This is a genomic window from Acidovorax sp. (genome assembly GCF_021287135.1).
Lineage (GTDB): Bacteria > Pseudomonadota > Gammaproteobacteria > Burkholderiales > Burkholderiaceae_C > Acidovorax.
Window position 1 is genome coordinate 1 of record NZ_JAJTBB010000080.1, and the last position, 56,554, is coordinate 56,554.

Consider the following 56,554-nt stretch of genomic DNA (forward strand, 5'->3'; position numbering starts at 1 on the left):
CGCTGGCCCATGCACACCGGACAGCTCGAGGGGATCAACAACCGCATCAAGGTCATCAAGCGCATGGCTTATGGCTACCGTGACTGCGAGTACTTCTTCCTCAAGATCAAGGCAGCGTTCCCCGGGAATGCGTGAAGAACCTTTTTTATCCCGCACGTTTCCTTGGCCGCAGTCGTCCGTGCGGCCAAGGCGGGGCCATCAGGGTATTCCTTTGCCAACATGGCGCTGGAGCCTCCCTAGAATGTGCTGCACCGCAATACATGGGCCCCGCGCCCGAGGAGTCGTTGTGTCCGAACAGAAAAGTGCCGCATCCAAGCCGGCGCAGCGCGTCATCAAGAAGTACCCCAACCGCCGTCTGTACGACACGGACACCTCCACCTACATCACCCTGGCCGAAGTGCGCCAGCTGGTGATGGAGCACCAGCACGTGGTGGTGCGGGATGCCAAGACGGGCGAAGACCTCACGCGCAGCATCCTGCTGCAGATCATTCTGGAAGAAGAGGCGGGCGGCGCGCCCATGTTCTCCGAGGCCGTGCTGGCCAACATCATCCGTTTCTACGGGCACGCGATGCAGGGCTTCATGGGCGCTTACCTCGAGAAGAACGTGCAGGCCTTCACCGACTTCCAGTCCAAGATGGCCGAGCAGTCGCAGAACGTCACGCCCGAGATGTGGTCCCAGTTCATGAACCTGCAGTCGCCCCTGCTCAAGGGCATGATGGGCAACTACATGGAGCAATCGCAATCGATGCTGACGCAGATGCAGGAGCAGATGCAAAAGCAGACGGAGCAGATGCTGGGGGCGTTCGGAATAAAGAGGTAAGCCCCCCTGAGCGGCTTTGCCGCGTCCCCCCAGGGGGACGCCGCCAGCGCGGCGGGGCGGCCCTTGCGCGGCGGCTGCTGGCGTTGAAGGCGCGCCAGTTTTCAAGGCCATGGCGATTCGCAGGCCTTGCCGTGAACCCGCACGGAAACCCTTGCGGCCCGGGACCTGGGACAATACGGGGTTATGAGCGAAGCAATTGCCCCCACAAGAACCCCCAAAGTCGGGTTCGTATCCCTCGGATGCCCGAAGGCACTCACCGACTCCGAACTCATCCTCACGCAACTGAGCGCCGAGGGCTACGAGACGTCCAAGACCTTCCAGGGCGCGGACCTGGTCATTGTCAATACCTGCGGCTTCATTGACGACGCGGTGAAGGAAAGCCTGGACACGATTGGCGAGGCCCTGGCCGAGAACGGCAAGGTCATCGTCACCGGCTGCCTGGGCGCGCGCGCGGGCGAGGCGGGCGGCAACCTGGTGAAGGACGTGCACCCCAGCGTGCTGGCCGTGACTGGCCCGCATGCCACGCAAGAGGTGATGGAGGCTGTGCACACGCACCTGCCCAAGCCGCACGACCCCTTCCTCGACCTGGTGCCCGGCGCGTTTGGCGAGGCGGGCATCAAGCTCACGCCGCGCCACTATGCCTACCTCAAGATCAGCGAGGGCTGCAACCACCGCTGCACCTTCTGCATCATCCCCTCGATGCGCGGCGACCTGGTGTCGCGGCCTATTGGCGATGTGCTCAAGGAGGCCAAGGCGCTGTTTGAAGGCGGCGTGAAGGAACTGCTGGTCATCAGCCAGGACACCTCGGCCTATGGCGTGGACGTGAAGTACCGCACGGGCTTCTGGGACGGCAAGCCCGTCAAGACCCGCATGCTGGAACTGGTGCAGACCTTGGGCGAAATTGCCGAGCCCTATGGCGCCTGGGTGCGCCTGCACTACGTGTACCCGTACCCCAGCGTGGACGAGGTGATTCCGCTGATGGCCACGGGCCGCGTGCTGCCGTACCTGGACGTGCCCTTCCAGCACAGCCACCCCGATGTGCTCAAGCGCATGAAGCGCCCGGCCAGCGGCGAGCGCAACCTGGAGCGCATCCAGCGCTGGCGCGAGGCCTGCCCCGAGATCGTCATCCGCAGCACCTTCATTGCGGGCTTTCCGGGCGAGACGGAAGAAGAGTTCCAGCACTTGCTGGACTTCGTGCGCGAGGCGCAAATTGATCGCGCGGGCTGCTTTGCCTACAGCGACGTGACGGGCGCCGCCGCCAACGAGCTGCCCGGCATGCTGCCGCTGGGGGTGCGCGAGGAGCGCCGTGCGCGCTTCATGGCCGTGGCCGAAGAGGTGTCCATTGCCAAGCTGCAGCGCCGCGTGGGCGCCACCATGCAGGTGCTGGTGGACCACGCGCCGGCCCTGGGCCGCAAGGGCGGCGTGGGCCGCACCTATGCCGATGCGCCCGAGATCGATGGCACGGTGCAGCTGCTGCCGCCCGAAAAGATCAGCAAGACCATGAAGGTGGGCGAATTCACCCGCGCGCGCATCGTGGGCGTGCAGGGGCACGACCTGATCGCGCAGCCCATCTGAAGCACATCAAAAATGTGAGCGCCTTGCGCTTTCTGGGCCTTTATTTCAGAAGGTTTTGTTTCTGAAAACAAGGCTGGACAAGCGTAAGCAGCTCATATTTCGATAGCGTCCCCCGCGGCGGTGGCGCACAAAAAAAGGCTTCCCGTGGGAAGCCTTTTGTCTTTCGGCACAGGCACCGCGGGGTGCCTTGCGGGGTTTACACGCGCTTGCGGTATTCGCCCGTGCGGGTGTCGATTTCGATCTTGTCGCCCTGGTTCACGAACAGGGGCACGGCCACTTCGAAGCCGGTGGCGATCTTGGCGGGCTTGAGCACCTTGCCGGACGTGTCGCCCTTGACGGCGGGTTCCGTCCAGGTGATTTCGCGTTCGATGCTGGTGGGCAGTTCCACGGAGATGGCCTTGCCGTCGTAGAACACCACTTCCAGGGCCATGCCGTCTTCCAGGTAGTTCAGCGCGTCGCCCATGTTTTCGGCTTCGACTTCGTACTGGTTGTAGTCGGCGTCCATGCACACGTACATGGGGTCGGCAAAGTAGGAGTAGGTGCAATCCTTCTTGTCCAGGATCACGTTGTCGATCTTGTCGTCGGCCTTGAACACGACTTCGGTGCCGAAGTTGGCGATCAGGCTCTTGAGCTTCATGCGCACGGTGGCTGCACCGCGGCCGCCGCGGGCGTATTCGGTCTTCAGGACCACCATGGGGTCCTTGCCGTGCATGATGACGTTGCCGGCGCGGATTTCTTGAGCGATTTTCATAGCAAGTTGCTTGGGTTGGGGCCGCTCAACGTGCGGGCGGGCAAACCTGCTGAAGGAATCGGCGGGTTGCGCGCCGCTGCATGTACCGCGGCGGGAGTGCGCTGGGCGAGGGCACGGGGTGCCGCGCCTGTTTTGCGCAAAGCCCTGTATTTTACCGTTTTTCGGTGACAAAGCCCAAAAGTTGTGTGACGAGGCTGTCCTGCGTCAACAGCCGGCTGCGCGCGTGCTGGATGCAAAGCGTCCATTCCGCCAGGGTGGCGTCGTCGGGCCACTGCAGCGGGGCGGTGTCCAGGCCGTTCCAGGTGGCGTGGAATCGGCGCAGCGAGGCGGGCGCCTGCAGCCAGTCCAGAAACGCGTGCAGCTTGTCGTGGTGGGCGTTGTCGTGCTGCGGGTAGATGTGCCACACCAGGGCCTGGCCCGCCCACAGCGCCCGCACCAGCGAATCTTCGCCGCGCACGGCGTTGAAGTCGCAGGCCCACAGCATGGCGTCAAAGGCGGGCTGCGGGCGGTGCGGGAGGTATGAAATCGATAGCTGCCCGTGCTGGGTGGAGGAGCACTGCGGAGCAGCTTGACCCGCATTCCCGTCCCTGCCTTGCAACGCCGCACGCACGGCGGCGGCCGGGCGGCCGGGCGTGACCAGCAGCCGGGTGGGCTCGGCCTCGCAGCGTTGCAGCAGTTCGGGCAGGGCGGCCGGCTCGTAGCAGAACAGCGAGGCCCAGCGGGTGCCCGGCGCGTCTTCGCCCAGGGCAAAGGCCGTGCGGTGGTCTGCCCGCCAGGCGTCGCGGTCGAACGCCTCGCGCCGGGCCATCAGGTCGCTCTCGCGCAGCAGGCCGCCCGTGGCCGGGGTGAAGCCGGGGTAGAAGAACCAGCGCGTCCAGCCCGCAGCCGGGCCCGACAGGATGGGCGAGGGCAGGCCGTGGGTGCGCTCCACATAGCCCTCGGCCGACAGGTACTCCAGGTTGATCCATACGGGTCTGGGGTGTTTTGGGCCTCTGGCGCTTGCCTGGCGAGCGCTATAAGCTATGAATTCAGGAGCAATTTCGCAGCCGAAGGCCTCCACCATCACATCGGGCGGCGGCTCGTCCGCGCCCGGCGGCGGCGCATGCCAGGGGCGCACGTCCACACCTGTGCAGCCCTCAGGCGCCATCCACTGCAGGGCCGAGGCGTCGTCCACCCACAGCCGCACGCGCTGGCCCCGCGCGGCCAGCTGCGCCACCAGGCGCCAGCACACGCCGATGTCGCCAAAGTTGTCGATCACGCGGCAGAACACGTCCCATTGCAGGGACAGGGCGGGGAGCTTGGCGGTCATGGGGTGGAGGGCTGCGCCCGCAAGTGGTCCACCAGCAGGCGCGCCACGCTGGAGAGGGATTCTTCAGACCGCACGCACAGCACCAGCTGCCGGTGCGCCCAGGGTTCGTTCAGCGTGACCACGCGGATGGGTTGCGAGCCCTTGTACAGCGCGGCGCTGCCCCGCGGCATCACGCCCACGCCCAGGCCGGCGGCCACCATCAGGCACAGCGCGTCGTAGCTGGTGACCTGCATGCGCAGGCGCAGCGGCAGGCCGGCTTCGGCGGCGGCGCGGGTCAGCTGGTTGTTGATGGCGCTGCCTGGGTGCGCACCCACAAAGTCGTAGGGCAGGGCATCGGCCAGCCGGGCGGCCTTGCGCCGCGCCAGCGCGTGGCCCGTGGGCACCACCAGCACCAGCTCGTCCTGGCGGTAGGGCAGTTGCACCACCCGCTCGCCGTAGTGGCCCTGGTTGAGGATGCCCACGTCGGCCGCGTTCTCGGCCACCGATTGGGCGATGGCCGTGCTGATCTGCTCCTGCAGCCGCACATCCACCTGCGGGTGCAGCGCCATGAAGCTCTGCAGCTGCGCGGGCAAGAACTGCGTGATGGCCGAGATGTTGGCCACCACCCGCACATGGCCGCGCACGCCGGCGCCGTACTCGCGCATCTGGCTGGCGATGCCGTCCAGGTCGTTGAGCACGCCGCGCGCCAGGTTCAGCAGCGCGTAGGCGGCGGCCGTGGGCTCGGTGCCCTTGTTGCTGCGGGTGAACAGCGCCACGTGCAGGGCGTCTTCCAGGTCGGCCAGGCGGCGGCTCACGGCCGAGGCGGCCAGGTGCTCGCGCGCGGCGGCGGCGGCGATGGTGCTTTCCTCCATCACGGCCACGAACAGGCGCAGGGAGACGGGGTCGAGTTTCATGGGGTGCTGATGGTAGCAAGCCGCCGCAGCTGCCATGCCGGTTTGCGATGGCATCTTGTTGCTTGAGCGATTTACGGCCCCGCGGGCGCTGCGCATCATTCGCCCCGAGCCGCCCCGGCGTGGGGCGGGCCGCAGGAGACAACCCCACCCATGGATTCCATTGCTTCCCCCGCCGCCTTGCAAGGCGTGCGCGTCATCGAAATGGGCCAGCTCATCGCCGGGCCGTTCTGCGGCAAGACGCTGGGCGAGTTTGGCGCGGACGTGATCAAGATCGAAGCCCCCGAGACGGGCGACCCGCTGCGCAATTGGCGCCTGATCAAGGAGGGCACCTCCGTCTGGTGGCAGGTGCAGTCGCGCAACAAGCGCTCCGTGGCGCTGGACCTGCGCCAAAAGGAAGGCCAAACAATAGCCCGCCAGCTGATTGCCGAGGCCGATGTGCTGGTCGAGAACTTCCGCCCCGGCACGCTGGAGGGCTGGGGCATGTCGCCCGAAGAGCTGCACGCGCTCAACCCCGGCCTGGTGATGCTGCGCATCTCCGGCTACGGCCAGACCGGCCCCTACCGCGACCTGCCGGGCTTTGGCGCCATTGGCGAGGCCATGGGCGGCCTGCGCCACCTGACGGGCGAGCCCGGCCGGGTGCCGGTGCGTGTTGGCGTGTCGATTGGCGACACGCTGGCCGCGTTGCACGGCACCATCGGCGTACTCACGGCGCTGTACCACCGCAAGGTCAATGGCGGCCAGGGGCAGGTGATTGACGTGGCGCTGCACGAGGCCGTGTTCAACGTGATGGAAAGCCTGATCCCCGAATACAGCGCCTTTGGTGCCGTGCGCGAGGCGGCGGGCAGCGCGCTGCCGGGGATTGCCCCCAGCAACGCCTACCCCTGCACGGACGGTTGGGTGCTGGTGGCGGGCAATGGCGACAGCATCTTCAAGCGGCTGATGGACGCCATCGGCCGGCCCGACCTGGGCGCCGCGCCGGACCTGGCCAACAACACCGGCCGCGTCGCCCGCGTGGACGAGATCGACGCCGCCATCGGCGCCTGGAGCGCGCAGCGCACCGTGCAGCAGGTGCTGGATGCCTTGGGCGCCGCGCGCGTGCCCGCGGGCAAGGTCTACACCGCCAAGGACATTGCCGAAGACCCGCACTACCGCGCCCGCGACATGCTGCTCACGCAGCAGACGCGCGACGGCTACAGCGTGGAAGTGCCCGGCATCGTGCCCAAGCTCTCGGCCACGCCCGGCACCATCCGCAGCAGTGCGCCGCACCTGGGCGATGACACCGATGCCGTGCTGGCAGAAATGGGGCTCAATGCCGAGCAGATTGCGCTGCTGCGGAGCAAGGGGGTGATTCAATGAGTGCCTTTCAGGCGGTATGGCAGGGCGCGGGCCGCCGCATCCACTTGCAGGAAGTCGGCCTGCGCGATGGCCTGCAGATGGAGGCGGCGTTCGTCCCCACGGCCGACAAGATCGCGCTGTGCAACGCGCTCTCGGCCACGGGCGTGGCCAAGATCGAGGTGACCTCGTTCACCTCGCCCACGGCCATTCCCGCGCTCAAGGACGCAGAGATAGTGATGCGCGAGATCACGCGCCGCCCCGGCACCGTGTACACCGCGCTGGTGCCCAACCTGCGCGGCGCCGAGCGCGCCATCGAGTCGCGCACCGACGAGCTGAACCTCGTGATGTCGGTGAGCAGCACGCACAACATCGCCAACCTGCGCATGACGCAGGCGCAGTCCTTCGATGCGCTGGCCCAGGTGGTGGCGCGGGCGCAGTCGGCGCAGGTGGCGGTGAACGTGTCGCTCTCGTGCGTGTTCGGCTGCCCCATGGAGGGCGACGTTCCCCAGGCCCAGGTCTTCGACTGGGTGCAGCGCTTTGTGGACCTGGGCGTGCGCGGCATCACGCTGTGCGACACCACCGGCATGGCCTACCCCACGCAGGTGCACCAGCTCACCGCGGCGGCGCGTGCGCGCTGGCCGGGCGTGGCGTTCACGCTGCACTTCCACAACACGCGCGGCATGGGGCTGGCCAACGTGCTGGCCGCCATCGACGCGGGGGCGGACCGGTTCGACGCCTCGCTGGGCGGCCTGGGCGGCTGCCCCTACGCGCCCGGCGCCAGCGGCAACGTGTGCAGCGAAGAGATTGCGCACGCCCTGGCGCTGATGGGCTATGCCACCGGGGTGGATCTGGACGGGCTGCTGGCCGCCGCGCGGCAGCTGCCCGCGCTCATCGGGCACGACATCCCCAGCCAGATCGCCAAGGCCGGTCCCCGCCTGGCGCTGCACCCGGTGCCGGCGGATTTCGACGCCATCCGCGCGCGGGCGCTGGCGCGCTGAAGCTGCGCAAGACCTGATTCCTCACCCAGAACAAACGGAGACAACACCATGGCCTTTTCCACCCCGCTGTCCCGCCGCGTCGTCACCGCGGCCGTGCTGTGCTCTGCCGCGCTGGCGGCGCTCGCGCAGGACAAGTACCCGTCCAAGCCCATCACCGTGGTCGTGCCCCAGGCCGCAGGCGGCGCCAATGACGCCATTGCGCGCGTGGTGGCGCAGAAGCTGGGCGAGCAGCTGGGCCAGAGCGTCATCGTGGACAACCGTCCCGGTGCGGGCGGCACCCTGGCCACCGCCGCCACGGCCCGTGCGCGCAACGATGGCTACACGCTGCTGCTCACGGCCGACAGCGCGCACGTGATCGGCCCCGCGCTGTACAAGAACCCGGGCTTCGACCCCGTGAAGGATTTCGTGCCGGTGGCCCCCGTCGCCACGGCGGGCTATGTGCTGGTGGCGCACCCGTCCTTTCCTGCGAACAACGTGGCCGAGCTGGTCAAGCTGGCCAAGCTCCATCCCGGCCAATATGCGATCGCGTCGGCCGGCAACGGCACGCTGAATCACCTCATCGGTGAGATGCTGCAAAAGGCTGCGGGCATTCAGCTGCAGCACATTCCCTACAAGGGCTCTGCGGCAGCCGCGACCGACGTGGTGGGCGGGCAGGTGCCGCTGTCGGTGCAGAGCCTGCCGTCGGTCATTGCGTTCATCAAGGCGGGCAAGCTCAAGGTGCTGGGTGTGGTCAACGAAAAGCGTGTGGCGGCGCTGCCCGATGCGCCCACGATCGGCGAGACCCTGAAAGGCTTTGGCCAGGCGCCCTGGTATGCGCTGTTCGCCCCGGCCGGCACGCCCGCGCCCATCGTTGCGCAGCTGCAGGCCGAGGTGGCCCGTGCGCTGGAGCACAAGGACGTGGTGGACAAGCTGGCAACGGTGGGCTGCGAGCCCTTCAAGGGCACAGCCGCGCAACTGGGCGCGCTGGTGCAGTCCGACCTGCCCAAGTGGAGCCGCGTGGTCAAGGAGACCGGCGCCACGGTGGATTGAGCGGAGCCTTTTCTTTCCTTTCCCTTTATTCCCATTCCATTCAACGACACAACAAACCGGAGACACCGCGTGAACCTGAACCGCAAACATTTCAACGCCCTGGCCCTGGCGGCCCTGGCCGCCGCCTTTGCCGGCACGGCCGCCGCCCAGGCCGCCTACCCCAGCAAGACCGTGACCATGGTGGTGCCCACAGCCGCCGGCGGCACCACCGATCTCTCGGCCCGCATGCTGGCGCAGGCCCTGGGCCCGGTGCTGGGCCAGACGGTGGTGGTGGACAACAAGGGCGGCGGCAACGGCAACATCGCCGCCAGCATCGTCAAGCGTGCCGAGGCAGACGGCCACACCGTGCTCATGCAGTACTCGGGCTACCACGTCATCTCGCCCCACATTACCAAGCAAAAGCAGTGGGAGCAGGCTGACTTCCAGCCCGTGGCCAATGTCATCTCGGCCCCGCAGATCATCGTGGTGCGGGCCGACCTGCCGGTGAAGACGCTGCCCGAGCTGATCGCCTACGCCAAGGCCAACCCCGGCAAGCTCAACTACGCCTCGTCGGGCAACGGCTCGCTGCAGCACGTGACCGGCGCCATGCTGGAACAGCAGGGCGGCATCAAGATGGTGCACGTGCCCTACAAGGGCACCGGCCCCGCGCTGCAGGATCTGCTGGGCGGCCAGGTGGACCTGACCTTCGGCACGGCACCGCCCTTCATGCCCCACATCGCCAGCGGCAAGCTGCGCGTGCTGGCCGTGACGGGCAAGGAGCGCCTGGCCAGCCTGCCCGACGTGCCCACCACGGCCGAGGCGGGCTACCCCAAGGTCGATGCCACTTCGTGGTTCGCCGTGTTCGCGCCCGCTGGCGTGCCTAAGCCGGTGGTGGACAAGCTCACGGCCGACATCCGCACCGTGGTGCAAAGCGCCGCCTTCAAACAGAAGGCGCAGGAGCAGGGCGCCACGGCCGACTACCAGACTCCAGCACAGCTGGGCGACAAGGTGAAGGCGGACCTGGCCAACTGGGCGGCCGTGGTGAAGACCTCGAAGATCGAAGCAGAGTAAGCATCAAAATGGCCTCCAGCGCTTGATGGATAAGCGCTGGCAGCTATTGTTTTAGGAGCTTCATCGGCCGGCGGTGCCTGCCGCCACAATACGCGCCATGTCCCATTCCGATGAACTTCTGGCGCAAGTGGCTGCGCTGCCCGCGCTGCCGGGCGTCTACCGCTATTTCGACGCCCAGGGCGCGCTGCTCTACGTGGGCAAGGCGCGGCACCTCAAGCGCCGCGTGTCCAGCTACTTCACCAAGAACCATGGCGGCACGCGCATCGGCCACATGGTCAGCAAGATCGCGCGGCTGGAGACCACGGTGGTGCGCTCGGAGGCCGAGGCGCTGCTGCTGGAAAACAACCTCATCAAGACGTTGAACCCCAAGTTCAACATCCTGTTCCGCGACGACAAGAGTTACCCCTATCTCAAGATCACCGGCACGCCGGGCGCCCACACGCGCGGCGACGCGCCCGGGCAGGTCTTCCCGCGCATGGCGTACTACCGTGGTGCCGTGGACAAGAAGCACCGCTACTTCGGCCCCTACCCCAGCGCCTGGGCCGTGAAGGAATCCATCCAGCTGCTGCAAAAGGTGTTCCGCCTGCGCACCTGCGAGGACACGGTGTTTGCCAACCGCACGCGGCCGTGCCTGCTATACCAGATCAAGCGCTGCACCGGCCCGTGCGTGGACCTGATCTCGCCGGAGGCTTATGCGGTGGACGTGCAAAACGCCGAAGCGATGCTGCGCGGCGAGACCCAGGAGCTGCTGCAGGCGCTGGAGCAGCGGATGATGGCGCACTCCGAAAAGCTCGAATTCGAGCAGGCCGCCGAGGTGCGCAACCAGATCCAGGCCCTGTCGCGCGTGCTGCACCAGCAGTCCATCGAGATCGCCGACGACAAGGACGTGGACATCCTCGCCGTGCGGGTGCAGGGCGGCCGCGCCTGCGTGAACCTGGCCATGGTGCGCGGCGGGCGGCACCTGGGCGACCGGCCGTACTTTCCGGTGCATGTGGAGGACGCCGCGGCCGTGTTCGAGGAAGAGGGAGAGGAGACCCTGGGCGACGGCAGCTCGCCCCGGCCCGTGGAGGCACAGGTGCTGGAAGCCTTCATTGCCCAGCACTACATCGGCGTGCCCGTGCCCCCGGTGCTGGTGACCAGCGTGCCGGTGGACAGGGCGCTGATGGAGGCCTTGTCCGATCAGGCCGGCCTGCGCGTGACCGCCATCCACCAGCCCCGCGAGCAGCGCCGCGCCTGGCTGGACATGGCGCAGAAGAACGCCGACCTGCAGCTGGCGCGCCTGCTGGCCGAAGAAGGCTCGCAGCAGGCCCGCACGCGCGCACTGGCCGAGGCGCTGGACCTGCCGCCCGAAGACCTGGACCAGCTCACCATCGAGTGCTTCGACATCTCGCACACGGCAGGCGAATCCACGCAGGCGTCGTGCGTCGTGTTCCACCACCACAAGATGCAAAGCAGCGAATACCGCCGCTACAAGATCGAAGGCATCACCGGTGGCGACGACTACGCCGCCATGCGCCAGGTGCTCACGCGCCGCTACAGCAAGGTGGCCGAGGCCGCGCGCGAGGCCGGCGGCATCGACTTTGCCGCGCCGCCGCCGCCCGATACCGAGGCGGCGGCAGGGGCCGTCAAACCCAAGGGCGTGGCGCGCCTGCCCGACCTGGTGCTGATCGACGGCGGCAAGGGCCAGGTGGGCATTGCGCGCGAAGTGTTCACCGCGCTGGGCCTGGACCTCACGCGCATCGTCGGCGTGGAAAAAGGCGAGGGCCGCAAGGTGGGCCTCGAAGAGCTGGTGTTTGCCGATGGCCGCGAGAAGATCTACCTGGGCAAGGACTCGGCCGCGCTGATGCTGGTGGCGCAGATCCGCGACGAGGCGCACCGCTTTGCCATCACCGGCATGCGCGCTGCACGCGCCAAGGTGCGGGTGGGCGGCGGGCAGCTGGAGGAAATCCCCGGCGTGGGCCCCAAGAAGCGCGCGCGGCTGCTGCAGCGCTTTGGCGGCGTGCGCGGCGTGGCCGCGGCCAGCGTGGAGGACCTGGCCACCGTGGAGGGCATCTCGCGCGACCTGGCCGAAGAGATCTACCGCGCGCTGCGCTGAAACGAGACCCCCTCGGGGGGCAGGAAGCTCCATGCACTGAGCGACCGCGGGGGCTATCCCGTGACACAATCGCCGCCATGTTCTGGACGATCCCCACCCTGATGACCTGGACGCGCATCGTCGCGATACCTCTGCTTGTGGGGGTCTTCTATGCGCCGCTGGAGCCGGCCACGCGCAACCTCATCGCCACGGCGATGTTCGTGGTGTTCGCCGCCACGGATTGGCTGGACGGCTTCCTGGCCCGCAAGCTCAACCAGACGTCGTCCTTCGGGGCTTTTCTGGACCCGGTGGCTGACAAGTTCCTGGTGTGCGCGGCGCTGCTCGTGCTGGTGGACCTGCAGCGCGCGGATGTCTTTGTGGCGCTCATCATCATCGGGCGCGAAATCGCCATCTCGGCGCTGCGCGAATGGATGGCGCAGATCGGCGCGAGCAAGAGCGTGGCCGTGCACATGATCGGCAAGGTGAAGACCACCGTGCAGATGCTGGCCATTCCCTTCCTGCTGTACGACGGCCAGCTGTTCGGCGTGATCGATACCGGTGTGTGGGGACGCTGGCTCATCTGGGCCTCGGCGGTGCTGACCGTCTGGTCGATGGTCTACTACCTGCGCAAGGCGCTGCCGGAGATCCGCGCGCGGGTGAAGAAATAAACAGCCCCAAACCCGTCGCGGGCGTGCACCCAACAGGGCGCTGCGCAAGGGCTGGCGGCGGTCCGGAGAAATGCGCAGACGGGTGTCAATACGGAGTGCTGCCCATACGGCGTGTTTGAGACAAAACGCCTCGCAAGCCCTGTCGCAGCGTGAAATACGACTAGAATTCGGTGCAACGCTGCGCCAAAACAGCGTGTTGTATTGACACCCGGAAACTCGATCGCTTTAATCTGATGCAGCAGCCGCTGCTGTGTATGCCAGTCCTTCCCCCGTCTGTTTTGCAACCCGGCCCCTGGGCTGGGTTTTCGGACGTGTGAAGACCAGATCTCCGCGAGACATTCCTTCAACTCTTTTCCGAGAGGCTTCTTGTGAACAAAACCGAACTGATTGAGCACATTGCTACCAACGCCGACATCTCCAAGGCTGCCGCTGCTCGTGCCCTGGAATCCACGATCGAGGCCGTCAAGAAGACCCTGAAGAAGGGCGGAACCGTGTCGCTCGTCGGTTTCGGTACCTTTGCGGTGGGCAAGCGTGCCGCCCGCACGGGCCGCAATCCCCGCACCGGCGCTACGATTAAAATCAAAGCTGCTAAAGTTCCAAAGTTCCGTCCTGGCAAGGCATTGAAAGACGCCTTGAACTGAGGATCAGTTTAGGTGGGGTCCTTAGCTCAGTTGGTAGAGCGGCTCCTTTACACGGAGTAGGTCGGCGGTTCGAGACCGTCAGGACCCACCATCACCGAACAAAGGCGAACGCAAGTTCGCCTTTTGTTTTTTGTCTTCTGAAAGATCGACCATGTTTGAATCCATCCGCAAGCACTCCAAGATCGTCATGATCTTATTGTTCTTGCTGGTCATTCCATCGTTTGTGCTGGTAGGCATCGACCGCAATTACTTTTCCGAGAAGAGTCCTGTGGTTGCGCGGGTCGATGGTGAAAAGATCAATCAGTCCGACTGGGACAACGCCCACCGCATGGAGTCGGACCGGGTGCGCGCGCAGTCTCCCTCGGTGGACCCCAAGCTGCTGGACTCGCCCCAGGCGCGCTATGCAACGCTGGAGCGCCTGGTGCGCGACCGTGTGCTGGCCGCTGCCGCCAAGGACATGCACCTGGTGACGAGCGACACCCGCCTGGCCCGGGCCCTGCAGGAAATCCCCGCGATCGCCGGCCTGCGCCGCGCGGATGGCACGCTGGACGCCGAGGCCTACCGCGCACTGGTGGGCTCCCAGGGGCTGACGCCCGCCGGTTTTGAAGCCAATGTGCGCCGTGACCTGTCGATCAACCAGGTCATCGGCGGCGTGATGGGCAGCACGTTCAGCACCAACGCCCAGGTGCGCCTGGCGCTGGACCCGCTGTACCAGCAGCGTGAAATCCAGGTCGCGCGCTTCAAGTCCTCGGACTATGCGTCCAAAGTTTCCCCCACCGACGCTGATCTGCAGGCGTACTACCAGGCGCATCCCGCGCAGTTCCAGCAGCTCGAGCAGGCCAGCATCGAATACGTGGTGCTGGATCTCGACAGCGTGCGCGCCGGCATCGTCCTGAACGAAGACGATCTGCGCACCTACTACCAGGAGAACGTGGCGCGCATGGCCGGCAAGGAAGAACGCCGTGCCAGCCACATCCTGGTGAATGCCCCCAAGGACGCTTCCGCCGCTGACCGCGAGAAGGCCAAGGCGCGGGCCCAGGAGCTGCTGGCCCAGGTGCGCAAGGCGCCGGCCTCGTTCGCCGAAGTGGCCAAGAAGTCCTCGGACGACAAGGGGTCGGCCGCCGCTGGCGGTGACCTGAACTTCTTCGGCCGTGGCGCCATGGTCAAGCCTTTTGAAGAGGCGGCCTTCGCACTCAAGAAGGGCGAAATCAGCGACCTGGTGGAAACCGATTTCGGCTACCACATCATTCAGCTGACCGACATCAAGGCCCCGCGCCAGCCCTCGTTTGAAGAACTGCGCCCGACCCTGGAGGCTGAACTCAAGCAGCAGCAGGCGCAGCGCAAGTTTGCCGAGGTCGCGGAAGCCTTCACGAACAGCGTGTACGAGCAGGCCGACAGCCTCAAGCCCGTGGCCGACAAGCTCAAGCTCAAGGTGCAAACGGCCACGGGCGTGACCCGCACGCCGGCCGCTGGCGCCACCGGCCCCCTGGCCAGCCCGAAGTTCCTGGAAGCGTTGTTCTCCACCGATTCGCTGCAGAACAAGCGCAACACCGAAGCCGTTGAGGTGGGCCCCAGCCAGGTGGCCGCAGGCCGCGTCGTGCAGTACACCCCCGCCAAGACCTTGCCGCTGGAAGAGGTGCGTGCCCGCGTGCGCGAGCTCTACGTCGGCCAGAAGGCTTCCGAGCTGGCCCGCAAGGACGGCGAGGCCAAGCTGGCCGCCTGGAAGGCAACGCCCGCCAGCGCCTCCGGCCTGGCGGCGCCTGTCCAGGTCTCGCGCGAACAAACGCAGAACCTGCCCCGCGCGGTGATCGATGCAGCCCTGCACGCGCCGGTGGACACGTTGCCCGGCTGGGTGGGTGTGGACCTGGGGTCGGACGGCTATGCGGTGGTCAAGCTGGCCCGCGTGGTGCCCCGCACGGCGCCGGACGCGCAACGTGCCCAGCAGGAGCGCCAGCAGTATCAGCAGTGGTGGTCGGCGGCCGAAGGCTTGGCCTATTACGAAATGCTCAAAAAACGTTACAAGGCCGAAATCAAGGTGCCCCGGCCTTCCACCAGCCTCCAGGCGCTGGCAGAAAATTGAACGTGAAGCCTGGGAAGGGGGCAATCCCAGGCTATAATACAAAGCTACGGTGGCTGTAGCTCAGTTGGTAGAGTCCAGGATTGTGATTCCTGTCGTCGTGGGTTCGAGTCCCATCAGCCACCCCAGATCAGCAAAGCCGCTGCAGCTATCAAGGTTGCAGCGGCTTTTGTCTTTTGTTCCCGCCGTGGGAAGCCGGCACGGTGCATGGCATGGCACCGCGCAGACACTCCTCCCAAAAGCCCCGGTGCCGTCAACTGGTCGCTGCATCGGCAGGATGCGTTGCTCCTAAATTCGTAGCTGCTCGCGCTTGCAAGGCAAGCGCCAAGGCCCGATTTCTCTGAAAAATCAGATACGGTTTTGCAGCGGCGCCGGGCGGCTGGCGTGGGCCTGGCGGTCCGCGTTGCGCTGCAGTATGTGCTGCGCAATGGCCTGGGCCAGAGCCTCCTCGGCCACGAACACCGTGCACTCGGCTGCTTGCGCGATACGGCGGCCCTCTTCGGCGCTGGGGCTGCGCACGGCCACTTCGATCTGTGGATTCAGGGTGCGGGCCGCAGTGATGATCTGGTGCACGTGCAGGGTGTCCGGTAGGGCAATCACCAGCATGGCGGCGCGGGCGATGTGGGCCTGGATGAGAACGGCCGGGTCCGTGGCGTTCCCGAAAACTGCGGCCTTGCCGGCTTTGCGCAGCGATTCCACCAGTTCCCGGTTGTGCTCGGCAATCACCAACGGCACGTCCTGCGTGGCCAGCAGGTTCGCCACGCGGCGGCCCACCCGGCCGTACCCCACCAGCACCACCTGCCGCGCCAGGTACCGGGCATCGGTGCTCATGGGCAGTTCGGCCAGCGGGTCGTCCCGCTGTTCCAGGCGGCGCGCCCACGCCGAATGGGCGAGCAGCCATGCCCGCAGCGGCGCAAGCGCCAGAAAGAGCAGCGGGTTCAGGGCCATGGAGATCAGTGAGCCCGCCAGCACTAGGCTGGCGCCCTCGGAGGGCAGCATCTTGAGCGAGGTGCCCAGCGCGACCAGGATGAACGAGAACTCGCCGATCTGCGCCAAGCTGGCCGACACCGTGAGCGCCGTGTTGAGCGGATAGCGAAACGCCAGCACCAGGGCCGCGGCCGCGAGGGTCTTGCCCACCAGGATGATGGCGACCACCGCGGCGACCTGCAAGGGACGGTCCCACAGCACGGCGGGATTGAAGAGCATCCCGACGGACACGAAGAACAGCACGGCAAACGCGTCCCGCAGCGGCAGGGATTCCTGCGCGGCCCGGTGGCTGAGGGTGGATTCGCGCATCACCATGCCCGCGAAAAACGCGCCCAGCGCGAAGGACACGCCAAACAGCACCGCAGATCCAAACGCGATGCCGATGGCCGTGGCCACGACGCACAGCGTGAACAGCTCGCGGGAACCGGTGCGCGCCACCTGCCAGAGCAGCCAGGGGAACAGGCGCCGCCCCACCAGGAGCATGAGCGCGACGAAGGCCCCCACCTGCACCAGTTTCCATGCCAGGGCCCAGCCCAGGGCCGCGCCGTGCACCGGCGGGGCGGGAGGGTGCTGGACTGCGCCGCCCAGCCAGCCCGCCAAGGGCGGCAACAGCACCAGCACCAGCACCATGAGCAGGTCTTCCACCACCAGCCAACCCACCGCAATGCGACCGGTGTGGCTCTCGAGAATGCCCTGCGCTTCCAGCGCCCGCAGCAGTACCACCGTGCTGGCGACCGAGAGCGACAGGCCGAACACCAGCGCACCGCCCAGCGGCCACCCCCACCACACGGCCAGCCCGGTGCCCAACGCGGTCGCCACCATCATCTGCACCGCAGCGCCCGGCACCGCGATCTTTCGCACGGCCAAAAGGTCGTCCCACGAGAAGTGCAGGCCCACCCCGAACATCAGCAGCATCACACCGATTTCCGCGAGCTGGCTGGCCAGTTCGGCATCGGCAATGAAACCGGGGGTGAAAGGGCCGATCACCACGCCGGCGATCAGATAGCCCACCAGAGGCGGCAAGCGCAAGCGCGCGGCCCCAAAGCCCAGCACAAGCGCCAGTCCGAACGCCGCAGCGATGGTGTTGATGAGCATCACACTGTGCGGCATGGGCAACTCCGGGAAGAAAGGGCGGGGCGGATGCGGCAGAAGCGAACTGCGCGTGGCGCAGTCCGCAGCAGATTCTGTTGCCGTTATAACCGCCACCGCCTGCCGCCCGACAAGGCCCGCATCGGCGAGAGGGCGCCGCCTCGGCGCACCCGCTGCGCGGGTTATGATTCGCAGTCTGCACTCGCCAAGCGCAGTGCATGCCAACAGCAGACCGGCCGCGCGCCGCCCGACGTCTGTTCACTGCCCGTAGCTCAACTGGATAGAGCAATAGCCTTCTAAGCTATAGGTCGGGGGTTCGAGTCCCTCCGGGCAGGCCAAATCAGCATTTCAAGACACCTCGCAACATCGCAAAACCCGCTCTCCTCCTAGGGAAGCGGGTTTTTCTTTGTCTCACTACATGCCAGAATGCGCCACAAGATACCGCCACTTTGGCGGTATTTCTGGCGGTATCTCTGTGTACCGCCAAGCCAGATACCGCCAAACTGGAGACGCCGCCATGCCCCGAGTCACTGCGCCACTGACAGATACCTTCGTCCGCCAGGTCAAGCATTCTGGCGGGAGCAGTGATGACAAGCATCGCGACGGCGGCGGCTTGTACTTGCAGGTCGCGCCGGCCGGGGGAAAGTACTGGCGCCTGGACTACCGTTACGCAGGCAAGCGCAAAACCCTTGCTGTCGGGGTCTATCCCGCCGTGACGCTGGCCCAAGCCCGCAAGAAGCGCGAGCAGGCGCGCGAGCTGCTGGCGCAGGACATTGACCCCGGAGTGACCAAGCAGGCTGAGAAGGTGGCCAAGCGGTCGTCAGCGGCCAATACCTTTGAAGCCATCGCAAGGGAGTTCTACGAAACCAAGCGCAGCGGCTGGAGCGGGAGCTATGCCGAGAAGTGGATAGGCCGCATGGAAAAGGATCTGTTCCCTCCGCTGGGGCGGATGGCACTGGCGGACATTACCGCGCCGCTGCTGCTGGCCCAGCTGCGTCGGGTGGAGAAGCGCGGTGCCAAGGAAACCGCGCACACTCTGCGCCAGACCACCGGGCAGGTCTTCCGCTACGGCATTCAGACGGGGCGATGCGAGCGCAACCCGGTGGCCGACCTGCAGGGAGCGCTTGAGCCGCTCACCGTCAAGCACATGGCCGCAGTCTTGGAGCCTGCCAAGGCTGGCGAGTTGCTGCGGGCCATTGAGGGGTACACGGGCCAGCCCATCACCCGCGCCGCGTTGCAGCTTTCCGCCCTGCTCTTTCAGCGGCCGGGCAACATCCGGGCGATGGAGTGGACTTGGGTGGACTTCGACCGCGCCCTATTGACCATCCCAGCCCAAGCGATGAAGCGCACGATTCACGGCAAGGTCAACGGCCGCCCGCACTTCGTGCCACTGGCCCCCCAGGCCGTAGCCGTGCTGCAGGAGCTGCAGACCCTGACCGGGCACGGGCGATACGTGTTCCCAGGCTTGCGCACGAGGGAGCGTCCCATGAGCGACAACACGGTGAACGCTGCCCTTCGGCGGATGGGGTTCACCTCGGAGGAAATGAGCGCCCATGGTTTCCGAGCCATGGCGCGCACTCTGATGGTGGAGCGGATGCCAGGCGTTTCTGCCGACGTGATCGAGGCACAGCTGGCCCACGGCAAAAGTGGCCCGCTGGGTGCAGCCTACGACCGTGCAGAGTTCATGGAGCAGCGCCGCAGGATGATGAACGAGTGGGCGGGCTACCTGGACAAACTGCGGGCCGGCGGCGAGGTGATTTCGCTGCGGGCGTGATCGTCGGCTGAGTTTTCAGCCGCGGGCGTGGCCGGATCAGATTGCAGCCGGTTGGCCGAAACGGCCTGAAAACACAGGACGAACCCAACGGGAATCAATGGGGGTTCTGCAAGCGACTATCAGTACGTCCGCATCGACGACGTACAGAAAATGCACGAGCAGATAAATCAAAAAATGATAGCAAAAAGTGCTTTGCGGTAAAGGGCTGTAGGCCTTTCATCATCCAGGAAGTTGACAGGCTGCGCCTTCCGAAAAACCGCCTGGCTCAGTATTCGCTGCCGCGGCAAATACACCATTGAGCCCGTCAACGCTTGGCCGCAATGACTTCAAGGGGCGCATAATCGCGCTACCAGCAGAGCCCAGCGCTCTTGTTCTCCAGGTTCAGAAATGAATCATTGCGGCCAAGCAGGGGGACAAGAGCACTGGGCTTTTTTGTCTCCGTCGTCAGGGCGCGTATTGACGTAGCTGATGGGCCGCAAGTGGGGCCGCACCCAAGGAACCGCGACACGGTAAGGGGCCTCAAGGCCGCCCGGTGCAAATCCGAAAGAACCCGTGGGGCTGGCCGAACGTCGAAGCCTGGGGCTTGGAAGGGTCACAACGATCCAAGCATGCGACGTGCCCAATGCGGGCGGTGAAACCCTCCTGTCACCCCTCATGGGGTAGGGGGGCCTTCGGGTGAAATCCCCCGATTTCTATCCGAACAATCCCAGTGCCCAGGTGGTGCTCACAGCCTGATCACGCTCTCGATCCTCGCGGGCGCCCCGCTGAAGATGGGCCGCTGCGAGATTGCGCCCCTGGTAGGCAGCCTTTTCCGGGAAGCGCGCCCGGATTTTGGAGGCGCTCAGCTGATCCAAGGACGAAAAGCCGTTGGCAGCACAGGCTACTCCCGCTACACTGCAGGCAAGCCGAGAGGCCCGGTGCTAGTCACACCATTGGTTCAGAGGTTGCTGCCCCCACCTTAGCGGGGCTTTGTCACGCCCAAGATTTACCGCAGCCGGGTTTCCGGCATCGGCATGGTTTCGGGGGTGGGAGTGCCTACCCGTAAGGATGGCAGCATGGCTGAACCCATGTGACTATCCCCACCCCCACCAGACAGGTCTAGTCAACCGGCTGGTGTTCCTAAAGTCTCGTTCAGGAGCCAAGACCATGACGGCAACCACGGTGCGCAAACCCGCGCCCATCAAGTCCACTCCGGACACCTTCCCCACCACGAACCTGACCGCAGTTCTCGCGGCTTTCAATGCGGCAAACCTTGCCAGCAGCTACATCGAGCGCGGCAATTTCGCCGCCGCCCGGCGCAAGCTGGTGCAGGCGCTGGCATCCATCGGCCAACTGCAATCGGAGGGCTGACCATGAGCAGCCCCAACCACACCGCCCACCCCCAGGGCGAAGCTGCCGCATTGCACGAAGCACTGCGCCTGACGCTGGCCGCACTGGAGAAAGCCCTTGATGACGGCTGCGCCATCGAGGCGCACGACCGGATGGTTATTGACGGCGACACCTGGACCATCGGCGGCGTCTGCGCCCTGGCCCATGACGCCCTGACCGGCAAGGGGGATTGAGCCATGGCCTACTTCGTCCCAGCAGATACCCCAATCCACCCGGCCGAGGTCATGGCCCCCGCAGCGCCCGCCGCTGGACCATGGACACCGGCTCGCCACATCACCGAAGGAGTGACCAAACCCACTCGCTTGCTGGGGCTGGGCACAGGCGAGTACGGAAAGACCGCGCTACTGGAGTTCCCCGGGGGCTGGCAGCGCACGATTGACCTGCCCACCGAGGCAGATGCCTGGCACCCGCTGCTCTCGGATCTGCCCGAGGAAGACGTGCAACGCCTGCGCGAGCATGTGGCCCATCCCATCGTCCGCCACCCGGACGGCACGCGCACACGCCGGGGGGCGCTCTCCTTTATCACCCAGGAAATCGGCCGAGGGGGTTGGTGGAAGGGCGAACGCTGCTTTGATGTTCCTGCCGAGGATTGCTCTGCAGGTAGCGTCACGGGCTACCGCTGTGCCGCCGAGCTGCTGGAGGCTCTGGCGCGTGACTACGGGCCGTACATCCCCGTGCAACACGTCATCAAGGCGGCATTGCAGGCCTGTGATGAGCCCCGCGGTAGTAAATCCCGCCTCAGCGCCGGCTTTGCCTTCATGGAGGTTGTCGGGCATGCCCTCACCTTCATGGCGAAGCATTCTCTGCACAGGGAGTTCATGGCCAAGAAGATTGCTGAGGCCGAGCGCGTGCAGGCATATATGGCGGAGTTGGACGCCAAAGAGAAAACCGCATTCGTGGAGCGCATGAAGGCAGCCAAAGCAGCCAAGCGCAGCAAGGCCCAGCACTCGGACGCCTGAGCCATGGCGAACGGACGAAACAAGCTGCGCCGGGGCGCGGACTTGAGGCCGCCACCAAGATCCTGGACGTGTCTGGCTACGGTTTGGGCAGGCTTTGCAAGTGGTTGATTTGGAAGGATATTTATCTAATTCCGTCGCACATCATCACAAGCCGCCCAGTATAGGGCGGAGGGTTTGGAGCTTTCGCGTAGAAATTTCTGCGTTGCGCGCAATCGCAAGAAACCGCGCAACATCCCTCCGAAGGCCAAGGCGGGCTTGTTGCGCACTCGTTTGGAGATGCAACATGGCAAAACGCCAACCCAAGACCCAGTCGCCCGTGGTGGAGAACCCCGGTCAGCCCTATCGCCCTCCGTCGTTCGACGATCTGCCCGATTCGGCGCTGGTGCGCCAAGCCCAGCTTGTCCCCAACCGCAAGAAACCTGGCGTACCCGTGCTGCTGTCGATTTCGGCCGCATCGCTGTGGCGCAAGGTGGCGGGGGGGACTTTCCCCAAGCCGATCCGGCTGGGCGCGCGCACCACTGCCTGGCGCGTTGGCGATGTGCGTGCCTGGCTGGCCGCCCAGCAAGAAGGGCGGCAGTGATGGCCTGCAAGCCTCCCGCCCGCTCTACTGCGGCCGAAGCCCAGCGCGCCCGCGTCCTCGTGGCCCTGCGGGCCGCTCCAAAGACCAGCTACGACCTGCGCCGCCTGGGCATTTACCAGGCTCCGGCCCGCATTCTTGAACTGCGCCGCCGTGGCTTTCGCATCTCCACTGATCTCGTGTCGCTGGTGGATGCGGATGGCTACACCCATCAGGGCGTGGCCCTGTACACGCTCCTCGCCGAACCCCACAAGAAGGAGGCAACCCATGCCCCAAAAAAATAACGCCCACCCCGCCGAAGCAAAGGTGAGCGCCATTCAGAACGGTGTCGATTCTCCCACCATCACGGCAGAAAGCAAGGCTTTTGCCACGCTGCAGGCGCGGTTTGCTCTGTGCGGCCATGCACTGCATCGCGTGAATAACCCGAACGGTACGCAAACCTTCTGGGCGGAGCGCTGGGGCCTGGTCCGCTACCTGCCGAGCCTGCAGGATGCCACGCTGTTCCTGGCGCGGATTGGGGGGCGGGTATGAGCTTTGATCGTGACGCACTGCCCAGCCCGGAGGGCTACTACGAAACTCAGGGCCTCCAATTCCTGCAGCGCCGTGGCAAATGGCGCACCACTGCCTGCGTATTTCATGGCGGAAGCGATTCCATGCGGGTCAATTTGCAGACCGGTGCTTTCGTGTGCATGGCGGGCTGTGGTGCCAGTGGTGGCGACGTGCTGGCCTACCACATGGCTCTGCACGGCCTGGACTTCGCTGCAGCCGCGAAAGAGCTTGGTGCATGGGTAGAAGACGGCAAGCCCGCACCCGCGCGGCCCACGCCATTCCCTGCCCGCGACGCGCTGGCGGTGCTGGCCACTGAGTCCAACCTGGTCGCCGTGGCAGCGGCCAATGAGGCCCACGGCGTGGCGCTGTCGCGGGATGAGTTGTCCCGTCTGCTGCAAGCCGCTGGCCGCATCCAGAAGATCGCGGAGATGTTCGCATGAACGACCGATTGCACGCCCCCAACGCGGCATTGGACGACATGATGACCAAGGAGCAGGTGGTAGCCTATCGCCCGCCGCCGCGCGCCACCCCCCAGGAGACGGTTTTCCCGCCGCTGGAGGATGCCGCCGACGTTCTTTCTCCTCCCAGGCAGCAGTGGCGCGCCGTGGTGCTGGCCTGTGGCGCAGACCTGAACCCCACGCCCATCCGCTGGCTGTGGCCCGGCTGGCTGGCGCTGGGCAAGCTGCACATACTGGCTGGTGCACCTGGTCAGGGCAAGACCACCATTGCGCTGGCGATGGCCACGACAGTGACCTTGGGCGGGAGCTGGCCAGACGGTGAACGCAGCACCCTGGGCAATGTCCTGATCTGGAGTGGCGAGGATGATCCGGCTGACACCCTGTTGCCGCGTCTGCTCGCGATGGGGGCGGACCGCCAGCGCTGCCACTTCATCAAGGGCACGCGAGGGGAGGATGGCAGCATCAACCCGTTCGACCCGGCCACTGATCTGCCAGGACTCCACGATGCCATTCAAGCCATCGGCGGCATCAGCCTGCTGATCGTGGACCCCGTGGTTTCTGCCGTGACGGGTGACAGCCACAAGAACACCGAAGTCCGCCGCGCCCTGCAACCGCTGGTGGACATGGCAGATGCTTGCAATTGCGCCGTGCTGGGCATTACGCACTTTGCCAAGGGTGGCCAGGGGGGCGACCCGGCGCAGCGCGTGGTGGGCAGCGTGGCCTTCACCGCAGTTGCCCGCGTGGTGATGGTGGCCGCCAAGGTCCAAGGCGAGGAAGGTCAGGACACCCGCGTCCTGGCGCGCGGAAAATCCAACATCGGCCCGGACGACGGCGGATTTGAGTACCACCTGGAACAGCGTGAGCCGATACCCGGCATCCATGCGTCGTGCATTGCATGGGGCAAGGCGGTGGAAGGCAGCGCCCGCGATCTGCTGACCAACCCGGATGATGAGGTTGATACCGAAGCCCAGGACGCAGCCGGGTTCCTGCGGGGCTTGCTGACGGATGGCCCGATGCCTGCCAAGGCGGTTTTCTCCGATGCGACCGGGGCAGGGTACTCACGCGACCAGGTTCAACGCGCTGCCCGGAAGCTGGGTGTCGAGCGCCGCAAGACCGGAATGAATGGCGGCTGGGTGTGGGCGCTGTGCTCCGAAGATGGCACGAAGGTGGCGAAGGTGGCGAAGGTGGCGAAGATGGCACGTTGGAAAGAATCGCTACCTTCGGCGCCACCTTCGGCAGCACCCTTCCCCGAAGATGGCGCTAAGGTTGCAGAAGGTTGCACGTTTCAAAAAGCCGCCACCTTCGCCACCTTCGGCGAAAAACCGCCACCTTCGGCGCAGGACGAAGGCGACGACACGCCTACTGCACCAGCTCTCAGGGAGGTGCTATGACCGTCGCCGCCATCCTTGCCGAACTGATCGAGTGCGGCATAACACCTGGACTCACCCCTGACGGCCGCGGTATCGAAGTGCCGGCCGGCCGTCTCACCGACGCCCAACGCACCGCCATCAAAGCGCACAAGCCCGAGTTGATCGCCAGCATTCAGGCTTCGGTCCGAATGGCCTCTGAGTTGCTGGCCGCCGCCATGCGGGCGTGTGACGCACATGGCGACAGCCCCCAAGCGCGGGAGCAGATGCGTCTCGACTGCCTGGAGACGCCGCCCCATCTGCGCGCCGATCTGCTGCAGCACCTGCGCGCCACCTACCCTGCATCGAGCCGCGTCAAGCGACACCCCAACACCTGAAGGAGCAACACCATGACCACCGCCGACACCCAACGCCTCGACCGTTTGAAAACCGCCCTCAGTGCAATTGAGCCGTACCTCAAGGACGGCACCTTTGCAGAAGCCCCGGCCGCACTGGCAGACGAATACGCCGATGCCATCCTGGACGCGCCCGCCACCTATTGGGTTGAGGTTGAGCGCCTGGAACCCGGCACGGGGTTTGCTCTCCTTGGCTGGGCACAAGACCGCAGCGATCGACGCGACTACCCGGAGTTCTTCGCCATGTTGGCAGAGCTGGGCCGCATCCGTGACGAACAGGGCGAGGAGGCCGCTGCAGCATCGGGGCATGCCGAGCTTTGCGTGAAGATGATGAGCGCCGCTCCGCCGCGCTACTGGGACGAAGCGGAAACCATCCTGGCTGAAGCGCTGCCGACCGCCACCCATGTGACCGAGGACGGCCAGCCCGTGTACAGCGCCCAGCAGCTCGCCGACAAGCTGAGGGTCACCATCGAGGACGTGGAGGCGGGCATTCAGCGTCTGGAGGACATGGGGCTCCTGGACTGCCGCCACACCGGCCCGGTGCATCCGGTGCAGTAGTGCCCCAAACAGCGATTGCCTCCGGATACCGCGCCTGCACGGCCACGAGCAAGGCGCGCAGCCCTTAGCAAAACTTAGTGCACAGCCCGCCCAGAGCGGGCTTTTCCTTGCCCGAATCGCTATCAAAAAGATAGCCTCCAGCGCTTATCTAAAAAGCGCTGCGACCTGATTTCACTCATTTTCTGGAGCACCCATGGACCACTTCCCCCGTAATGGTCGAGGCCCTGCGCAGGCATTGGCCGCACATCGCCCGCGATACTCCGCCCACCGAGCGCAGCGCGTCGCCGCCGACCTGTCAAAACCTGTCACCAGAACCTGAAAAAACCTGAAGTTTGTGGAGCAGTACGCGCACGCGCGCGGGATAGACGACGCACTGTCCAATTTTGGACTGTGCTCTTTCCGCGCCACCAAAGCGCGACCCGCCCAGTATGGGGTTGGGCCATATCGGGCCAATTCGGGACGATAGCGGACATGAAGCCCGAACTTTTACGCCCCGCTTCGGCGGCAGCCAGGTACGACCTGAGCCGCCGCACCATCGCGCGCCGCATGCGCGATGACCCCGACTTTCCCAAACCCATCCGCGTGAACAAGCGCTTGCTGCTTTTCAAGTGCTCCGAGCTTGACGCCTATTTCGACGGCAAGCGCACGCCCACCCGCAAGGAGGACCACTGTGTCTGATGAAACCCTTTCGACCCTTGAGCGCCGTTGGGCGGCTGACGAAGAACGCCGCCGCGTGGGGGCGTCCATCGGTACACCGCAAGCGCGCCCTGTGCTGAGTGCCGAGGAACTCCGGCAGGCCGCACGCCTGGAGGCCGCCCGCGCCCTGCCCGATTCCCTGTTTATGGAGGATGCGCAGGTGCAGATCCTCCGTGCCGCCTACGACTCCCGCCTTTTGGTCAGTGCCAATCGGGGCAGCATCAAGCGGTGGTTGATGGAAGAGCGCGAGCGCCTGGCCAATGAAATCGCCTCGCTGGAAAAGTCCCTGGCCTGGGCGGCTCTCGCCGATGGTGCGGGCAAGGATGCCTCCTTTGCCCTGGCCCGCGGTGAGCTGGCAGCCTTGGCGTCGGACAAGGCGCTGGTGCAGACCATTGACTCGGCCCTGGCACTGCTCGCCCTCCCGCCCGGAGGAAACGGCCGCATCGCGGATGAAGTGGGCCGCGCCCAACAAGCCCTGAATGAGCGTCTTTTTGAACTGAAGCTGTCGCACATCGATAGCGTGAAGGAATAACCCATGCGTGGATTTCGGACAATGAAAGAGCGCGAGGCTATCGAGTCCGCACGGAGCCCCAGCGTTCGCGGCTTTGCCCCGGGCCGTGGTGCAGCTTTCGCCCAGGCGCAGAACCAAGCGCCCGACAGCATCCCGGCCATGATGAAACCCGGCGAGTTTGTGCTTCCGCCCGACACGGTGCACGCCATGGGCGGCCCGCAGGCGCTGCAGGACGTGGTGAATGCGACGCACGCACCCGTGGCGCGCGGCTTTGCCCCACGGGCTATGCGCGAGGAACCGCGCCAGTTCTTCGCCAATGGCGGACTGGTGGAGGACGAGAACCCCAAGCGCCCAAACAGCTTTGGCGATGCTGCTGCAGCGGCCCAGGACGCTGGTGTAACGCGGGTTGGCGGCCTTGCAAACGGCGACGCCAGTGCAAACCGTATCGAGCAGGTTCCGGCAGCCGTTGGAATGCAGCCGGACCCGGCGGCCCCGCCACCGCCCGCACGCGGGTTGGCCCCGAACGTTCAACCGGCGCAGCCCGCGGAGCAGCCCACCACCTCCAGCGCAGTGCGGGGCTTCGCACCAGCCTCTCTGTCCACTGCTGCGCCCGGCGAGCCAGCCGCTGCTCCCACATCGGGAAACGTGACCCGTGTGGGCAACAGCTACTCCGGCGGAAACGTGGGCGGCGAAATCACCGTGAACGGCAACACGCCGGGCGGGGGCTCCGTGGTGGCCGATGGCCAGAAAACGCGCGGTTTCACCCCCGCATCGGGCGGTGCTGCCGCAGCCCCCAACAACTGGAACGACACCATTGCGAAGGTGGAGGCCATGGGTTTCAAGCAGCGCCCTGCTCAGCCACTGGGGGAGCCCGGGGTTGCAACTGCGGTCGCCGAAGGCGGCGCAGGTGCCGGCCGGGGCTTTGTCAATCCTGCGCCCGCCCAGCCCGGAACGGCGCAGGCCCAGCAGGCAGCGGCCGACGCGGGCAAACAGACAATTCCCGGTGTGTACCAGCATGGCCGTGGGCAGTACAGCGATAACGCCTCTGGCATGGGCCTGCCGGCCGGGTTCACCGGCCAGCCCAGCGCGCAGAACCAGGCCGCGGCCGACAACCTCGTGCGCGGCTTCACGCCGGGCGGTGGCGCGGCGCCGGCCCCCTCGACCGACACGGTGCGCGGCTTCGTGCCCGCGGGCATCAGCGCGCCCACGGTGCGGCACAGCGGCAACGACTGGCAGGCCCGCAACGACCTGCGCAATGCCCAGGTGTCGGCCAGCTCGATCACCCAGTCCGACAAATGGGGCAAGGGGCGCGACCGCACAGCCACGGCGAACTATGCGGCGCTGCTCCGCGCCGACCAGGCCGCACGCGGCGCCCAGCCGGGCCTGGACCAGGAAGCCATGCGCCAAAACGGAGGCCTCCAGCGCGAAGCCATGCAGCAGACTGGAGAAACCTCCCGCACCCGGTTGCAACAGGCGCTTGCTGATATCCGGGAGCGTCGTGCAGCCGGGCAACAGGCCACGCAGAACGACCTGGCCCGCCAGCGCCTTGCCCTCGACACCGCGCGCGCAAGCCGCGATGGCGTGCCCACCGGCTACCGCCCCAGATCGGACGGCGCAGGGCTTGAGGCCATCCCTGGCGGGCCGGCTGACAAACCGCGAGACGCCAAGCTGACCGAGGACCAAGCCAAGGCCGCAGGCTATGCCGTGCGCATGCAAAACGCGCTGTCTCAGCTTGACTCCATCGGCAAGGAAAACCCAGGCGCCACGCGGCCAGGGGCTGGAACTGCATTGCTGAACATGCTTCCCGAAGGGGCTGCAAACATGATGCGCCCCGAAGGTCGGCAGCGTGTCGAGGCCGCGCAGCTTGACGCCTTGGATGCTGCATTGACCCTCAACACGGGCGCGGCCTACACGCGCGAGCAGTTGCAGGGGCTGTCCCGCTCTTACTTCGCGCAACCTGGCGACAGCGACAAGGTTGCAGCAGAAAAGCAGCTGCGATTGGGCAGCCTCATTGAAACCGCCCGGTTGCGTGCTGGCCCCCAGGGCGGACAGATGGCAGACGCAGCAATAGGACGCGCGCAACAGGGCATGGCCACGCCCGGGCAGCAGCGCATTGTGACGCGTACCGGCGCCCTCAATGGGCGCCGTGTGGTGCAGTACAGCGACGGGAGCATCAGCTATGCAGATTGACCCCAACAAGGTGCAGTGGGACAGCCCCTCTCAATCCGCGGAAAGCCCCAGCGGCACCGCCGACATCGACGCTAGCAAGGTGACGTGGGACGGCCCTGCCGCCGCCAGCCCGTCGGTATCCGGAGCGGCATCCAGCGAAACCGCCCCGGGCATCGCGCAGCGCGTGGTGAACGGCGGCAAGGAGCTGGCCCGACAGGCAGGATTGGCCGTGCGCTACGGTATGGAGGGCATGGGCCAGGCGGCGGAAGTCGTGACCGAGCCCGTGCGCCATCTCGTGACCGACCCCGCCATGCGCGCCTTTGGAGCCCCAGAAGGCAAGCCCCTGGGCAAGACCGCGGAGGGTTTCGCCGATGCCGTCGGCCTACCCAAGCCAGCGAACGAGACTGAGCGCGTGGTGGGAGATGCGACGCGCTTCATGGCTGGCGGCGCTGGCATGGCCGGTGCGGCCCGCCAGGTGGCACGGGTGGCAGCGGCGGGACCGCTCCAAGCCGCCGCCGAACTGATGGCGGCCAATCCTGGAACACAGATTGCCAGCGCGGCAGGAGCTGGCGCTGGTTCTGGCATTGCACGCGAAGCGGGCGGCGGCGATGGCTGGCAGATCGCGGCGGGCCTCGCAGGCGGGTTTGCCGGTGCTGGCGCGGCGCAGGCCGCCCGCTCTGCCGCCGGGGCCGTGAGCCGCATGCTGCCCGCCGGTGCGCAGGCGGTTGACCAGCAGATTGAGCAGGCCCTGGGCCGCGCCGGTGTGAACTGGCAGGACGTGCCCGAGCGCATCCGCCAGAGTCTGCGGGCCGAGGCTGGGCGGGCCATGGGGCCGGGCGATTCGCTGGACGCTGGGGCGCTTTCTCGCCTGCTGGACTTCCACCGGGTGGGGGCTGCGCCCACGCGCGGCACGCTGTCGCTTGACCCGGTGCAGATTACCCGCGAGCAGAACCTTGCCCGCATGGGCGCGAACGCCAGCGACGCCGGATTGCACGGGCTGGCAAGGGTGCAGAACGAGAACAACGCCACGCTGATAGAAGGGATGAACCGCCTGGGCGCTGGTGGTGCTGACGATGCTCATGCAGTGGGGGCGCGCGCCATCGGTGCTCTGCAGCGTGGCCTCGATTCCGACCGGGCGGCCGTCGATACCCTGTACAGCCAGGCGCGGGACAGCGCGGGCCGCTCGTTCCCCTTGGATGGCCGCGCTTTCACCGCGCAGGCCAGCAAGCTGCTGGACGATGCGCTGCTGGGTGGTGCGCTGCCGCCGTCGGTCAGCCAGCACCTGAACCGCATTGCTGCCGGCGAAGTGCCGTTCACGGTGGACTATGCGGAACAGCTCAAGACGGCCATGGGCAGGCTGCAACGCGGCACCAACGACGGGCAGGCCCGCATGGCCCTGGGGCTGGTGCGGCAGGCATTGGACGATACCCCGGTTTTGGAGCTGGGGCGGGGGAGCCCCGCCGCTGGTGCGCGGGCCGTGGGAGGCGGGCAGCCTTACGCGGGAGGTGTGGAGTTGGGCGAGCAGGCGCGGCAGGCATTCGACCGCGCTCGCCTGTCCAACCGCGACATGATGCAGCGTGTGGAGCGTATCCCCGGCCTGCGCGCCGTGTACGAGGGCAGCGCCGCGCCGGATGACTTCATTCGGCGGTATGTCCTCGACCGCAGCGCGAAGACAGAAGACACCGGGCGGCTGGCGGAAGAACTGCGCCGCAGCGACCCCGCCGCCCTGGACGCTGTGCGGGGCAGCATCGCGGCGCACCTGAAAGCGGCCGCTATCGGTGCGGCATCCGATGAAACCGGGCGGTTCAGCGCCAGCGGCTACAACCGTGCCTTGCTGGCCCTGGGGCCGCGCAAGCTGGGGCAGTTTTTCAGCCCCGAAGAAATCGCCCAGCTCAAGGCCGTGGGCAAGGTGGCGCAGTACACCACGGTGCAGCCTGTGGGATCGGCCGTGAACAACAGCAACTCCGGCGCGCTGCTGATGGGCCGGGGGCTGGACTTCCTTGACCGCCTGGCATCCAAGGTGCCGCTGCTCGGGATCGGCCCCACGGTGTCCACAGTGACCCGGGGCGTGCAGCAGCGCCAAGCGCAGGACGTGGGCGCGGCCCTGGTGCGCCGCGCTGCGCAGGATGGACGCCGGGCGCCCTCCATGACGTTTGGGGCCTTGATGGCTGTGGAGGGCGGCCAGTGAACACGCCTGCACCTACCAGCACCCAGCGCATCTACGACGCAGTGTGCGAGCTGCATGCCTTGGAGCAGGTGGCCACGCGCGAGACGGTGGCCGATCTGACCGGGCTCAAGCTGGCCATCGTCGACGACCGCCTGCGTGCCCTGATGGATGACGGCCGGGTTAAGCGCGTGCTGCGCGGCGTGTACGTGCCCGTGGAGGTGCATCCGCCAGCGCGCAGCATCAGCAAAACCGTGCTGACGGACGGGACGGTGAAGATTGAGATTGGCGACGAGGTTTTGACCCTGACGCCGCGCGAGGACCGGGCACTGGCGATGCTGCAGGCCGGGGCAGTTATGCAGGTGCTGGGGATTGCCACGGGTAGAGCCGCCACCTGACGAAGCCCAGTCCCTTCCTCCACGAGCATCGTGGGCGCAGTTTTGAGCCCAGGTCTACTGGGTTCCCGCGTCCCGACTCGAAGCACGTCCGCATGTTCCCCCCCAGGCTGTGATCCTGGCCGGAGCACGGCAACATGCTGCCGAAAATGAGGAGACTTTGAGTTTTGGCGGTATTTTTGGCGGTACTTTTCAGAAATAGAAACTCAATCGCAAGCGTTCATGGGGCTTGGAGCAATTGACTCGATACCCTCCGGGGCCAAGCCGCCACCCCTGCACGCCTTCCCCCTTCACGCCGTCACGCCGTCACGCCGTCACGCCTTTGCAGCGTGTCCCACGCCCGGTAAACGCACGGCGGTCGCCCGCGCGCGCGTGCCGGCCGCGGGCCTCAATCGGTTTCTTCAAACACCAGCGATGGCGGGGCCATGATGCGCGCGGTGTCTCCCAGGGCTTCCAGCAGGTGGTTTGCGAAGTAGCTGTTTTGCGTGTCGGGTTCCAGCGCGGCCACGGCCAGGTTGGCCCGGGGCTGGTTCAGCGGCACGTAAAAGCTGCCTGCCGGGACGTCGATGGCGCTGCGCACCGGCGATACCTCCACCCGCACGATGCCGGTTCCTCCCGCGATGGTGCCGATCACATCTTGGCGGCTGCCGGCTTCCCGGGCGGTCTCGCGGTAGATGTCGGCCAGGGCCGAGCCGGGCTCGGCCACGCGCATGACCTGCAGCCCCAGAAGCCGCAGGCGCTCGACCGCGGTGGTCGACTGGGCTGACAGCCAGTAGCCGCAGGGCCGTGCGCGGGTCTTGGTCGGCCGCAGGGCCAGCGAGGAGTTCCATTCCACGCGAAGGGGGCGGTCGGCGCCGGTCTGGGGATCGAGGAAATCCAGTTCCCGCTGGGTGGGCGTGGCCTCGGCTTCGACGACCACCTGGTCCCGGCAAGCCTGCGCGCTGATGTCGCGCGCGACGAAGGAGCGAACCTGCTCCAGGCTGCTGGCGCGCTCGGCCGTGCTGCGCAGGGCGCTGGCGATGGCCGTGACCTGTGCGTGCACGCGGCGCTGGATGTGCATGCGCCCGATGCCGACGCCGCGGGTCTCGATCAGCAGGCTGACGGTGTTCTTCAGCCCGTTCACGTTCCGTCCGGTGTCGGGCTGCGTGCCGCCCATGGAGATGCGCTTGTCTTCCAGGTTGGTCGAGGTGGTGTAGTACCAGTCGCTGGTCAGGCCCTGGGCCTTGAGCGCGGCGACCATGGGCGGGTGGTACCACTCCTGCGAGGCCTTGGTCAGGAACTCGGGGTAGTTGGCGGTGGTGGCGTATTGCAGCAGCGCGTCATAGCGCTGGATGGCGTTGAATTTCTGGAGGTAGCGCCCCACGACGGTGTATTCGTGAGCGTCCACGACCAGAATGGGGCGGTAGTCGTTTACCACCTGGGCCAGCGCGCGGGCTTCGGGCGTGTGCAGCAGCAAATGGTCGCGGTTCATGTCCACGCCGTTGGCCGTGACGCGGGTGCCGGCAGAGGCGCCGTCCGGGTTGGCCCGGGGCACTATCACCACATTGATGCGGTCCAGCAGGGGCTCCAGCAGGCCCTGGACCAGTTCGCGGCTGATCACCAGCAAGGCTTCGCTGCCTGCGGGCTCGTCACCGTGCTGCTGGCCGATGAGCACCACCGTGGGGCGGCCGCTTGTGTCCAGTTGCGCAGGCTCCGTGCCGCCAGCGCGGGTGGCGAGCAGGCCGAGGAGGGGCTCGCCCCGTTGCGACATGCCCAGATTGAGCAGCTTGGTACGGGTGGGGCCCTTGGGGGCAGGGTCGGTCAATGACCGCAGCCATTGCCCGAGTTCGGCATTGGTGGTGAAGGCCCTGCGGTCCGCGCCCAGGCCGGGGGTGCTGTACGCCACCGGCGGATCGGGAAACCGGGCCGCCACGGCGGCGGAGTAGGGAGGCGCCATCGGCGCTTCGTCCTGCACCACCAGCGGTGTGGGGGGCGCCAGCGGACGGGTGACCGCGCCGGTGCGGGGCTGCTGGGGCGTCTGGCCCAGCGGTGCCGGGACCACCGTGCCGGGTTGCGAACGCGGCAGCGGTGCCGGCGCGCCCGCAGTGCGTGCGGCCGACGAGGAAGAGGAGGGCCAGGGGGGCAGCGGGGTACTGGAGCACGCCGCGAGCAGCGCCGCCGCCAGCAGCGTTGCGGCTTTCCAGGGAGCGCGCCCTGCGGCGGAAACCGGCAGGCCTGGGGCGGCTGCGGCTGGCGGCTGGTGCGAAAGGGGTTGCTTGTTCATCGTGGTTGTACCCTTGAAGGCCTTGAAAGGGGCGCGTTGCGACGGCGATGTTACCTGCCCGCTTCTGCGGGACAGCCGCGCCGTACATTCAGTTGCAAACGTGCGGGACGGGGCTGCACCCCGGATGGCGCAGGAGGTGCTTCACGCTCCGGGCAGGGCGGGTTCCGCAGCCTGGGCCGGGCCTCCCGGTAGCGCCTGCTGGGGTTCCATGGCCAGGCGCAGCAGCGCCCGCACGAAGCCGTGGTCCGAGCGGGTGCGGTCGCGGCCTTCGTGCAGGTGGTCGTTGAAATAGTCCACGCGCCGGACGTCGCCAATGCTGTTGCGGCCGTTGCGCACGAACTCTTCGCTCACGAGAATCTGGTCCAGCACGCTGGGCGTGCCTTGGTGGATGTGGGAGAAGGCCACGTCTTTCTTGAGCGCCGAGTCCCCCTGCAGCTCGTAGGCGTTGAACAGCGCCACGTCACGTGCCGAGCGGTCGTAGGCCACCTCGTTGGTGGCGCACAGCAGTTGGGTGGTCACGCTGTCGGGCGTGTCGTTGAAGTCGCCCAGCACCACCAGCGGCACGCTGGTGCGGTGCAGCAGGTCGATCACCAGGCACCGCAGGGCCATGGCCTCGGCCCCGCGCATGATCAGTGCGCGCAGCGACGCCAGCGCCATGATCTTGTGGTCGTCGCGGTCTTCCAGCGGGTTGCCCAGCGCGTCCTGCAGGAATTTCGGGCGTTTGGATTTGAGATGGGCCGTCAGCACATTCAGGCGCTGGCCGTGCTTCATGCGCAGTGTCGCCACCAGGGGCGGGCGCTCAAACCGGGTGTGGCGGCCGAGGCCAGGCACTGCCACCTCAAAGCCGGGGGGAAAGTCGGCAAACGACTGCAAGGCTTCCACCTTGAGCCGTGTGGCAATGCCGACCCGTGGCGTGCCTTGGGCGCCGTGCTGCGTGGCGTTGTTTTCCGCACCGGGCACGGCCACGAAGCCGTAGCGCAGGCCGCTGCGTGCCAGTGCGCCCTTGAGCGCCGCTTCGTCCCACACCTCCTGCACGGCGAGCACGTCCGCATTCAGCACCCGGAAACGCTCGCCCAGCCAACTGAGCTTGCGCTCAAACTCCGTGGCTGTGTAGGCGTCCTGGTTGGGATAGAACATGCGCCCGGCATTGGCCAGGTTGAGCACGTTGCAGGTGGCCACCATCAGGGTGGCCAACGGGAGAAGCGGGTCGTTGGGGCGCATGGGCCCAAGCATCGCACAACGGGCAGCGGCGCCTGCCGCGCTCGCCCATGGCCGGCTCAGCGGTTGAAGGAGCCGCCGCGCGAGCCGCCGTTGCCGCGGGATCCGTTGCCCCGCCCGCCACCGTAGCCGCCGGTGCCGCCACCACCGCCGCCACCGCTGCGGTAGCCCCCGCCGCCGCCACGGCGGCCACGGTCGGCCATGCTGTCTACGCTGGTGCGCATCGGGTCCGGTTGGCCGCCGCCGCTGTGGCCGGCGTTGCGGTGCACGGGCGTGCTGTGCCCCAGGTGCGTGCCCAGGTGGGCGTTGGCGCGGGGCGGCTGGGCGTCATCGTTGCGGTAGCCGCCGCCGTCCTGGCGGGCCGGGCGCTGGCGCGCCGCGGCTTGCGGCTGAGGGGCACCGCGTCCGCCGCGCCCGCCGTTGCCCTGGCCTTGGCCTTGGGAATTGCCGCGGGACGCACCGCCGGAGGCGCGCCCGCCACCGCCGCCTGCATTGCCGCCACCGCCCTGGCCCTGGCGTCCGGAGCGCTCGCCTTGCGTGGCCTTGTTGGTGCGGATGCGCTCCATCATTTCGCTGCGGGCTGCCTTGGCAGCGGCCTGCATCACTTCGCGGCTGGGGGGCTTGCCGGCACCGCCCCAGATGGTCTGGCGGCCCATGGCAATGGGCTCGGCCTTCTCGCCGGGTTCGGGGCCGAAGCCATCGATGACCTGCACGGGGATCTGCTGCTTGGTGAAGCGCTCGATCTCCATCATGAAGCCTTCCTCGTCCATGCAGACCAGGCTCACCGCCTCGCCGGTGGCGCCGGCCCGGCCGGTGCGGCCGATGCGGTGCACATAGTCTTCGGGGACGTTGGGGATTTCGTAGTTGACGACGTGCGGCAGGTCGTCAATGTCGATGCCGCGGGCGGCGATGTCGGTGGCCACCAGGGCGCGAATGTCGCCGCTCTTGAAGCCGGCCAGCGCCTGCGTGCGGGCGCTCTGGCTCTTGTTGCCGTGCAGGGCCATGGCCTGCACACCGTTCTTGGTCAGGAACTCGGCCACGTTGTTGGCGCCGAACTTGGTGCGCGTGAACACGAGCACCTGGCTCCAGTTGTGCTGCTGGATGATGTGCAGCAGCACCTGCTTTTTCTTGCCGCGGCCCACGGGGTGGATGACCTGCGTGATGCGCTGGACGGTGGTGTTGCGGGGGGTGACCTGGATGCTCTGGGGGTTCTTGAGCAGCGTGCCGGCCAGTTCGCGGATCTCGTCGCTGAACGTGGCCGAGAACAGCAGGCTCTGCTTGTCCTTGGGCACCAGGGCCAGCACCTTCTTCACGTCATGGATGAAGCCCATGTCGAGCATGCGGTCGGCTTCGTCCAGCACCAGCACCTGCACGGTGGAGAGGTCCAGGAAACCTTGCTGCTGCAGGTCCAGCAGCCGGCCCGGGGTGGCTACCAGCACGTCCACACCGCGCTTGATGCGGTCGATCTGCGGGTTCATGCCCACGCCGCCAAAGACCACGGTGGAGTTAAGGTCGAGGTACTTGCCGTATTCGCGCACCGATTCTTCCACCTGCGCGGCCAGTTCGCGGGTCGGAGTCAGCACCAGGGCGCGCACGCCCTTGCCGCCAAACTTGCTCTTGGGTGCGACGCCCTGGGCAAGGCGGTGCAGCATGGGCAGGGTGAACGCGGCGGTCTTGCCGGTGCCGGTCTGTGCGCCGGCAAGGAGGTCGTGGCCTTCCAGCACGGCGGGAATGGCCTGTGCCTGGATGGGCGTGGGGGTTTCGTAGCCCGTTTCGTGCACGGCCTTCAGAATGGCAGGAGCCAGGTTCAGTTCATCAAATGTCATGTCGTCGGATGCGCCCGTCCGGGGCGCTGGGTATCGGCCTGTCGTGCAACCCGGAGGTTGTCGAGCCAGTCTCTCAGGCTGATGAGGTTCAGGATTGGGAGCCTGGAAGCATGGCTTCCGTCGTCCCCAGCAGAGTGCTGATGCGGCGGGCAACTGGAGTCCGCAGCGCCGGGTATTGTCGCATGCCCCGATAATTGCGGTTTGCTGGCGGAAATTCCGCGCTTCTTTTTCCTAGAAACGACACCAATGGCCCAATACGTTTATTCGATGAACCGTGTCTCCAAGACCGTGCCGCCCAAGCGGCAGATCTTGAAGGACATCTCCCTGAGTTTCTTCCCCGGCGCCAAGATCGGCGTGCTGGGCCTGAACGGCTCGGGCAAGTCCACCTTGCTCAAGATCATGGCCGGGGTGGACAAGGAGATCGAGGGCGAAGCCATCCCCATGCCGGGCATCAAGATCGGCTACCTGCCGCAGGAGCCGCAGCTCAACCCCGAGCACACCGTGCGCGAGAGCGTCGAGGAGGCCATGGGCGAGGTGTTCGCCGCCAAGGCCAAGCTCGAAGAGGTGTATGCGGCCTATGCCGAGCCCGACGCCGACTTTGACGCCCTGGCCGCCGAACAGGCGCGGCTGGAAGCCATCATCGCCACCGCAGGCACCGACTCCGAGCACCAGCTGGAGATCGCCGCGGACGCGTTGCGCCTGCCCCCCTGGGATGCCAAGATCGGCGTGCTCTCCGGCGGTGAAAAGCGCCGCATCGCGCTGTGCCGCCTGCTGCTGTCCAAGCCCGACATGCTGCTGCTGGACGAGCCCACGAACCACTTGGACGCCGAGTCCGTGGATTGGCTGGAGCAGTTCCTGCACCGCTTTCCTGGCACCGTGGTGGCCATCACCCACGACCGCTACTTCCTGGACAACGCGGCCGAGTGGATTCTGGAACTGGACCGCGGCCACGGCATTCCTTACAAGGGCAACTATTCCGAGTGGCTGCTGCAAAAGCAAAACCGCCTGGAGGCCGAGCAAAAGGGCGAGGAAGCCCGCGCCAAGGCCCTGAAGAAGGAACTGGAGTGGGTGCGCCAGAACGCCAAGGGCCGCCAGGCCAAGAGCAAGGCGCGTATCGCCCGCTTCGAGGAACTGAGCGACTACGAATACCAGCGCCGCAACGAGACGCAGGAAATCTTCATTCCTGTGGCCGAGCGCCTGGGCACCCAGGTCATCGAATTCAAGAACGTCACCAAGTCGTTTGGCGACCGTGTGCTGATCGACAACCTGACGTTCAACGTCCCTGCGGGCGCCATCGTGGGGATCATCGGCCCCAACGGCGCCGGCAAGTCCACGCTGTTCAAGCTGATTGCGGGCAAGGAGCAGCCCGACAGCGGCGAGGTGGTGATCGGCTCCACCGTGAAGATGGCCTTCGTGGACCAGCACCGCGATGCCTTGTCCGACGAGAAGACCGTGTGGGAAGACATCTCGGGCGGCCTGGACATGATCAACATCGGCAAGTTCACCATGGCCAGCCGGGCCTACGCAGGGCGCTTCAACTTCAACGGCGGCGACCAGCAAAAGAAGGTGGGCATGCTGTCGGGCGGTGAACGCGGCCGCCTGCACCTGGCCAAGACGCTGATCCAGGGCGGCAACGTGCTGCTGCTGGACGAGCCCTCCAACGACCTGGACGTGGAAACCCTGCGCGCCCTGGAAGACGCGCTGCTGGAATATGCGGGTACGGTGTTGGTTATCAGCCACGACCGCTGGTTCCTCGACCGGATCGCCACGCACATCCTGGCCGCCGAAGGTGATAGCCAATGGACGTTTTTTGACGGCAATTACCAGGAATACGAAGCCGACAAGAAAAAGCGTCTGGGCGAAGAGGGTGCCAAGCCCAAGCGCATGCGCTACAAAGCCCTCAAATAAGGCGCCGAGTCCGGTACGATTGCAACCGGAAGTAATTCGCTCGACCGCCTCCTCCCCACCATGCCTTCGCCCGCGTCCCGTTCGCGAACAGTTTTTCGCGCCTGCGTCGTCAATGCGGTGCGTGGCGGCGAAGCGCTGATGCAGGAGCTCGTCAAGGTCACGCAGTCGGCCTTGACGGAGGAGGAGGCGGCCGTGCGCAACATCCAGCAGCGCAATCTGGTCAGTGATGGCCTGCGCCTGCTGAACCAGCACGAGGCCGCGCTGGTCAAGGGTTATTCCATGGCCCTGCTGGAGATCTTTGCCGAAGGTCCGTCGGCCGCCCGGGGGCGCACAGCCGCCGAAGAAACCGGCATGGACTTTGGCGAGCTCTCGCTCATGGACGACAACGAGATGCAGGCCCAGGTGGAGCTGTCCAAGGCCCAGCAGTCGGCACTCCATGCCACCGATGCCGTCCTGGCGGAACTCAACACCCTGGTCAGCTCCGCCCAGGGGCTGCGCAGCGTGCAGCCCGAGCGCAATCCCCTGCGGCCGGAGAGCTATATCCGGGCGCTCCAGCGGGTGGTGGCCGACACTGGCGTGCCGGCCGAGGTGCGCCAGCTGTGGATGCAGCACATGCGCGACCTGCTGGGCAAACTGCTGGTGGCTGAATACAAGAAGGCGGCGGACAGCCTGCGCGAACACGGGGTGCAGCCGGTCGGTTACGCCGTGCTGGGAACGCCTTCCGGAAACTCCGGGCGCGGCACGGGGGGCTACGGCGGGGGCGCGCCGCACACGGGCATGGGCACGGGTTACGGCGGTGCATATTCCGGCTACGGACATTCGATGAGCGCCCCGATGGGGAGCGACTATGGCCCTGCGGGCTACGGCCGCCCCACCGGCCCCGCCACGGGGTGGAGTGGAGAGTCCCTGCAGCCCGGCATTGCACCCGATGCGGAAGAAGCGCTGCTGACGGTAGGCATCCTGCGCCAGATGCTGGCGGGCGGGGATCCTTTTGACCCCCGGCCTTATGGCGCCATGCCGTCGCAGCCCGTGGCGCTGCAGCCGGGCGCTGCGGCGGTCGTTGGCGCCGTGCCGGCGGCGGTGCCTGCGGGTGGTTACTTCCCCGCCGGTGCGGCCGCGGAGGCGCTGGAAGACATGGCGCAGCTGGAGCGCCTGGTGGGGCGTCTTGCGGGCAGCGTGTCCGCCACGGCCTCGCTGCAGGCGCCGCTGTCGAGCTGGCGCGGCCCGGGCGTGACGCCCGTGGTGTACGCCGCCATGCCCATGGAGGCGGCGGCGCAGTCGACGGCGATGGCCGTCGAGGTGGTCGGCCGCATGATGGACAACATTGCCCAGGACGCCCGCCTGCTGCCGCCGGTGCAGCAGGCCCTCCGGCGCCTGGAGCCGCCGCTCAAGCAGCTGGTGGTGAACGACGGGCGGTTCTTCACCGACGCCAACCACCCGGCGCGCCGGCTGCTGGACGAGCTGACCCAGCGTGCGCTGGTCTTCACCGCAGAGTCCGCGCCAGGGTTCGGCAGCTTCATGCGGCTGGTGCAGGGCGCCGTCGAGCACCTGACCACCCACGAGATCAAGGACGCTGCGCCCTTCAACATGGTCCTCAAGGCCCTGATGGCCGCCTGGGAAACCCAGGAGCAGAAGATCAAGGCCCACCAGCAGGCGCAGCAGCAGGCCGCACTGCAGGCGGAGCAGCGGCTGATGCTGGCAGAGAAGACCGCGGCAGACATCCGGCGGCTGCCGGACGTGGAGAACGTGCCTGCCGACGTGCTGGATTTCGCGGCCGGTCCGTGGTCCGACGTGATCGCCCTGGCGCAGGTGCTCAAGGGCGGCGACGGCCAGAACGAGGATCCGGGCGGCTATCTGGCGCTGGTGCCTGTGCTGCTGTGGAGCGCACAGCCTGAACTCACGCGGCAGGAACCGGACCGCCTGAACGAAGCCATTCCCGGCCTGCTGGCCAAGTTGCGCAAGGGGCTCAAGACGATTGACTACCCCCCGGTGCAGACCAGCGCCTTCCTGCAGCGGCTGGTGGGCTTGCACCAGGCGGCCTTCGAGAAGCCGGCCCCCGCGGCAGCGCCGAAGCCCGAGCCCGAGTACGAGCCCGAATCCGTGGTGGAGGCTGAAGCCGCGTCCACACCGGCTGCGGAGCCTGATGTGCCCGCTGCCTCGTCGGAATTGGTGCCCGTGGATGCAGGCCCGTCGGTGGCCGGGTCGGTGGAAGAGGTTCCCGACCCGTTCGCGGATTTCGTCATTGGTGCGTGGGTGGAACTCGTCACCAATGGCCGGGTGGTGCGCACGCAGCTGACCTGGGCCAGCCCGCACGGCACGCTGTTCCTCTTCACCGCCGCCGATGCGAGCACGCAGTCCATGACCCGGCGCATGCGCGACAAGCTCGCGGCAGAAGGCTCCCTGCGCGTGGTGCCACCCGAAACCCTGGCCGCTGGCGCCGGGAGTGCGTCGGCAGCGGACCCGTCGCGCAGGTCGTCCTCCCGGAAACCCGCGTCCACCGCCCGGTCCTCCAAGGCCCGCTGAGCGGCTGGCGCCGCCGCCGGGCACCGGGGCCCCGGCAGGACTTGGCCCGGGCTGTCAGGCGCGCAGCAGCTTCTTGCGCACCAGGTGGATGTGGTTGCGCAGCGCGTAGAGCTCGTCCGCGTAGGACAGGGGCACGCTCACCTTTTCCACCTGGGCTTCCAGCGCGTTGAGCGCCTGGACCGTTGCGTCCGTGTCGGCCTTGCCGGCTTCCACCGCGTTCTCGATCTCGCGCAGGCGCCCGTACCAGCGGAAGACCCGCGAGCGCACGCGGAACTGGTACAGCGGCGGGACCACGCGCGACAACGGCAGCATGACCGCCAGCAAGATGCCCAGCACCAGCCACATGCGTTCGATCAGGTTGGCCAGCCAGAACGGCAGGTAGCGCTGCAGCATGGGCACCGGCTCGTTCATGGCGCGGTCGCCTTCCTTGGCGATGGGCAGTTCGCTGTTGCGCGAGTTGGGAAACTCCCGGGCGCGGTTGAACCAGCCTGCGCCGCCGTGCATCTTTTGCGCGTTCTGCGCAAACAGCGTGAGCAAGGCGGGGTGGGTGCCGTCGCGGGCCAGCAGGGACGTGGTCGATGCCACCAGGCGCACATCGCGCTGGGGCACGTTGCTGGCCAGGTCCACCACGCCGCGCGGCAGCGTCACCGGGCTCAGGAAGGGGAAGCGCCGCGCATAGGCTTCGTGCTGGGCAAAGTCCAGCAGCTGAACACCGGGCGTCTGCAGCAGCATCTGCACCATTAGTGATTCGGGGGCCGAGGCGAACACCAGCGCGTCCAGCCGGCCCGCCAGGAACTCCACGGTGGCGGGTGTCTGCTCCAGGCGGGTCATCTTGACGGCGCCCGGCGGCACCTTGTTGGCGTCCAGCAGGCGTTCCATGAGCTTGGGCACGCCGCTGCCGCCCGAGCCCACGTTGACCCGCCAGCCGCGCAGCTGGCGCAGGCTGTCGATGTGCGGGGCCCTGGCCAGGCGCTGGGCGGTTTCCGTGCGGTAGAACAGCCACACGGGCTCGACAAACAGGCTGCCCAGGGACACGAGCGTGTCCGCGTCGTCGGGTTGCAGCTCGGCCGTGCCGCCCTGGACAAAGGCGACATCGGCCTGGCCGTCGCGCAGCAGTTGCAGGTTGTGGGACGAGCCTTCACTGGGCAGCAGCCGCACCTGGATGCCGTCCACGGCCAGGGCGCTCTGGTAGCGCTTGCCGAATTCCTCGTAGGCGCTTTGCGCGGGGCCCGTGGCCAGCGTGACGGTGGCGGGCGGCGTCGGGTTCAGCCACCAATAGGCGAGCAGCAGCAGGCCCACGGCCAGAAAGGCAAGGGGGCCGGCCGACACGATCAGGTCGCGCAGGGTGAGCAGGGTGTTGCGAAAAGCCTGGGGCATGGGAGGATGGTATCTGTCACGGAAGAGGCCCCGGCGCCATCAGGCACGCCGGGGTGCGGGGGGCGCCCGCGGAGGCCGGGTCAGCCCGCGGAGGCCGGGTAGCCCGCGCGGGCGGTGCCGCCCTGGAGATCCTGCGCGCCCGGCAGGTACAGGCCCTCTGCCGTGGTGAGGCCGCGTGCGGCCAGCGCAGCGCGGGCCGTGGCGCGGGCCACGGCCTCGGCGGCCATGGTGGCCAGCACCATCATGCCGGGGTTGTGGCCGGCCCGGCCGGTGCCCAGGCTGAAGAGGGTGTCGCCGTCGGACTGGGTGTGCACCGGGTTGATGCTGCGCGCCAGCCCGTCGTGCGCCGCGATGGCCAGGCGGTGGGCCTGTGCCTTGGTGATGGCGGCGTCCGTCGCCACCACGCCGATGGTGGTGTTGGTTCCGGCGAGCAGGGGCTGGGGCGCGTCGCCGCGCAGCAGGGCGCGGCGGGTATCGCGCAGGTGCAGGCCGTCGTCCGTGCGGGCGCCGGCAATCACCTGGGCGGTGTCGGGGTCGATGACGTCGCCCAGGGCATTGCAGGCAATCAGCGCGCCCACGGTGACGCCGGCCACCGTGACGGAGGCGGTGCCGATGCCGCCCTTCATCGCGCGCTGGATGCCGAAGATCTTGCCCAGCGCGGCTCCCGTGCCCGCACCCACGTTGCCCTCGGCCGGGTCGGCGGTGGAGGCGGCCTGGCAGGCCGCGTAGCCGGCGGCCGCGTCGGGGCGGATGCGCATGTCTCCCACCAGCAGGTCGAACAGGACGGCCGCCGGCACGATGGGCAGGCGGCCCACGGCCACGTCGAATCCGACGCCCCGCTCCTCCAGCCAGCGCACCGCGCCGGTGGCCGCGTCCAGGCCCCAGGCGCTGCCGCCAGCCAGCATCACGGCGTGCACCTGCTCCACCAGGTTGGAGGGGTGCAGCAGGTCGGTCTCGCGGGTGCCGGGCGCAGCGCCGCGCACGTCCACGCCGGCCACAGCCCCGTCGCGGGCCAGGACCACGGTACAGCCGGTGGGCCGGCGCGTGTCGGTGAAGTGGCCCACTTCAATGCCGGCCACGCGGGTGATGCTGCCGGCGTCGGCGGCAGGGGAGGAATGGGGGACGTTCATGGCCGCCCATTATCGGCGGCGGCCCGGGGCGCTTCAGGGCGCTTTCTCGATCCGGGTCACGTAGTACCCGCCCTGGATCTGCTCGGCCCGAAAGCGCACCCGGTCGCCCACGTTGAGCGCTGCCAGCAGCGCGGCGTCCTGCACGCGGAACACCATGGTCATGGGAGGCATGTTCAGGTTCTTCAGCTCGCCATGGCGCAGGGTCAGCTTGAGGGCCTTGGCGTCAAGGCGGGTGATCTCGCCCTCGCTCAGCTCGGACGCGGCCTCGCCCGGAGCGGTGGTGTGGTGGTCGGCATGGGTGTCGGCGGCCGTGGCCGGGGCCTGGGCAAAGGCGGGGAGTGCGCCGGCAAGCAGGCAGGCGCTAACGAGGGGGTGCAAGGGATTTTTCATGCGGAGGCCTTGGTGTGGTTGTAGCGCTTGAACACGCGGGTGCTGCCGTCGTGCGCGACCAGCAGCACGTCGTACGGATCGCGGCGGCCGCCGTACACGGGGCCGTCCATCCCGGGGGAACCCACCGGCATGCCGGGCACGGCCAGGCCCAGGGCCTTGGGCTTTTGCTGCAGCAAGGCGCGCACGTCGCTGGCGGGAACGTGGCCTTCCACCACGTAGCCGCCCACCAGCGCGGTGTGGCAGGACCCGAGCTTCTGGGGCAGGCCCAGGCGGGCCCGCACGGCGTTGTTGCCTGTGGCATGAACGGTCACCTGGAAGCCGTGGGCCTCCATGTGGTCCACCCAGTCCTTGCAGCAGCCGCAGCTGGGGTCTTTCCAGACCTCCACCGGCACGGCACTGGGCGTGGCGGCCGGGGACCAGCGCGGGGCCAGGGCGGCGGCCAGGCCGGCGCCCAGCAGGGGCAGGGTGGTGGCCAGCCATTGGCGGCGGCGCAGGGGGGCGGGGGTTGCAGTCATGGTGTTGCTCCTGAAAAAGGGATCACGGCTTGCGGGGGTGCACCGTGAGGGTGCCGGTCATGCCCGCCTGGTAATGGCCGGCCACCAGGCACGCAAAGGCGAAGGTGCCCGGGCGGTTGAACTGCCACACGATCTCGCCGCGCTGGCCGGGCGGGACGTGGGCCATGTCGGGTTCGTCGTGCTCCATGCCGGGGTGCTTTTGCATCATTTCGGCGTGCTGTTCCAGCGCATCCGGGGTGCCGATGACGATCTCGTGCAGCACCTGGCCCCGGTTCTCTGCCCGCAGGCGCACGGTTTCGCCTTCGCGCACTTCGATGTGGCGGGGGGCAAAGCGCATGTCGTCGGTCATGCGGACGGTGATGGTGCGGGTTGCAGCGGGGGCGTCGCCAGCGATGCCCCACGCCTTTTGCTCCTTCACCACCGCGGCACGGTGGCCGGCGTGCGGCGAATTTTCATGGCCAAAACTGCCTCCAGCGCTTATCAATAAAGCGCAAGCAGCTATCAATTTGATAGTTTTCAAGAACCTCTCCTTGTCAATGCTGGTGGCCGCCGTCGGCCGGTTTGCGCGCGCTGGGCGCTGCCGGGGCGGTGCCGGGCGTGTCGGTGCGCGCGGGGCGGGGCGTGCTGGCTGCAGGGCCATCCCATTCGTAGGCCTGGGTGCCCGGCGGGTGGCGGAAGTCGCCGGGATCGCGGTAGTCCCCGGTGGCCAGGTCTGCGCGCACCTTGAGCGTGGTGAACATGCCGCCCATCTCCAGCGGGCCGAACGGCCCCGTGCCCGTCATCATGGGGAAGGTGTTCTCGGGCAGGGGCATTTCCATGGCGCCCATGTCGGCCATGCCCCGCTCGCCCATCACCATGTAGTCGGGCACGATCTTCTGGATCTTGCCCACCAGGCCCCGGTGGTCCACGCCGATCATGGTGGGCACGTTGTGGCCCATGGCGCCCATGGTGTGGTGGCTCTTGTGGCAGTGCAGCGCCCAGTCGCCCAGCTCGTCGGCAATGAACTCGATCTGCCGCACCTGGCCCACCGCCACGTCGGTGGTCACCTCGGGCCAGCGGGCGCCTGGGGGCACGGGGCCGCCGTCGGTGCCGGTCACTTCAAACTCGTGCCCGTGGATGTGGATGGGGTGGTTGGTCATGGTGAGGTTGCCGATGCGGATGCGCACGCGCTCGCCGCGCCGCGCCACTAGCGGGCTGATGGCGGGAAAGACGCGGCTGTTCCAGCACCAGATGTTGTGCTCCAGCATGGTGTTGACCTTGGGCGTCATGCTGCCGGGCTCCACGTCAAAGGCGTTGATGAGGAACGCGTAGTCGCGCTGCACCTTGGCAATGTGCGGATGCTGGCCCTTGGGGTGGGTGATCCACAGGCCCATCATGCCCATAGCCATCTGCACCATCTCGTCCGCATGGGGGTGGTACATGAAGGTGCCCGGGCGGCGCGCCACAAACTCGTACACATAGGTCTTGCCGGGCTGGATGGCGGGCTGGGTGAGGCCGCCCACGCCGTCCATGCCGTTGGGCAGGCGCTGGCCGTGCCAGTGGATGGTGGTGTGTTCGGGCAGCCGGTTGGTGACGAAGATGCGCACGCGGTCGCCTTCCACCACCTCGATGGTCGGGCCGGGGCTTTGCCCGTTGTAGCCCCACAGGTTCACGAAAAACCCGGGCGCCACCTCGCGCACCACGGGCTCGGCCACCAGGTGGAACTCCTTCACGCCGGCGTTCATACGCCAGGGCGTGGTCCAGCCGTTCAGGGTGACCACCGGCGTGTAGGGGCGCCCGGTGGGCGGGTGCAGCGGCGGCGCGGTGTCGGCGCTGGCCTGGGAGGCCGGTTCGGGGAGCGCGGCCAGGGCCGCGCGGCTGACGGAGGCGGCGGCCACGGCCGTGGCGGCGCCAGAGAAGAAATTGCGGCGGTTCATGTCAGTGGCCTTGCACAGTGGGGGTGGCGGAGGTGCCGGGGGCGATGCCTTGCAGGCTGCCGGGCGAGGTGCCGGTAACCGCGAGTTGCAGGTCGGTCTCGGCCAGCCAGAAGTCGCGCTGCGCCTCGATGGCGCCGGCTACGGCCTGGGTGCTGTTGCGGGCTTCGGCCAGCAGCTCCCACACGCTGGCAAGCATGCCGTTGTAGCGCCAAGTGGTTTCCTCGCTGATGAGCTGGCGCAGGGGCACCACCTCGGCCTGCTGCTGGCGCGCCAGGTCCAGCGCCGTGCGGTAGGTGGCCCAGGCGGCGCGCACTTCGCTGCGGGCCTGCACGGCGGTGTCCTGCAATTGGGCTGCGGCCTGCTCCACCTGGGCCTGGGCACGGGTGCGCGCCGCGCCGCCCCAGTCGAACAGGGGCAGGGGCAGCTCCAGCTCCCAGCCGCGCCGGATGTCGCGCTGACCGCTGTCCCGCGCGGTGGTGGTGTTGCGGCTGTACGCGAGGCCGATGTCGCCAAACACGGCGCCGGCGCCGCTCCAGCCCTGGCGGGCCGCCTGGGTGTCGAGCTGGCGGCGGGCCGCCTGCACGTCCAGCCGTTCGCGCAGGGCGGTGGCTTCCAGGCCCTCGGCCGGCAGCGGCTCAGCCGGCAGCGGCGGCAGCTGCAGCGCCAGCTGGTACTGCGTCTGCGTGCCCCACAGCCCCAGTTGGCGGTGCAGTGCCTCGCGTGCGGTGGTAGCCGCCAGCCGGGCACGCGCCTGCTGGGCGCGGGCGTCGTGCAGCACGGCCTGTTCCCGGGCCCATTGCAGGCGGCTCCAGTTGCCCACGCCGACCATACGGCGGGCGAGTTCGGCGCCCGCTTGCGCGGCCTCCACCATGCGGTCGTTGGCGGCCGCCACCTGTTCGGCCGCCACGGCGCGCAGCCAGGCGCGGCGCGCCTCGGCGGCAAGCGCCACCACATCCTGCGCGGCCTGCAGGGTGGCAACCTGCAGGTGCTCGGCCTCGCGATCGGTGCGCCAGGGCAGGGTGACCAGGTCGAGCAGGCCGAAGGCCAGGCTGCGTTCGATTTCCCGCTCGTGCGTATTGGCGAAGCGGCCCAGGGTCAGATGCGGGTTGGGCAGGGTCAGGGCCTGCACGCGCTCGGCGTCTGCAATGCCCAGGGCCGCCAGCCGGGCGCGCAAGCCCGGGTTGTTCAGGAGCGCAATGCGCACGGCGGTGTCTTGGGTGAGCGGCTCGGCCAGCCAGCGCTGCAGAGATTCCTGCTCCGCAGCACGGGCCGCCGCGCTGGTGCCGGGCAGCACTGGCGTCACGCCGCCGGTGCGCCCGGCGGCGAGGTGGGCCACGTCGCCACGCAGCCCGTCGGGCGCAACGCTGGCACACCCGGCCAGCAGGGCCGCGGCAGCGGCCAGGCTGGCCGCGCGGTATCGCAGGGCGCCGCTCATGGCCGTGCTCCCGGCGCCATGCGGCGGTGGGCGTGTTCCGGCGGGTGGCCAGGATGGTGCGCCGCCGCGTGCCCGGTGTGGCCGGACGCCGCGGCTTGGGGGGCTGGGGCGGCTGGACTGCCGGTGTGCGATTGTTCCCAGGCCAGGATGTCGGCATGGCCGCGGGGAAACGCGGCGACCGCGCTGTTGGCTGCGTGCCAGGCGTGCGGCGCGCTGGGCGTGCCAGGCGCGGGGGGAAGGGCCACTGGCGGGGTATACGCCAGCGGGGCAGTGGGCGCGCTGGCCATGGCGGCAGGCGCGGCCAGGTCGTGCGACAGGGGTTCGCTGGGTTGGGCAGCGGCCGGCAGCGGGGCGGCCCAGGCCAGCCAACCGCTGCACAGCAGGGCTGCGGCGCGGGCGGCCGACGGGTGTTGGGGGGCGCGGGGGCGCATGGTGTCAATCTCCAGAGATCGGATGGGAGGCAAGGTGCCGGGCCGGCTCCGCGGGGGGGGCGGGGCACGGCGCAGCGCGGCGTGGCGTGGCGTCAACGGCGTCAAGGGCGTCAAGGGCGGCACCGTGGCCGGCGCAGTGCGCGCGGCATCGGTGCTGGGCCTGTGGCGCAGGCGCTCAGCGGCCCGTCACCCGGGCGGTCCAGGGAACGCGAGGGGCGTGGGTGGCCTGTGGCAGGGGCGTCTTGCAACGCTTGCAGATGGCCGCACGCAGCCCAGGCGGTCCGCCAAAGACCGGGGGACGGGCTCTGGGCTCAGCCGATGGGCGGTTTGATGGCCTGGGCGGAAAGGGCGCTGTCGAAGCGCGTACGTGCCGCGGGCAGCGCACAGGACGGCAGGCTTTGCGCTCCAACCGTCGCTGCCACGGTGCCCAGCATGGCAGCGTGGCAGATCTCGCAGGCGGAGCAGGTGCTGGACTGGTGGTCGTGCACGGAGCAGCCGCCGGCACCGCCTTCGTCCGCGCACCCGGGGGCCGCAGCCAACGGCTCGGCAGGATGCTGGGCTGAAGGGCCCGCATCCTGCTGATGAAGAGGCTGGTGGGCGTGGCCCTGGTGGTGATCGTGGTCTTGGTCTTGGTCTTGGTCTTGGTCGTGCGCGTGCTGCACCGTAGCGGGCGCCTGCGGAAGCACGGGCGGGAGCACGCCGGCTGCCATGGCGGTGCCGACCAGTCCCCGAAGGACCAGCACCACCATCAGAACCAGAGCCAAGCCGCGACGCATGCCGTGAATGATACGGCGCGGGCGCATCGGTTCCCTTGGCCTGGCGCAAACCGTCCCCGCGGTGAGGGTAAATAAGGGATGCCGGGCGGATGGGGAAGGCGATACGATGCGGCACGGTGTTCGGTGAGTAGCCGCGTCCGCAGCAGCGGGATCTGGCGGAATACTTTGGCAAGACGAGAGGGGCGGTATGCCTTCATGGCTTGTAGGAACCTGGAGTACCTTGTCGGCCCGCATCCGTTGGCTGGTGCTGGTGGCCACGCTGCCTGCCGTGCTGTTGGCGGTCTACCAGGCGCGCGTGCACCGCATGGACGCCATCGCGGCGGCGCAAACCCAGGCGCAGGGCACCCTGCGCGCGGTGGCCGCCACCCAGCAGCGCCTGGTCCAGAACACACGCAGCTTCTTGTTCCAGCTGGCCTCGATGCCCCCGGTGCACCGCCCGGCAGACCCGCAGTGCGGCAAATACCTGGCCGAGGCGCTCGCCCTCAATGCCATCTACGTCAACCTGGGCGTGCCGCAGTCCAATGGCGAGCTGCTGTGCAACGCCCGACCCCTGAAAGGGCCGGTGAACGTGGCGAACCGCCCGTATTTCCAGGAGGCGATCACCCAGCGGAGTTTTGCAGTGGGCGCCTTCCAGATCGATCGCGCGGCCCAGGTGGCCAGCCTGAACTTCGCGGTGCCGGTGATTCCCGCGGGTGGGCAGGAGGTGGTCGGCGCCGCGGTGGCGGTGGTCTCGCTGGAGTGGTGGAGCGCGCGTCTGGCCGATCTGCGCCTGCCGGAGGGCGCGGTAGCCCGGGTGACGGACGCGCAAGGGCTGGTCGTAGCCCGCTTTCCGCCGGACGCGCAGGAGCTGGGCAGCCGCTGGATCGATGGGGACCTCCGTCTGGCGCTGCAGCGTTCGGGCGAAGGCGTGGTGCACCGCCGCGATGCGCAGGGCCTGCGGCAGATGGTGGCGTTTCAGCCGTTGATCGAATCCGGCGGGAAGACGGTGGCCACCATGAGTCTTGCCGTGCCGCTGGACCAGCTGCATGCCGCGGCCGACCGCCTGCTGTGGACGGAGATGGCCTTCCTGCTGGCTGGTCTGGCGTTGTCTTTCTTGCTCGCGCAGCAGGGCGTGCAGCGCGGCGTCATGCGGCCGCTGCAGCGGCTGCTGCAGGCCACCGACGCACTGGCCCAGGGCCGCTATGCGCCCCAGGCGCTGGGAACCGGCCTGGCGGAGCTGACCGAACTGGGCCAGCGCTTTGACCGCATGGCCCGGACGCGGCAGGACGCCGAGGCGCAATTGCGCCAGAGCGAGGAAAACCTGGCCATCACGCTGCATTCCATCGGCGATGCCGTGGTGGCCACCGATGCGCAGGGCCGGGTCACGCGCATGAACCCTGTGGCGGAACGCCTGACCGGGTGGCCTTTGCACGAGGCCGCGGGCCGGCCGCTGGGGGAGGTTTTTCGCATCGTCAACGCGTCGACGCGGCTGCCCCAGGTAGACCCGGTCCGGCTGGCGATGGAACGTGGCGACGTGGTCGCGCTCAGCAACCACACCACCTTGCTCGCCCGGGACGGTTCCGAGTACCAGATCGCCGACAGCGCCGCCCCCATCCGCAATGCCCACGGAACCATCGTCGGTGTCGTGCTGGTGTTCAGCGACGTGACCGAGGCCTACCGGGTGCGCCGCAGTCTGGAAGCCAACGAGGCGCGGTTTCGCACGCTGGCGGCCCTGTCGTCGGATTGGTATTGGGAGCAGGACGCGCAGTTCCGGCTGAGCTGGATCGAGGGCAGTTCGGAAAACCTGCCCGTGCAGGAAGCATCGCAGCTCATGGGCAAGACCCGCTGGGAGATCGCATCGCCCGGCATGGACGCGGCACAGTGGGAGGCGCACCGTGCCCAGCTGGCCCGCCACGAGCCCTTCCGCGACTTCGAGTTTCCGCGCTCCGACCGCACGGGGCAGGTGCATTGGATGTGCATCAGCGGCACGCCGATCTTTGACGAAGACGGCGTGTTTTGCGGCTACCGCGGCGTGGGCAAGGACATCACCCTGCGCAAGCGCGACGAGCACGAGTTGCGCATCGCCGCCATTGCGTTCGAATCGCAAGAGGGCATGATCGTGACGGACGCCCAGACCGTGATCCTGCGCACCAATCGGGCCTTCAGCCGCATCACCGGCTACAGCCCCGAGGACGTGGTGGGCCGCCGCGCCAGCCTGCTGGCCTCGGGCCACCACGACAAGGCCTTCTTCGATGCCCTGTGGGCCAGTCTGGCCGCCACCGGCGAGTGGAAGGGCGAGGTGTGGAACCGCTGCCAGAGCGGAGCGGTCGCCCTGCACGCCGTGGTTGTCAGCGCGGTGAAGGATGCGCGCGGCGCGGTCACCCACTACGTGGCCACGCTCCGCGACGTGACGGCCCAGGCCGAGGCCGCGCGGGAGATCGAGGCCCTGGCCTTCTACGACCCTCTGACGCACCTGCCCAACCGCCGACTCATGCTGGACCGGCTGCAGCGGGCCTTTGCCACCAGCACGCGCACGGGCATGCAAGGGGCGCTGCTGTGCCTGGACCTGGACCACTTCAAGACCCTGAATGACACCCTGGGCCACGACATGGGCGACGTGCTGCTGCAGCAGGTGGCCCAGCGGCTACAGGCCTGCGTGGGGGAGGGCGATACCGTGGCGCGCCTGGGCGGCGACGAATTCCTGGTATTGCTGGAAGACCTGGACGCCCAGGCCACCGAGGCCGCCGAGAAGGTGCAAGACGTGGGCGAAAGGATCCTGGCGGCGCTCAACCGGCCGTACCAGCTGGCCTCCCACCACGTGCACAGCACCACCAGCGTGGGCGCCGTGCTCTTCAGCGGTCAGGGGCAGACGGTGGAGGACGTGGTCAAGCACGCCGACCTGGCCATGTATGCCGCCAAGACCGCGGGGCGCAATGGCATCCGCTTCTTCGACCCCCGGATGCAGGCCGCCGTGACGGCACGGGCCGCCCTGGAGAACGACTTGCGGCAGGCGCTGGAGCAGGGCCAGTTCACGCTGCACTACCAGGCGCAGGTGGGCTGCGGCGTGCGGGTGGTGGGCGCCGAGGCGCTGATCCGCTGGAACCACCCGGCGCGGGGCATGGTGCCGCCGTCCGACTTCATCCCGTTGGCCGAGGAGACCGGCCTCATCGTGCCCCTGGGGGCCTGGGTGCTGCGCACGGCCTGCGAGCAGCTGCGGCGCTGGCAGGACCATCCCGTCACCGCCGATCTGCAGCTGGCCGTGAACGTGAGTGCGCGCCAGTTCCGCCAGGCTGACTTCATCGAGCAGGTCGTCACGGTGCTGCGGCAGACCGGGGCCCGGCCCGAGCGGCTGAAGCTGGAACTCACGGAGAGCCTGGCGCTGGACAACGTGGACGACACCATCGCCAAGATGAACGGGCTGCGGGCCCTGGGGCTGCGGTTTTCGATGGACGACTTCGGCACCGGGCAGTCGTCGCTGTCCTACCTCACGCGCCTGCCGCTGGACCAGCTCAAGATTGACCAGAGCTTTGTGCGCAACATCGGCATCCAGCGCACGGACGCGCTCATCGTGCAGACCATCATTGGCATGGCGCAGAGTCTGGGAATCGACGTGATCGCCGAGGGTGTGGAGACGGAGGCGCAGCGCGCCTTCCTGGAGCACCACGGCTGCACGCTGTGGCAGGGCTACCTGTTCAGCCGGCCCGTGCCGGTGGAGGTGCTGGAGGAGCGCCTGCGCAGCGGGCTGGGCTGGCAGGCGCCTGTGTAGAAGCCTGCCGCCCACCGCCCGCGGTCACACCGCCATGTAGCGGCCCGGGCGGTGGTTCATGGCCAGCACCAGGTTCAGCGCTACGGCCCCGGCGATGGACCACACCACGCGCAGGGGTTCCACCATCCACAGCGCCAGCAGCACGATGCAGCAGTCCACGGCCATCTGCACCTTGCCGGCGCGCCATCCATAGCGGTCCTGCAGGTACAGCGCCGCGATGCCCACGCCGCCCAGGCTGCAGCGGTGGCGGAACAGCACCAGGAACCCGGTGCCCGTGATCAGCCCGCCCGCGATGGCGGCGTACAGCGGTTGCAGGCGGGCAAACTGCAGAAACTGCGACTGCCACTCGGTCACCACCGACAGCAACAGCACGGCGGCAAAGGTCTTGAGCGTGAACGCCCGGCCCAGCTTGCGCAGCGCGAGCCAATAGAACGGCAGGTTCAGCACGAAAAAGATCTTGCCGAAGCCAATGCCCGTGGCGTAGTGCAGCAGAAACGCCAGGCCTGCCGTGCCGCCTGTCAGCAAGCCGGCACTGGAGAAGAACGCGATCCCCACCGAGATCAGCAGCACCCCGGTGAAGATGGCCACCGCATCTTCGGTCAGCGTATGAGGCACGGCCAGCGGGGCGGCAGGAGCGCCGGCAACAGCGGCGGACGGGGCAGGGGCGGCGGGAGCGTTCGGCATGGCGGCAAGGGGTGGGCGCGGGCGTGAAAGCGGCGATTGGAGCATGCGCGCCCCTGGCAGGGCTTGTCCCCGGTCAAGAAAACGCGGGCAGCGGAGGGGGGCGGAGTCTGCTGCGCGCCCGGCGCACTGAAGATGTAACACGTGCAACGCCAGGCTGCGGAAGTTGGGGGCCTGGCGCTTCCTGCGAAAATAGCGGGTTTTGCCCGTTTCAGGGTCCGCCCGTTGCGCCTTGGCGCTGCGGGCAGGGCGCGGAACGGGGCGATGCATGCACCAGCACCACCGGCTTCACCGTTCACGACTCGTACGCCTGCTCCAGCAATGGACGCAGGTGCAGGCTGCGCCTGGGCGTGCGGACCGTGGGGACCTTGCGGAGCAGCTCAGCCAATGGCTCAGCACCGTGGATGCCGTCAAACTCGGCCGGTGGCTGCACCAGTTGGAGTCCGCAGACGGGTTCGACGGCGACGCTGCGGACCCGGTGCCGGCCCTCGACGTGCCTGCGCTGCAGGCCGGGCTGGACGCGGCGCGGGCCGAATTGTCCGCACTGGTGGTGGCGCCCCCCACCCGGGCCCGGGCGCCGCGCGAGCGGGCCGACCACACCCCGGTACCGGGGCCGGACCCCGAGACGGAAGCCGACTTTGCCACGCACGCGGCCCGTTACCTGGCCACGCAAAAGCAGATGGAGCTGCGGCTGGCCACGCTGCGGGGGGACATGCGGCAGCACCTCTCGGGCGGCCCGGCGGCGCTGCGGCGCCTGGCGGCCCTGGACGCCGCCATGGAGCAGATGCTGGCCGCGCGCGAGCAAAAGCTGTGGGCATCGCTGCCGGGCCACTTGGAGCGGCGCATGGCGCACCGGCGCACGCGCTACCAGCAGCAACTGGAGGCCGCAGGGCAGGACGACGACCCGCAGCGCTGGCGTGTGCCCGGCGGCTGGCTGCACGGCTTTGAGCAGGACCTGCGCGCGCTGCTGCAGGCCGAGCTGGAGGTGCGGCTTCAGCCGCTGGAGGGCCTGCTGGAGGCCGCCCGGGCCGCGCCTGGAGGCAACGGCCCGCCCGCGGGCGCCGGAAATGAAACCGCCACAGAAACAGTGACAGATTGGTAATTTGGGAATGAACAGCAACAAGCATGGGATGACAGCCGCCTTCGCAGTCGGCATGGCGGTGGTGGCCTGGGTGGGGTGGGGGTTCTGGGGCTCCAGCCCGCTGGCGCTGGGCATGACGGTGGTGATCGCTGCTGCCTATGGCCTGGGCGGCGCGGAACTGCTGCGTTTTCGCGGCGCGACCGCGTCGCTGTCCGCCGCGCTGGCGGCGCTGCCGCAGCCACCAGCGGTTCTGGACGATCTGGAGGCCTGGCTGGACCGCCTGCCGGCCGCGCTGCGCGCGCCGGTGCGCCGGCGCATGGACGGCGAACGCGCGGCCCTGCCCGGGCCGGCGCTGGCACCTTTTCTGGTGGGGCTGCTGGTCATGCTGGGCATGCTGGGCACGTTCCTGGGCATGGTGCTCACGTTCAAGGGCGCCGTGTTTGCGCTGGAGGCATCGTCCAGCCTGGAGTCCATTCGCGCTGCGCTGGCGGCGCCCATCAAGGGCCTGGGCCTGTCCTTTGGCACCTCGGTTGCGGGGGTGGCTGCCTCCGCCATGCTGGGACTGATGCTCGCGCTGGCCCGCCGCGAGCGGCTGGCCGCGCTGCAGTTGCTGGACGCGCGCACCGCCACGGCGCTGCGCCCGTTCTCAGCGGCCCACCGCCGCGAGGCCATGTGGGAGGCCCTGCAGGCCCAGGCCCAGGCTATGCCCCGGATCGCCGAGCGCTTGCAGGGGCTGGCCGACGGGCTGGAGCACCGCCAGGCCCAGCTGGCCGGCGCGCTGCAGGAGCAGCAGCGGGCGTTTCACCAGGAGGCCACGGCGGCCTATACCCAGTTGGCCGACGCCGTGGGCGCATCGCTGCGCGGCAGCCTGGACACCGCCGCCCGCACCGCGGGCGAGACCATCCGGCCCGTGGTGGAGCACGCCATGGCCAGCCTGACCCAGGAGGCCGAGCGTTCGCACCAGCGGCTGCGCGACGCCACCGATCGGCAGATGCAGGCCCTGTCGGCGCAGTGGGAATCCACCGCCCGCCAGGTGGCCGGCACCTGGACGGAGGCGGCGCTGCGCCACGTGCAGCAGCAGGACGAACAGGCGGTGCGCCTGGAGGCGGCGCTCCAGTCCATCACGCAGGCGGTGGAGCAGCGCACGCTGGCCGTGCTGGCCGCACAGCAGGACGCGCTCGGTCAGGTGCATTCGGCCCAGGCCGCTGCTGACCAGCAGCGGCTGGCGCTGTGGAGCCGTTCCGTGGACGACTTGGCAGGGCGGGTGGCCGCGCAATGGGAGCACGCGGGCACCCAGGCCGCCCAGCAGCACACGGCGCTGTGCCATGCGCTGGAGGGCGCGGCGGCGCAGCTGGACCAATCGCTGCGCACCGCCTCGCAGGCGCTGGAAGAGCGGACCGCGGCGGTGCTGGAGTCGCTGCACCAGGCGGCTGTGCAGTCGCAGGCGTCGCAGGCCGTGGCGGACCAGGAGCGCCTGGCCCACTGGCGCCAGTCGCTGGACGGCCTGGCCGACAGCCTGGCCACCCCGTGGCAGCGCGCCGCAGAACAGGCTGCGCAGCAGCAGCTTGCGGCCAGCCGTGCGCTGGAAGCCTCGGCCGCCCAGCTGGGCGAGCGCATGGCCACGCAGGTCCAGCAGGCCTTGGGCAGCGCGGCGCAGTTGATGGAGCAGTCGGACCGGCTGCTGCACCGCCGCACCGAGGCCGAGGCACGGTGGGTCGAGTCGCAGGCGCAGCGCATGGACGCGCTGGCCGGGGTGTGGCGAACGGAGCTGGCCGCGCTGCGGGACGCCGAAGCCGTGCGCGGGCAGGCGGCCGTGGACCGGCTGGAAGCGCTGCAGGGCGCGGTGGCGGGCCACCTGGCCACCCTGGGGGCCGCGCTGGAGGCCCCGCTCACGCGCCTGCTGCAGACGGCCTCGGACGTGCCCCAGGCCGCCGCGGAAGTGATTACCCAGCTGCGCGGCGAGATGGCGCACCTGAGCGAGCGCGACAACGCCGCCCTGACCGAGCGGGCCGCGATGATGGAGCAGCTGGGCACGCTGCTGCAGGCCGTGAGCGAGGCCACGGCCCAGCAGCGCGCGGCCAT

General features: G+C 68.0%; 49 protein-coding genes and 3 tRNA genes (1 of these 52 cut by a window edge). 35 read left to right on the top strand and 17 right to left on the bottom strand.

Features of this window, described 5'->3' with window-relative positions; translation table 11 throughout:
- The 3 genes from LWW96_RS18800 to rimO all read left to right on the top strand — a co-directional run.
- On the top strand, positions 1-135 hold a 135-nt coding region (locus LWW96_RS18800), incomplete at its 5' end, for a transposase (RefSeq protein WP_291488131.1).
- 151 nt (positions 136-286) lie between these two features.
- Positions 287-820 (top strand): polyhydroxyalkanoate synthesis repressor PhaR, encoded by a 534-nt coding sequence (gene phaR / locus LWW96_RS18805; RefSeq protein ID WP_291489389.1) that lies wholly within the window; start codon positions 287-289, stop codon positions 818-820.
- 183 nt (positions 821-1,003) lie between these two features.
- Complete coding sequence (gene rimO, locus LWW96_RS18810) at positions 1,004-2,395, top strand: 30S ribosomal protein S12 methylthiotransferase RimO (protein ID WP_291489390.1); 1,392 nt, start codon at positions 1,004-1,006, stop codon at positions 2,393-2,395.
- A gap of 196 nt (positions 2,396-2,591) precedes the next feature.
- On the opposite strand, the gene efp is transcribed toward rimO, so the two are convergent.
- The 3 genes from efp to LWW96_RS18825 form a co-directional block, all read right to left on the bottom strand.
- On the bottom strand, positions 2,592-3,146 hold the full coding sequence (gene efp / locus LWW96_RS18815) for an elongation factor P (protein ID WP_291489391.1): 555 nt from the start codon (positions 3,144-3,146) through the stop codon (positions 2,592-2,594).
- 151 nt (positions 3,147-3,297) lie between these two features.
- Positions 3,298-4,455 carry an elongation factor P maturation arginine rhamnosyltransferase EarP gene (gene earP / locus LWW96_RS18820; protein WP_291489392.1) on the bottom strand — a complete coding sequence of 386 codons (1,158 nt, stop codon included), beginning with the start codon at positions 4,453-4,455 and terminating at the stop codon, positions 3,298-3,300.
- Positions 4,452-5,348 carry a LysR family transcriptional regulator gene (locus LWW96_RS18825; RefSeq protein ID WP_291489393.1) on the bottom strand — a complete coding sequence of 299 codons (897 nt, stop codon included), beginning with the start codon at positions 5,346-5,348 and terminating at the stop codon, positions 4,452-4,454. Before LWW96_RS18825 ends, earP begins: the two co-directional genes overlap by 4 nt.
- 150 nt (positions 5,349-5,498) lie before the next feature.
- On the opposite strand from LWW96_RS18825, the gene LWW96_RS18830 reads away from it, so the two are divergent.
- The 10 genes from LWW96_RS18830 (at position 5,499) to LWW96_RS18875 (ending at position 15,348) form a co-directional block, all read left to right on the top strand.
- Positions 5,499-6,704, top strand: coding sequence for a CoA transferase (locus LWW96_RS18830; protein ID WP_291489394.1), 1,206 nt, complete (start codon positions 5,499-5,501; stop codon positions 6,702-6,704).
- Positions 6,701-7,681, top strand: coding sequence for a hydroxymethylglutaryl-CoA lyase (locus LWW96_RS18835; RefSeq protein WP_291489395.1), 981 nt, complete (start codon positions 6,701-6,703; stop codon positions 7,679-7,681). Before LWW96_RS18830 ends, LWW96_RS18835 begins: the two co-directional genes overlap by 4 nt.
- A 48-nt stretch (positions 7,682-7,729) precedes the next feature.
- On the top strand, positions 7,730-8,710 hold the full coding sequence (locus tag LWW96_RS18840; protein ID WP_291489396.1) for a tripartite tricarboxylate transporter substrate binding protein: 981 nt from the start codon (positions 7,730-7,732) through the stop codon (positions 8,708-8,710).
- Positions 8,711-8,779: 69 nt separating this feature from the next.
- A complete protein-coding gene (locus LWW96_RS18845; RefSeq protein ID WP_291489397.1) occupies positions 8,780-9,760 on the top strand; it encodes a tripartite tricarboxylate transporter substrate binding protein in 981 nt (326 codons plus the stop codon).
- Positions 9,761-9,857: 97 nt separating this feature from the next.
- Positions 9,858-11,855, top strand: coding sequence for an excinuclease ABC subunit UvrC (uvrC, locus tag LWW96_RS18850; RefSeq protein ID WP_291489398.1), 1,998 nt, complete (start codon positions 9,858-9,860; stop codon positions 11,853-11,855).
- 77 nt (positions 11,856-11,932) lie between these two features.
- Positions 11,933-12,502 carry a CDP-diacylglycerol--glycerol-3-phosphate 3-phosphatidyltransferase gene (pgsA, locus tag LWW96_RS18855; RefSeq protein WP_291489399.1) on the top strand — a complete coding sequence of 190 codons (570 nt, stop codon included), beginning with the start codon at positions 11,933-11,935 and terminating at the stop codon, positions 12,500-12,502.
- 368 nt (positions 12,503-12,870) lie between these two features.
- Positions 12,871-13,143, top strand: a complete 273-nt coding sequence (locus LWW96_RS18860; RefSeq protein ID WP_008906675.1) for an HU family DNA-binding protein — start codon at positions 12,871-12,873, stop codon at positions 13,141-13,143.
- A gap of 15 nt (positions 13,144-13,158) precedes the next feature.
- Positions 13,159-13,234 (top strand) — tRNA-Val (locus tag LWW96_RS18865).
- Between the two features lie 60 nt (positions 13,235-13,294).
- Complete coding sequence (locus LWW96_RS18870; protein WP_291489400.1) at positions 13,295-15,223, top strand: SurA N-terminal domain-containing protein; 1,929 nt, start codon at positions 13,295-13,297, stop codon at positions 15,221-15,223.
- A gap of 49 nt (positions 15,224-15,272) precedes the next feature.
- Positions 15,273-15,348 (top strand) — tRNA-His (locus LWW96_RS18875).
- Positions 15,349-15,568: 220 nt separating this feature from the next.
- Here the strand turns inward: LWW96_RS18875 and LWW96_RS18880 are convergent.
- A complete protein-coding gene (locus tag LWW96_RS18880) occupies positions 15,569-17,317 on the bottom strand; it encodes a cation:proton antiporter (protein ID WP_291489401.1) in 1,749 nt (582 codons plus the stop codon).
- Between the two features lie 240 nt (positions 17,318-17,557).
- Here LWW96_RS18880 and LWW96_RS18885 point away from each other — a divergent pair.
- From LWW96_RS18885 to LWW96_RS18965, 17 genes are all read left to right on the top strand, one after another.
- Positions 17,558-17,634 (top strand) — tRNA-Arg (locus tag LWW96_RS18885).
- Positions 17,635-17,813: 179 nt separating this feature from the next.
- Positions 17,814-19,070: an integrase arm-type DNA-binding domain-containing protein gene (locus tag LWW96_RS18890; RefSeq protein ID WP_291489402.1), complete on the top strand. Its 1,257-nt coding sequence runs from the start codon at positions 17,814-17,816 to the stop codon at positions 19,068-19,070.
- 1,146 nt (positions 19,071-20,216) lie between these two features.
- The gene (locus LWW96_RS18895) at positions 20,217-20,420 is read left to right on the top strand and encodes a hypothetical protein (protein ID WP_291489403.1); all 204 of its coding nucleotides are present in this window, start codon (positions 20,217-20,219) and stop codon (positions 20,418-20,420) included.
- Between the two features lie 2 nt (positions 20,421-20,422).
- Entirely contained in the window at positions 20,423-20,632 is a 210-nt protein-coding gene (locus LWW96_RS18900) for a hypothetical protein (protein WP_291489404.1), read from the top strand.
- Positions 20,633-20,635: 3 nt separating this feature from the next.
- Positions 20,636-21,418 carry a hypothetical protein gene (locus tag LWW96_RS18905; RefSeq protein ID WP_291489405.1) on the top strand — a complete coding sequence of 261 codons (783 nt, stop codon included), beginning with the start codon at positions 20,636-20,638 and terminating at the stop codon, positions 21,416-21,418.
- Positions 21,419-21,701: 283 nt separating this feature from the next.
- The gene (locus tag LWW96_RS18910; RefSeq protein ID WP_291489406.1) at positions 21,702-21,998 is read left to right on the top strand and encodes an AlpA family phage regulatory protein; all 297 of its coding nucleotides are present in this window, start codon (positions 21,702-21,704) and stop codon (positions 21,996-21,998) included.
- Complete coding sequence (locus LWW96_RS18915; RefSeq protein WP_291489407.1) at positions 21,998-22,279, top strand: helix-turn-helix domain-containing protein; 282 nt, start codon at positions 21,998-22,000, stop codon at positions 22,277-22,279. Before LWW96_RS18910 ends, LWW96_RS18915 begins: the two co-directional genes overlap by 1 nt.
- Positions 22,263-22,526 carry a hypothetical protein gene (locus LWW96_RS18920; protein WP_291489408.1) on the top strand — a complete coding sequence of 88 codons (264 nt, stop codon included), beginning with the start codon at positions 22,263-22,265 and terminating at the stop codon, positions 22,524-22,526. Before LWW96_RS18915 ends, LWW96_RS18920 begins: the two co-directional genes overlap by 17 nt.
- Positions 22,523-22,984, top strand: a complete 462-nt coding sequence (locus LWW96_RS18925; RefSeq protein WP_291489409.1) for a CHC2 zinc finger domain-containing protein — start codon at positions 22,523-22,525, stop codon at positions 22,982-22,984. Before LWW96_RS18920 ends, LWW96_RS18925 begins: the two co-directional genes overlap by 4 nt.
- Complete coding sequence (locus LWW96_RS18930) at positions 22,981-24,393, top strand: AAA family ATPase (protein WP_291489410.1); 1,413 nt, start codon at positions 22,981-22,983, stop codon at positions 24,391-24,393. The genes LWW96_RS18925 and LWW96_RS18930 overlap by 4 nt, the downstream gene beginning before the upstream one ends.
- On the top strand, positions 24,390-24,746 hold the full coding sequence (locus LWW96_RS18935) for a hypothetical protein (RefSeq protein WP_291489411.1): 357 nt from the start codon (positions 24,390-24,392) through the stop codon (positions 24,744-24,746). The genes LWW96_RS18930 and LWW96_RS18935 overlap by 4 nt, the downstream gene beginning before the upstream one ends.
- Before the next feature lie 12 nt (positions 24,747-24,758).
- Positions 24,759-25,322, top strand: coding sequence for a hypothetical protein (locus tag LWW96_RS18940; protein WP_291489412.1), 564 nt, complete (start codon positions 24,759-24,761; stop codon positions 25,320-25,322).
- 471 nt (positions 25,323-25,793) lie between these two features.
- Positions 25,794-26,000, top strand: coding sequence for a hypothetical protein (locus tag LWW96_RS18945; RefSeq protein ID WP_291489413.1), 207 nt, complete (start codon positions 25,794-25,796; stop codon positions 25,998-26,000).
- Positions 25,993-26,550 carry a hypothetical protein gene (locus LWW96_RS18950; protein ID WP_291489414.1) on the top strand — a complete coding sequence of 186 codons (558 nt, stop codon included), beginning with the start codon at positions 25,993-25,995 and terminating at the stop codon, positions 26,548-26,550. The genes LWW96_RS18945 and LWW96_RS18950 overlap by 8 nt, the downstream gene beginning before the upstream one ends.
- Positions 26,551-26,688: 138 nt before the next feature.
- Positions 26,689-28,719 carry a hypothetical protein gene (locus LWW96_RS18955; RefSeq protein WP_291489415.1) on the top strand — a complete coding sequence of 677 codons (2,031 nt, stop codon included), beginning with the start codon at positions 26,689-26,691 and terminating at the stop codon, positions 28,717-28,719.
- The gene (locus tag LWW96_RS18960) at positions 28,709-30,886 is read left to right on the top strand and encodes a hypothetical protein (protein ID WP_291489416.1); all 2,178 of its coding nucleotides are present in this window, start codon (positions 28,709-28,711) and stop codon (positions 30,884-30,886) included. The genes LWW96_RS18955 and LWW96_RS18960 overlap by 11 nt, the downstream gene beginning before the upstream one ends.
- Positions 30,883-31,260, top strand: coding sequence for a hypothetical protein (locus LWW96_RS18965; RefSeq protein WP_291489417.1), 378 nt, complete (start codon positions 30,883-30,885; stop codon positions 31,258-31,260). The genes LWW96_RS18960 and LWW96_RS18965 overlap by 4 nt, the downstream gene beginning before the upstream one ends.
- Before the next feature lie 385 nt (positions 31,261-31,645).
- Here the strand turns inward: LWW96_RS18965 and LWW96_RS18970 are convergent, their stop codons facing one another.
- From LWW96_RS18970 to LWW96_RS18980, 3 genes are all read right to left on the bottom strand, one after another.
- The gene (locus LWW96_RS18970) at positions 31,646-33,520 is read right to left on the bottom strand and encodes a M14 family zinc carboxypeptidase (protein ID WP_291489418.1); all 1,875 of its coding nucleotides are present in this window, start codon (positions 33,518-33,520) and stop codon (positions 31,646-31,648) included.
- A 141-nt stretch (positions 33,521-33,661) separates the two neighbouring features.
- Complete coding sequence (locus LWW96_RS18975) at positions 33,662-34,741, bottom strand: endonuclease/exonuclease/phosphatase family protein (protein ID WP_291489419.1); 1,080 nt, start codon at positions 34,739-34,741, stop codon at positions 33,662-33,664.
- Positions 34,742-34,797: 56 nt separating this feature from the next.
- Positions 34,798-36,564 (bottom strand): DEAD/DEAH box helicase, encoded by a 1,767-nt coding sequence (locus LWW96_RS18980; protein ID WP_291489420.1) that lies wholly within the window; start codon positions 36,562-36,564, stop codon positions 34,798-34,800.
- A 246-nt stretch (positions 36,565-36,810) separates the two neighbouring features.
- On the opposite strand from LWW96_RS18980, the gene ettA reads away from it, so the two are divergent.
- Both ettA and LWW96_RS18990 read left to right on the top strand, forming a co-directional pair.
- Positions 36,811-38,472, top strand: a complete 1,662-nt coding sequence (gene ettA, locus LWW96_RS18985) for an energy-dependent translational throttle protein EttA (RefSeq protein WP_291489421.1) — start codon at positions 36,811-36,813, stop codon at positions 38,470-38,472.
- A gap of 60 nt (positions 38,473-38,532) precedes the next feature.
- Complete coding sequence (locus LWW96_RS18990; protein ID WP_291489422.1) at positions 38,533-40,995, top strand: DUF1631 family protein; 2,463 nt, start codon at positions 38,533-38,535, stop codon at positions 40,993-40,995.
- Positions 40,996-41,049: 54 nt separating this feature from the next.
- Here LWW96_RS18990 and LWW96_RS18995 read toward each other — a convergent pair whose 3' ends face one another.
- The 9 genes from LWW96_RS18995 to LWW96_RS19035 form a co-directional block, all read right to left on the bottom strand.
- The gene (locus LWW96_RS18995) at positions 41,050-42,372 is read right to left on the bottom strand and encodes a TAXI family TRAP transporter solute-binding subunit (RefSeq protein WP_291489423.1); all 1,323 of its coding nucleotides are present in this window, start codon (positions 42,370-42,372) and stop codon (positions 41,050-41,052) included.
- 80 nt (positions 42,373-42,452) lie between these two features.
- The gene (locus LWW96_RS19000; protein ID WP_291489424.1) at positions 42,453-43,502 is read right to left on the bottom strand and encodes a P1 family peptidase; all 1,050 of its coding nucleotides are present in this window, start codon (positions 43,500-43,502) and stop codon (positions 42,453-42,455) included.
- Positions 43,503-43,535: 33 nt separating this feature from the next.
- Positions 43,536-43,892, bottom strand: coding sequence for a copper-binding protein (locus LWW96_RS19005; protein ID WP_291489425.1), 357 nt, complete (start codon positions 43,890-43,892; stop codon positions 43,536-43,538).
- Complete coding sequence (locus tag LWW96_RS19010) at positions 43,889-44,407, bottom strand: DUF411 domain-containing protein (protein WP_291489426.1); 519 nt, start codon at positions 44,405-44,407, stop codon at positions 43,889-43,891. The genes LWW96_RS19005 and LWW96_RS19010 overlap by 4 nt, the downstream gene beginning before the upstream one ends.
- Before the next feature lie 22 nt (positions 44,408-44,429).
- Positions 44,430-44,927, bottom strand: coding sequence for a cupredoxin family protein (locus tag LWW96_RS19015; protein WP_291489427.1), 498 nt, complete (start codon positions 44,925-44,927; stop codon positions 44,430-44,432).
- A gap of 13 nt (positions 44,928-44,940) precedes the next feature.
- On the bottom strand, positions 44,941-46,323 hold the full coding sequence (locus LWW96_RS19020; protein ID WP_291489428.1) for a copper oxidase: 1,383 nt from the start codon (positions 46,321-46,323) through the stop codon (positions 44,941-44,943).
- A 1-nt stretch (position 46,324) separates the two neighbouring features.
- On the bottom strand, positions 46,325-47,758 hold the full coding sequence (locus tag LWW96_RS19025; protein WP_291489429.1) for a TolC family protein: 1,434 nt from the start codon (positions 47,756-47,758) through the stop codon (positions 46,325-46,327).
- Entirely contained in the window at positions 47,755-48,189 is a 435-nt protein-coding gene (locus LWW96_RS19030) for a hypothetical protein (protein WP_291489430.1), read from the bottom strand. The genes LWW96_RS19025 and LWW96_RS19030 overlap by 4 nt, the downstream gene beginning before the upstream one ends.
- Before the next feature lie 311 nt (positions 48,190-48,500).
- Positions 48,501-48,953, bottom strand: a complete 453-nt coding sequence (locus LWW96_RS19035) for a hypothetical protein (RefSeq protein ID WP_291489431.1) — start codon at positions 48,951-48,953, stop codon at positions 48,501-48,503.
- A gap of 199 nt (positions 48,954-49,152) precedes the next feature.
- Between LWW96_RS19035 and LWW96_RS19040 the strand changes: the two genes are divergently transcribed.
- Positions 49,153-52,710, top strand: a complete 3,558-nt coding sequence (locus LWW96_RS19040; protein ID WP_291489432.1) for an EAL domain-containing protein — start codon at positions 49,153-49,155, stop codon at positions 52,708-52,710.
- 24 nt (positions 52,711-52,734) lie between these two features.
- Here the strand turns inward: LWW96_RS19040 and LWW96_RS19045 are convergent, their stop codons facing one another.
- On the bottom strand, positions 52,735-53,394 hold the full coding sequence (locus tag LWW96_RS19045; RefSeq protein WP_291489433.1) for a YitT family protein: 660 nt from the start codon (positions 53,392-53,394) through the stop codon (positions 52,735-52,737).
- Positions 53,395-53,659: 265 nt separating this feature from the next.
- Between LWW96_RS19045 and LWW96_RS19050 the strand changes: the two genes are divergently transcribed.
- Entirely contained in the window at positions 53,660-54,493 is an 834-nt protein-coding gene (locus tag LWW96_RS19050; RefSeq protein WP_291489434.1) for a DUF3348 family protein, read from the top strand.
- Positions 54,494-54,521: 28 nt separating this feature from the next.
- Positions 54,522-56,554, top strand: partial view of a DUF802 domain-containing protein gene (locus LWW96_RS19055; protein WP_291489435.1) — the 5' portion only. 385 nt of this gene lie beyond the right edge of the window; the window shows 2,033 of its 2,418 coding nt (coding positions 1-2,033); its start codon is at positions 54,522-54,524; its stop codon lies off the right edge, out of view.

What these genes read in the sequence shown, in the direction of transcription:
- rimO (WP_291489390.1), top strand. Translation starts at nt 1,004, where the DNA reads ATGAGCGAAGCAATTGCCCCCACAAGAACCCCCAAAGTCGGGTTCGTA.
- efp (WP_291489391.1), bottom strand. Translation starts at nt 3,146, where the DNA reads ATGAAAATCGCTCAAGAAATCCGCGCCGGCAACGTCATCATGCACGGC.
- earP (WP_291489392.1), bottom strand. Translation starts at nt 4,455, where the DNA reads ATGACCGCCAAGCTCCCCGCCCTGTCCCTGCAATGGGACGTGTTCTGC.
- LWW96_RS18825 (WP_291489393.1), bottom strand. Translation starts at nt 5,348, where the DNA reads ATGAAACTCGACCCCGTCTCCCTGCGCCTGTTCGTGGCCGTGATGGAG.
- LWW96_RS18830 (WP_291489394.1), top strand. Translation starts at nt 5,499, where the DNA reads ATGGATTCCATTGCTTCCCCCGCCGCCTTGCAAGGCGTGCGCGTCATC.
- LWW96_RS18835 (WP_291489395.1), top strand. Translation starts at nt 6,701, where the DNA reads ATGAGTGCCTTTCAGGCGGTATGGCAGGGCGCGGGCCGCCGCATCCAC.
- LWW96_RS18840 (WP_291489396.1), top strand. Translation starts at nt 7,730, where the DNA reads ATGGCCTTTTCCACCCCGCTGTCCCGCCGCGTCGTCACCGCGGCCGTG.
- uvrC (WP_291489398.1), top strand. Translation starts at nt 9,858, where the DNA reads ATGTCCCATTCCGATGAACTTCTGGCGCAAGTGGCTGCGCTGCCCGCG.
- pgsA (WP_291489399.1), top strand. Translation starts at nt 11,933, where the DNA reads ATGTTCTGGACGATCCCCACCCTGATGACCTGGACGCGCATCGTCGCG.
- LWW96_RS18870 (WP_291489400.1), top strand. Translation starts at nt 13,295, where the DNA reads ATGTTTGAATCCATCCGCAAGCACTCCAAGATCGTCATGATCTTATTG.
- LWW96_RS18880 (WP_291489401.1), bottom strand. Translation starts at nt 17,317, where the DNA reads ATGCCGCACAGTGTGATGCTCATCAACACCATCGCTGCGGCGTTCGGA.
- LWW96_RS18890 (WP_291489402.1), top strand. Translation starts at nt 17,814, where the DNA reads ATGCCCCGAGTCACTGCGCCACTGACAGATACCTTCGTCCGCCAGGTC.
- LWW96_RS18895 (WP_291489403.1), top strand. Translation starts at nt 20,217, where the DNA reads ATGACGGCAACCACGGTGCGCAAACCCGCGCCCATCAAGTCCACTCCG.
- LWW96_RS18900 (WP_291489404.1), top strand. Translation starts at nt 20,423, where the DNA reads ATGAGCAGCCCCAACCACACCGCCCACCCCCAGGGCGAAGCTGCCGCA.
- LWW96_RS18905 (WP_291489405.1), top strand. Translation starts at nt 20,636, where the DNA reads ATGGCCTACTTCGTCCCAGCAGATACCCCAATCCACCCGGCCGAGGTC.
- LWW96_RS18910 (WP_291489406.1), top strand. Translation starts at nt 21,702, where the DNA reads ATGGCAAAACGCCAACCCAAGACCCAGTCGCCCGTGGTGGAGAACCCC.
- LWW96_RS18915 (WP_291489407.1), top strand. Translation starts at nt 21,998, where the DNA reads ATGGCCTGCAAGCCTCCCGCCCGCTCTACTGCGGCCGAAGCCCAGCGC.
- LWW96_RS18920 (WP_291489408.1), top strand. Translation starts at nt 22,263, where the DNA reads ATGCCCCAAAAAAATAACGCCCACCCCGCCGAAGCAAAGGTGAGCGCC.
- LWW96_RS18925 (WP_291489409.1), top strand. Translation starts at nt 22,523, where the DNA reads ATGAGCTTTGATCGTGACGCACTGCCCAGCCCGGAGGGCTACTACGAA.
- LWW96_RS18930 (WP_291489410.1), top strand. Translation starts at nt 22,981, where the DNA reads ATGAACGACCGATTGCACGCCCCCAACGCGGCATTGGACGACATGATG.
- LWW96_RS18935 (WP_291489411.1), top strand. Translation starts at nt 24,390, where the DNA reads ATGACCGTCGCCGCCATCCTTGCCGAACTGATCGAGTGCGGCATAACA.
- LWW96_RS18940 (WP_291489412.1), top strand. Translation starts at nt 24,759, where the DNA reads ATGACCACCGCCGACACCCAACGCCTCGACCGTTTGAAAACCGCCCTC.
- LWW96_RS18945 (WP_291489413.1), top strand. Translation starts at nt 25,794, where the DNA reads ATGAAGCCCGAACTTTTACGCCCCGCTTCGGCGGCAGCCAGGTACGAC.
- LWW96_RS18955 (WP_291489415.1), top strand. Translation starts at nt 26,689, where the DNA reads ATGATGAAACCCGGCGAGTTTGTGCTTCCGCCCGACACGGTGCACGCC.
- LWW96_RS18960 (WP_291489416.1), top strand. Translation starts at nt 28,709, where the DNA reads ATGCAGATTGACCCCAACAAGGTGCAGTGGGACAGCCCCTCTCAATCC.
- LWW96_RS18970 (WP_291489418.1), bottom strand. Translation starts at nt 33,520, where the DNA reads ATGAACAAGCAACCCCTTTCGCACCAGCCGCCAGCCGCAGCCGCCCCA.
- LWW96_RS18975 (WP_291489419.1), bottom strand. Translation starts at nt 34,741, where the DNA reads ATGCGCCCCAACGACCCGCTTCTCCCGTTGGCCACCCTGATGGTGGCC.
- LWW96_RS18980 (WP_291489420.1), bottom strand. Translation starts at nt 36,564, where the DNA reads ATGACATTTGATGAACTGAACCTGGCTCCTGCCATTCTGAAGGCCGTG.
- ettA (WP_291489421.1), top strand. Translation starts at nt 36,811, where the DNA reads ATGGCCCAATACGTTTATTCGATGAACCGTGTCTCCAAGACCGTGCCG.
- LWW96_RS18990 (WP_291489422.1), top strand. Translation starts at nt 38,533, where the DNA reads ATGCCTTCGCCCGCGTCCCGTTCGCGAACAGTTTTTCGCGCCTGCGTC.
- LWW96_RS18995 (WP_291489423.1), bottom strand. Translation starts at nt 42,372, where the DNA reads ATGCCCCAGGCTTTTCGCAACACCCTGCTCACCCTGCGCGACCTGATC.
- LWW96_RS19000 (WP_291489424.1), bottom strand. Translation starts at nt 43,502, where the DNA reads ATGAACGTCCCCCATTCCTCCCCTGCCGCCGACGCCGGCAGCATCACC.
- LWW96_RS19005 (WP_291489425.1), bottom strand. Translation starts at nt 43,892, where the DNA reads ATGAAAAATCCCTTGCACCCCCTCGTTAGCGCCTGCCTGCTTGCCGGC.
- LWW96_RS19010 (WP_291489426.1), bottom strand. Translation starts at nt 44,407, where the DNA reads ATGACTGCAACCCCCGCCCCCCTGCGCCGCCGCCAATGGCTGGCCACC.
- LWW96_RS19020 (WP_291489428.1), bottom strand. Translation starts at nt 46,323, where the DNA reads ATGAACCGCCGCAATTTCTTCTCTGGCGCCGCCACGGCCGTGGCCGCC.
- LWW96_RS19025 (WP_291489429.1), bottom strand. Translation starts at nt 47,758, where the DNA reads ATGAGCGGCGCCCTGCGATACCGCGCGGCCAGCCTGGCCGCTGCCGCG.
- LWW96_RS19030 (WP_291489430.1), bottom strand. Translation starts at nt 48,189, where the DNA reads ATGCGCCCCCGCGCCCCCCAACACCCGTCGGCCGCCCGCGCCGCAGCC.
- LWW96_RS19040 (WP_291489432.1), top strand. Translation starts at nt 49,153, where the DNA reads ATGCCTTCATGGCTTGTAGGAACCTGGAGTACCTTGTCGGCCCGCATC.
- LWW96_RS19045 (WP_291489433.1), bottom strand. Translation starts at nt 53,394, where the DNA reads ATGCCGAACGCTCCCGCCGCCCCTGCCCCGTCCGCCGCTGTTGCCGGC.
- LWW96_RS19050 (WP_291489434.1), top strand. Translation starts at nt 53,660, where the DNA reads ATGCACCAGCACCACCGGCTTCACCGTTCACGACTCGTACGCCTGCTC.